58 protein-coding genes (1 of these 58 only partly in view) are annotated in these 57,671 nt (G+C 44.3%); 18 read left to right on the top strand and 40 right to left on the bottom strand.

Annotated features, from left to right (window positions below; translation table 11 throughout):
• Positions 1 to 1,693, bottom strand: the 5' portion of a protein-coding gene (locus MHB71_RS06755) for a family 78 glycoside hydrolase catalytic domain (protein ID WP_340029125.1). The gene continues 1,028 nt to the left of window position 1, outside the view; 1,693 of the gene's 2,721 nt are visible here — the first part of the coding sequence; the start codon lies at positions 1,691 to 1,693; the stop codon falls past the left edge of the window.
• Between the two features lie 134 nt (positions 1,694 to 1,827).
• Here MHB71_RS06755 and MHB71_RS06750 point away from each other — a divergent pair, with 134 nt between their 5' ends.
• Complete coding sequence (locus MHB71_RS06750) at positions 1,828 to 2,712, top strand: AraC family transcriptional regulator (RefSeq protein WP_340029124.1); 885 nt, start codon at positions 1,828 to 1,830, stop codon at positions 2,710 to 2,712.
• A 9-nt stretch (positions 2,713 to 2,721) separates the two neighbouring features.
• Here the strand turns inward: MHB71_RS06750 and MHB71_RS06745 are convergent, their stop codons facing one another.
• The 4 genes from MHB71_RS06745 to MHB71_RS06730 all read right to left on the bottom strand — a co-directional run bounded on the left by MHB71_RS06745 (position 2,722) and on the right by MHB71_RS06730 (position 7,876).
• A complete protein-coding gene (locus tag MHB71_RS06745) occupies positions 2,722 to 3,288 on the bottom strand; it encodes a 5'-nucleotidase (RefSeq protein ID WP_047843459.1) in 567 nt (188 codons plus the stop codon).
• 168 nt (positions 3,289 to 3,456) lie between these two features.
• The gene (gene ascB, locus MHB71_RS06740) at positions 3,457 to 4,920 is read right to left on the bottom strand and encodes a 6-phospho-beta-glucosidase (protein WP_017687861.1); all 1,464 of its coding nucleotides are present in this window, start codon (positions 4,918 to 4,920) and stop codon (positions 3,457 to 3,459) included.
• Positions 4,921 to 4,969: 49 nt separating this feature from the next.
• Positions 4,970 to 6,889, bottom strand: coding sequence for a beta-glucoside-specific PTS transporter subunit IIABC (locus tag MHB71_RS06735; RefSeq protein WP_340029123.1), 1,920 nt, complete (start codon positions 6,887 to 6,889; stop codon positions 4,970 to 4,972).
• A 132-nt stretch (positions 6,890 to 7,021) separates the two neighbouring features.
• Entirely contained in the window at positions 7,022 to 7,876 is an 855-nt protein-coding gene (locus tag MHB71_RS06730; RefSeq protein WP_036613466.1) for a PRD domain-containing protein, read from the bottom strand.
• Positions 7,877 to 8,149: 273 nt separating this feature from the next.
• Between MHB71_RS06730 and MHB71_RS06725 the strand changes: the two genes are divergently transcribed.
• Positions 8,150 to 9,172, top strand: coding sequence for a hypothetical protein (locus MHB71_RS06725; RefSeq protein ID WP_340029122.1), 1,023 nt, complete (start codon positions 8,150 to 8,152; stop codon positions 9,170 to 9,172).
• A gap of 228 nt (positions 9,173 to 9,400) precedes the next feature.
• Here the strand turns inward: MHB71_RS06725 and MHB71_RS06720 are convergent, their stop codons facing one another.
• The 4 genes from MHB71_RS06720 to zwf form a co-directional block, all read right to left on the bottom strand.
• Positions 9,401 to 10,501, bottom strand: a complete 1,101-nt coding sequence (locus tag MHB71_RS06720; protein ID WP_340029121.1) for a metallophosphoesterase — start codon at positions 10,499 to 10,501, stop codon at positions 9,401 to 9,403.
• A 246-nt stretch (positions 10,502 to 10,747) separates the two neighbouring features.
• On the bottom strand, positions 10,748 to 12,166 hold the full coding sequence (gndA, locus tag MHB71_RS06715) for an NADP-dependent phosphogluconate dehydrogenase (RefSeq protein WP_036672842.1): 1,419 nt from the start codon (positions 12,164 to 12,166) through the stop codon (positions 10,748 to 10,750).
• Between the two features lie 68 nt (positions 12,167 to 12,234).
• Positions 12,235 to 12,900, bottom strand: coding sequence for a fructose-6-phosphate aldolase (gene fsa / locus MHB71_RS06710; protein WP_036613461.1), 666 nt, complete (start codon positions 12,898 to 12,900; stop codon positions 12,235 to 12,237).
• Between the two features lie 36 nt (positions 12,901 to 12,936).
• Positions 12,937 to 14,460: a glucose-6-phosphate dehydrogenase gene (gene zwf, locus MHB71_RS06705; RefSeq protein WP_340029120.1), complete on the bottom strand. Its 1,524-nt coding sequence runs from the start codon at positions 14,458 to 14,460 to the stop codon at positions 12,937 to 12,939.
• A 112-nt stretch (positions 14,461 to 14,572) separates the two neighbouring features.
• Between zwf and MHB71_RS06700 the strand changes: the two genes are divergently transcribed.
• On the top strand, positions 14,573 to 15,457 hold the full coding sequence (locus MHB71_RS06700) for a LysR family transcriptional regulator (protein WP_036613457.1): 885 nt from the start codon (positions 14,573 to 14,575) through the stop codon (positions 15,455 to 15,457).
• Positions 15,458 to 15,555: 98 nt separating this feature from the next.
• On the opposite strand, the gene MHB71_RS06695 is transcribed toward MHB71_RS06700, so the two are convergent.
• The 7 genes from MHB71_RS06695 to MHB71_RS06665 all read right to left on the bottom strand — a co-directional run bounded on the left by MHB71_RS06695 (position 15,556) and on the right by MHB71_RS06665 (position 23,713).
• Positions 15,556 to 17,568 (bottom strand): chemotaxis protein CheA, encoded by a 2,013-nt coding sequence (locus MHB71_RS06695; protein ID WP_340029119.1) that lies wholly within the window; start codon positions 17,566 to 17,568, stop codon positions 15,556 to 15,558.
• Between the two features lie 14 nt (positions 17,569 to 17,582).
• The gene (locus MHB71_RS06690; protein WP_017687852.1) at positions 17,583 to 18,008 is read right to left on the bottom strand and encodes a chemotaxis protein CheW; all 426 of its coding nucleotides are present in this window, start codon (positions 18,006 to 18,008) and stop codon (positions 17,583 to 17,585) included.
• Positions 18,009 to 18,032: 24 nt separating this feature from the next.
• Positions 18,033 to 19,622: a methyl-accepting chemotaxis protein gene (locus MHB71_RS06685; RefSeq protein ID WP_340029118.1), complete on the bottom strand. Its 1,590-nt coding sequence runs from the start codon at positions 19,620 to 19,622 to the stop codon at positions 18,033 to 18,035.
• Between the two features lie 569 nt (positions 19,623 to 20,191).
• Positions 20,192 to 20,872 (bottom strand): hypothetical protein, encoded by a 681-nt coding sequence (locus MHB71_RS06680; protein ID WP_340029117.1) that lies wholly within the window; start codon positions 20,870 to 20,872, stop codon positions 20,192 to 20,194.
• Positions 20,873 to 21,079: 207 nt separating this feature from the next.
• Positions 21,080 to 21,676 carry a cupin domain-containing protein gene (locus MHB71_RS06675; protein WP_036672849.1) on the bottom strand — a complete coding sequence of 199 codons (597 nt, stop codon included), beginning with the start codon at positions 21,674 to 21,676 and terminating at the stop codon, positions 21,080 to 21,082.
• Between the two features lie 138 nt (positions 21,677 to 21,814).
• Positions 21,815 to 22,771, bottom strand: coding sequence for an aldo/keto reductase (locus MHB71_RS06670; RefSeq protein ID WP_244988529.1), 957 nt, complete (start codon positions 22,769 to 22,771; stop codon positions 21,815 to 21,817).
• Between the two features lie 135 nt (positions 22,772 to 22,906).
• On the bottom strand, positions 22,907 to 23,713 hold the full coding sequence (locus tag MHB71_RS06665; protein ID WP_340029116.1) for a helix-turn-helix transcriptional regulator: 807 nt from the start codon (positions 23,711 to 23,713) through the stop codon (positions 22,907 to 22,909).
• A gap of 162 nt (positions 23,714 to 23,875) precedes the next feature.
• Here MHB71_RS06665 and MHB71_RS06660 point away from each other — a divergent pair, with 162 nt between their 5' ends.
• Entirely contained in the window at positions 23,876 to 25,414 is a 1,539-nt protein-coding gene (locus MHB71_RS06660) for a hypothetical protein (RefSeq protein ID WP_340029115.1), read from the top strand.
• A 120-nt stretch (positions 25,415 to 25,534) separates the two neighbouring features.
• On the opposite strand, the gene MHB71_RS06655 is transcribed toward MHB71_RS06660, so the two are convergent.
• The gene (locus tag MHB71_RS06655) at positions 25,535 to 26,341 is read right to left on the bottom strand and encodes an FAD-dependent monooxygenase (protein WP_340029114.1); all 807 of its coding nucleotides are present in this window, start codon (positions 26,339 to 26,341) and stop codon (positions 25,535 to 25,537) included.
• Entirely contained in the window at positions 26,334 to 27,077 is a 744-nt protein-coding gene (locus tag MHB71_RS06650) for an FAD-dependent monooxygenase (protein WP_340029113.1), read from the bottom strand. Before MHB71_RS06650 ends, MHB71_RS06655 begins: the two co-directional genes overlap by 8 nt.
• Before the next feature lie 125 nt (positions 27,078 to 27,202).
• On the opposite strand from MHB71_RS06650, the gene MHB71_RS06645 reads away from it, so the two are divergent.
• Complete coding sequence (locus tag MHB71_RS06645) at positions 27,203 to 27,841, top strand: TetR/AcrR family transcriptional regulator (RefSeq protein WP_340029112.1); 639 nt, start codon at positions 27,203 to 27,205, stop codon at positions 27,839 to 27,841.
• A gap of 184 nt (positions 27,842 to 28,025) precedes the next feature.
• Here the strand turns inward: MHB71_RS06645 and MHB71_RS06640 are convergent, their stop codons facing one another.
• The 7 genes from MHB71_RS06640 to MHB71_RS06610 all read right to left on the bottom strand — a co-directional run bounded on the left by MHB71_RS06640 (position 28,026) and on the right by MHB71_RS06610 (position 33,640).
• Entirely contained in the window at positions 28,026 to 29,378 is a 1,353-nt protein-coding gene (locus tag MHB71_RS06640; protein ID WP_340029111.1) for a glucoamylase family protein, read from the bottom strand.
• Between the two features lie 287 nt (positions 29,379 to 29,665).
• Positions 29,666 to 30,157 (bottom strand): hypothetical protein, encoded by a 492-nt coding sequence (locus MHB71_RS06635; RefSeq protein WP_340029110.1) that lies wholly within the window; start codon positions 30,155 to 30,157, stop codon positions 29,666 to 29,668.
• 20 nt (positions 30,158 to 30,177) lie between these two features.
• The gene (locus tag MHB71_RS06630; RefSeq protein WP_047843476.1) at positions 30,178 to 30,549 is read right to left on the bottom strand and encodes a DUF3784 domain-containing protein; all 372 of its coding nucleotides are present in this window, start codon (positions 30,547 to 30,549) and stop codon (positions 30,178 to 30,180) included.
• A gap of 87 nt (positions 30,550 to 30,636) precedes the next feature.
• Entirely contained in the window at positions 30,637 to 31,017 is a 381-nt protein-coding gene (locus MHB71_RS06625) for a hypothetical protein (RefSeq protein WP_340029109.1), read from the bottom strand.
• Between the two features lie 18 nt (positions 31,018 to 31,035).
• Positions 31,036 to 31,779 carry a hypothetical protein gene (locus MHB71_RS06620; RefSeq protein WP_340029108.1) on the bottom strand — a complete coding sequence of 248 codons (744 nt, stop codon included), beginning with the start codon at positions 31,777 to 31,779 and terminating at the stop codon, positions 31,036 to 31,038.
• Complete coding sequence (locus MHB71_RS06615; RefSeq protein WP_047843479.1) at positions 31,779 to 33,086, bottom strand: SPFH domain-containing protein; 1,308 nt, start codon at positions 33,084 to 33,086, stop codon at positions 31,779 to 31,781. Before MHB71_RS06615 ends, MHB71_RS06620 begins: the two co-directional genes overlap by 1 nt.
• Before the next feature lie 284 nt (positions 33,087 to 33,370).
• The gene (locus MHB71_RS06610) at positions 33,371 to 33,640 is read right to left on the bottom strand and encodes a DUF6809 family protein (protein ID WP_076317555.1); all 270 of its coding nucleotides are present in this window, start codon (positions 33,638 to 33,640) and stop codon (positions 33,371 to 33,373) included.
• Between the two features lie 253 nt (positions 33,641 to 33,893).
• Here MHB71_RS06610 and MHB71_RS06605 point away from each other — a divergent pair, with 253 nt between their 5' ends.
• Complete coding sequence (locus MHB71_RS06605) at positions 33,894 to 34,874, top strand: serine hydrolase (protein ID WP_340029107.1); 981 nt, start codon at positions 33,894 to 33,896, stop codon at positions 34,872 to 34,874.
• Positions 34,875 to 34,958: 84 nt separating this feature from the next.
• Here MHB71_RS06605 and MHB71_RS06600 read toward each other — a convergent pair whose 3' ends face one another.
• The 3 genes from MHB71_RS06600 to MHB71_RS06590 all read right to left on the bottom strand — a co-directional run bounded on the left by MHB71_RS06600 (position 34,959) and on the right by MHB71_RS06590 (position 37,515).
• Entirely contained in the window at positions 34,959 to 35,981 is a 1,023-nt protein-coding gene (locus MHB71_RS06600; RefSeq protein WP_340029106.1) for a serine hydrolase, read from the bottom strand.
• Between the two features lie 239 nt (positions 35,982 to 36,220).
• The gene (locus tag MHB71_RS06595; RefSeq protein WP_340029105.1) at positions 36,221 to 36,949 is read right to left on the bottom strand and encodes a DUF1361 domain-containing protein; all 729 of its coding nucleotides are present in this window, start codon (positions 36,947 to 36,949) and stop codon (positions 36,221 to 36,223) included.
• A gap of 29 nt (positions 36,950 to 36,978) precedes the next feature.
• Positions 36,979 to 37,515 carry a hypothetical protein gene (locus MHB71_RS06590; protein WP_047843484.1) on the bottom strand — a complete coding sequence of 179 codons (537 nt, stop codon included), beginning with the start codon at positions 37,513 to 37,515 and terminating at the stop codon, positions 36,979 to 36,981.
• 410 nt (positions 37,516 to 37,925) lie between these two features.
• On the opposite strand from MHB71_RS06590, the gene MHB71_RS06585 reads away from it, so the two are divergent.
• On the top strand, positions 37,926 to 38,507 hold the full coding sequence (locus MHB71_RS06585) for a spore coat protein (RefSeq protein ID WP_340030132.1): 582 nt from the start codon (positions 37,926 to 37,928) through the stop codon (positions 38,505 to 38,507).
• A 241-nt stretch (positions 38,508 to 38,748) separates the two neighbouring features.
• The gene (locus MHB71_RS06580) at positions 38,749 to 39,702 is read left to right on the top strand and encodes a hypothetical protein (RefSeq protein ID WP_340029104.1); all 954 of its coding nucleotides are present in this window, start codon (positions 38,749 to 38,751) and stop codon (positions 39,700 to 39,702) included.
• Positions 39,703 to 39,801: 99 nt separating this feature from the next.
• Here the strand turns inward: MHB71_RS06580 and MHB71_RS06575 are convergent, their stop codons facing one another.
• Both MHB71_RS06575 and MHB71_RS06570 read right to left on the bottom strand, forming a co-directional pair.
• Positions 39,802 to 40,737 (bottom strand): sigma-70 family RNA polymerase sigma factor, encoded by a 936-nt coding sequence (locus tag MHB71_RS06575; RefSeq protein WP_036672877.1) that lies wholly within the window; start codon positions 40,735 to 40,737, stop codon positions 39,802 to 39,804.
• A gap of 32 nt (positions 40,738 to 40,769) precedes the next feature.
• Positions 40,770 to 41,216, bottom strand: a complete 447-nt coding sequence (locus MHB71_RS06570) for a carboxymuconolactone decarboxylase family protein (RefSeq protein WP_036672879.1) — start codon at positions 41,214 to 41,216, stop codon at positions 40,770 to 40,772.
• Positions 41,217 to 41,624: 408 nt separating this feature from the next.
• On the opposite strand from MHB71_RS06570, the gene MHB71_RS06565 reads away from it, so the two are divergent.
• Entirely contained in the window at positions 41,625 to 42,671 is a 1,047-nt protein-coding gene (locus MHB71_RS06565) for an aromatic ring-hydroxylating dioxygenase subunit alpha (RefSeq protein WP_051449887.1), read from the top strand.
• A 505-nt stretch (positions 42,672 to 43,176) separates the two neighbouring features.
• Here the strand turns inward: MHB71_RS06565 and MHB71_RS06560 are convergent.
• Both MHB71_RS06560 and MHB71_RS06555 read right to left on the bottom strand, forming a co-directional pair.
• A complete protein-coding gene (locus tag MHB71_RS06560; protein WP_036672881.1) occupies positions 43,177 to 43,986 on the bottom strand; it encodes a cupin domain-containing protein in 810 nt (269 codons plus the stop codon).
• A gap of 153 nt (positions 43,987 to 44,139) precedes the next feature.
• Positions 44,140 to 45,189, bottom strand: a complete 1,050-nt coding sequence (locus MHB71_RS06555; protein ID WP_051449888.1) for a leucine-rich repeat domain-containing protein — start codon at positions 45,187 to 45,189, stop codon at positions 44,140 to 44,142.
• A gap of 108 nt (positions 45,190 to 45,297) precedes the next feature.
• Between MHB71_RS06555 and MHB71_RS06550 the strand changes: the two genes are divergently transcribed.
• The gene (locus tag MHB71_RS06550) at positions 45,298 to 45,615 is read left to right on the top strand and encodes a hypothetical protein (RefSeq protein ID WP_076328451.1); all 318 of its coding nucleotides are present in this window, start codon (positions 45,298 to 45,300) and stop codon (positions 45,613 to 45,615) included.
• Positions 45,616 to 45,706: 91 nt separating this feature from the next.
• On the opposite strand, the gene MHB71_RS06545 is transcribed toward MHB71_RS06550, so the two are convergent.
• The 7 genes from MHB71_RS06545 to MHB71_RS06515 are packed head-to-tail and all read right to left on the bottom strand — an operon-like array spanning position 45,707 to position 50,747.
• Complete coding sequence (locus tag MHB71_RS06545; RefSeq protein WP_256721183.1) at positions 45,707 to 46,312, bottom strand: SMI1/KNR4 family protein; 606 nt, start codon at positions 46,310 to 46,312, stop codon at positions 45,707 to 45,709.
• Positions 46,313 to 46,333: 21 nt separating this feature from the next.
• The gene (locus MHB71_RS06540) at positions 46,334 to 46,756 is read right to left on the bottom strand and encodes a hypothetical protein (protein WP_340029103.1); all 423 of its coding nucleotides are present in this window, start codon (positions 46,754 to 46,756) and stop codon (positions 46,334 to 46,336) included.
• 32 nt (positions 46,757 to 46,788) lie between these two features.
• Positions 46,789 to 48,090, bottom strand: a complete 1,302-nt coding sequence (locus MHB71_RS06535) for a hypothetical protein (RefSeq protein ID WP_036672887.1) — start codon at positions 48,088 to 48,090, stop codon at positions 46,789 to 46,791.
• A 21-nt stretch (positions 48,091 to 48,111) separates the two neighbouring features.
• Complete coding sequence (locus MHB71_RS06530) at positions 48,112 to 48,846, bottom strand: SMI1/KNR4 family protein (protein WP_340029102.1); 735 nt, start codon at positions 48,844 to 48,846, stop codon at positions 48,112 to 48,114.
• Positions 48,847 to 48,891: 45 nt separating this feature from the next.
• Positions 48,892 to 49,452: a hypothetical protein gene (locus tag MHB71_RS06525; RefSeq protein ID WP_036613375.1), complete on the bottom strand. Its 561-nt coding sequence runs from the start codon at positions 49,450 to 49,452 to the stop codon at positions 48,892 to 48,894.
• Positions 49,449 to 50,099: a hypothetical protein gene (locus tag MHB71_RS06520; protein ID WP_340029101.1), complete on the bottom strand. Its 651-nt coding sequence runs from the start codon at positions 50,097 to 50,099 to the stop codon at positions 49,449 to 49,451. The genes MHB71_RS06525 and MHB71_RS06520 overlap by 4 nt, the downstream gene beginning before the upstream one ends.
• A gap of 39 nt (positions 50,100 to 50,138) precedes the next feature.
• Positions 50,139 to 50,747, bottom strand: coding sequence for a hypothetical protein (locus MHB71_RS06515; RefSeq protein WP_282320967.1), 609 nt, complete (start codon positions 50,745 to 50,747; stop codon positions 50,139 to 50,141).
• Positions 50,748 to 51,026: 279 nt separating this feature from the next.
• Between MHB71_RS06515 and MHB71_RS06510 the strand changes: the two genes are divergently transcribed.
• Entirely contained in the window at positions 51,027 to 52,025 is a 999-nt protein-coding gene (locus MHB71_RS06510) for a multicopper oxidase domain-containing protein (protein WP_340029100.1), read from the top strand.
• Positions 52,026 to 52,081: 56 nt separating this feature from the next.
• Positions 52,082 to 52,783, top strand: coding sequence for a Crp/Fnr family transcriptional regulator (locus MHB71_RS06505; RefSeq protein ID WP_036672895.1), 702 nt, complete (start codon positions 52,082 to 52,084; stop codon positions 52,781 to 52,783).
• A 129-nt stretch (positions 52,784 to 52,912) separates the two neighbouring features.
• On the opposite strand, the gene MHB71_RS06500 is transcribed toward MHB71_RS06505, so the two are convergent.
• Positions 52,913 to 53,635: a membrane protein gene (locus tag MHB71_RS06500; RefSeq protein WP_036672896.1), complete on the bottom strand. Its 723-nt coding sequence runs from the start codon at positions 53,633 to 53,635 to the stop codon at positions 52,913 to 52,915.
• A gap of 177 nt (positions 53,636 to 53,812) precedes the next feature.
• Here MHB71_RS06500 and MHB71_RS06495 point away from each other — a divergent pair, with 177 nt between their 5' ends.
• The 6 genes from MHB71_RS06495 to MHB71_RS06470 all read left to right on the top strand — a co-directional run bounded on the left by MHB71_RS06495 (position 53,813) and on the right by MHB71_RS06470 (position 57,611).
• Positions 53,813 to 54,514 (top strand): Crp/Fnr family transcriptional regulator, encoded by a 702-nt coding sequence (locus MHB71_RS06495; protein ID WP_036613360.1) that lies wholly within the window; start codon positions 53,813 to 53,815, stop codon positions 54,512 to 54,514.
• A 302-nt stretch (positions 54,515 to 54,816) separates the two neighbouring features.
• A complete protein-coding gene (locus MHB71_RS06490; RefSeq protein ID WP_076328444.1) occupies positions 54,817 to 55,050 on the top strand; it encodes a DUF2249 domain-containing protein in 234 nt (77 codons plus the stop codon).
• Between the two features lie 17 nt (positions 55,051 to 55,067).
• Complete coding sequence (locus MHB71_RS06485; protein WP_076328443.1) at positions 55,068 to 55,442, top strand: hypothetical protein; 375 nt, start codon at positions 55,068 to 55,070, stop codon at positions 55,440 to 55,442.
• Complete coding sequence (locus MHB71_RS06480) at positions 55,429 to 56,034, top strand: DUF2249 domain-containing protein (protein ID WP_076328442.1); 606 nt, start codon at positions 55,429 to 55,431, stop codon at positions 56,032 to 56,034. Before MHB71_RS06485 ends, MHB71_RS06480 begins: the two co-directional genes overlap by 14 nt.
• 13 nt (positions 56,035 to 56,047) lie before the next feature.
• Positions 56,048 to 57,280: a hypothetical protein gene (locus MHB71_RS06475; RefSeq protein ID WP_340029099.1), complete on the top strand. Its 1,233-nt coding sequence runs from the start codon at positions 56,048 to 56,050 to the stop codon at positions 57,278 to 57,280.
• A gap of 28 nt (positions 57,281 to 57,308) precedes the next feature.
• A complete protein-coding gene (locus tag MHB71_RS06470; RefSeq protein WP_197997654.1) occupies positions 57,309 to 57,611 on the top strand; it encodes a metal-sulfur cluster assembly factor in 303 nt (100 codons plus the stop codon).
• Positions 57,612 to 57,671: the final 60 nt, after the last annotated feature.

Raw genomic sequence — 57,671 nt, 5'->3', positions numbered from 1 at the left:
GAATATACTCGATCCACTGTTTCATACTCTCATATTGTTCGGCCAATAATCTGGCATCCCCATACATCTCATAGATGGTCCAAGGACAGATAACTGCTGCATCCCCCCAAGCGGCTGAGGAATGACTGGTGTCTCCCCACCCTTCTGAGGTGGAACCTCTCAGATCTGGAACGAAGAATGGAATACCTCCATCTTCTCCCTGATCCGCTTCCAGATCCCGCAGCCATTTGGTGAAGAAGGGAGCCGTATTCATCAGGTAGGAGGACGTGCGGACAAACATCTGTGCATCCCCGGTCCATCCGAGCCGTTCATCCCTCTGTGGACAGTCTGTCGGCACATCCAGGAAATTCCCCTTTTGCCCCCACAATATATTGTGATGCAGTTGGTTTACCAGCGGACTGGAGCATGAGAACTGACCTGTTTGCTCCATATTCGAGTGCAGTACGATTCCGGTGAATTCATCCAGACGAACGTGTTCCGGAAAGCCAACCAGCTTCACATAGCGGAACCCTTGGAACGTAAAATGTGGTTCAAATGATTCCACGCCATCCCCCTTGCACGTGTAGCGAATACACTGCTTGGCGGCGCGAAGATTATCGGTGTAAAAGTTGCCTTCATGATCCAATATCTCAGCATGGTGCAGCTCAACCGTCTGACCCGCCTCACCTTGAATGCTGAATCTCACCCATCCCACCATATTCTGCCCCATGTCTACTACACGATCTCCCTGTGGGGTTGTTAACAAGGCGATTGGCTGTAGCTGTTCTACTTGGGTAACGGGTACGTTCTCCTGAGCAACGATGATATCTTTGGGATGATCCAGTACGTTCACGGGTGACCAATTCGTCTGAGATGAATCCGACCAGTCGGACTCCATTTGTGCATCATACGTCTCCCCCATATAGATGTCCGACATGCGAATGGCACTAGGAGCAGCCGTCCACTCCCCATTGGATAGAATACATTCCTCCGAACCATCTTCATATTTCATATGCAGTTCCAGCAGCAATGCGGACGTTGAACCAAATATCTCCCGTTCTTTGTTCCAGCCAAGATATCCTCGGTACCAGCCATCTCCCAGATTAGCACCTAAAGTATTCTGTCCATCCTGAAGCAGGTGGGTAACATCATAGGTTTGATATTGTAATCGCTTACGATAAGAGGTCCAACCAGGTGTAAAATAATCTTCTCCTACTCTTGTGTTGTTCATATGCAACTCGTATAATCCAAGTGCTGTAACATATATGCGGGCAGAAGTAACAGGTTGTTTCACATTAAACTGCTTGCGCATACGCGGGCATGACGTATCTCCATCATCTGATGGTTGAGCTGTGATCCATTCTGCTTGCCACTTGTTATGACTATCCATAAGCCCCATCTCGAAATAAGCCGATTCGGACCAGCCCGAATCACTTCCTGCATCATTCCATGCCTGAATCCGGTAATAGTATCGCGTCTGTGGAGAAGGTTGAAAATGGTTTAATTCCACATGTATGGATTGATCCGTACTTATCTCGCCAGAATCCCATGCAATTCCATCAAAATCTTCCGTCAATGACAGCTGAATCTGGTAAGCGGATTGCATGCAGTTCCGACGATCGGATTGCAGCTGCCAGCTTAAACGCGGTGATTTGACATCAAGGCCTATCGGATTAATTCTATACTCACAGCGAAGGTGACTAACGTTGAACATTAGCAGATCGTCCTTTCCATCTTGGCTTCCCATTCGGGGTTACGATATAATTATATCGATCCTGTTGCCCTAAATACCCGGTAATCAGGACTATTTCATCCGGTGATTCAGCCATCTGTGCGAGGAGGTTGCTTGTGAATTCATCTGTACAACTCATGAAAAGTGAATACTTTCTGCATAATCATTTGCAACTTTTTGTCAATCGTTGCTCTGAAGATTTTGTGCTTCCTTTTCACGCACATGATTTTATTGAATATAGCTACGTTGCCGAAGGAAAGGGCTTTCATCATATCGGTGAAGATGTCATTCCGGTGACAAAGGGGATGCTGTTTGTCATTCCTGTCGGCGTTCCTCATGTCTTTCGTCCTGTCAGCACCAACGTAACCGAGCATCCGTTAATTATATATAATTGCTTATTTAATGCTGAATTGATCCACACGCTGACAGCAATCATTCAGGAAAAAGAAATCATTCAACATCTGATGGATCTGGCACAAAATCAGGTTCCTTATATATCCGTTGTGGATCACAACGATCGGATTGAAGAACTAATGGTGAAACTGTACCGTGAATCCTCCGTTCCGGGAATCGGTTCGTCTACCATGTTATACACCTTGGTAAGCCAGTTGGTATTGATGACCTACAGACAACTTTATCAAAAGGATCATGATGAAGAGCATCATTCCACCGGTTTTGATTACATCCTTCACTATATCAAGGAACACGTGAGCAACCGTATTCGAATGTCTGATCTGGTCCGTGTATCGGGCTGGAGCGAGAAGCAAATTGGGCGAATGTTTCTGCGACATACCGGACAGAACTTTAGCGGCCACCTGCAACACCTCCGTATACAAAAAAGCTGTGAACTGCTTAAGAGTTCACAGCACAAAGTCAGCCTGATTGCAGAGCTGGTTGGATATCGGGATTTGGATTCATTCTATGCTGCATTCAAAAAAATAACAGGCGAAACACCTCTCGCCTATCGCAAAAAATCCAGAGCACAGCACTCTGGACAATAAGATTTACTTTCAGACACCAACAACCTGTAACACTTCATCTATGTATGCCTTGGCCTCTTTCCATGAAGACATCAACGGAAAGTTGTATCGCTCACGCTCCTGTATATTCCATGGATGTGGGATACAGATGACCTTTTTGCCGTCCTCATGCGCGGGAATCAGGTTATGTGCTCCATCATCAATGAGCAAATCAAAAGCGAGCAGGTTTTTTCTTTTGCATGTAATAAACTGTTCTGCGGTTATAAAAGGCATATGCTGCTGAAGCCAGTTCCACTTCTCAACGACTGTTCTTGGTTCTGCTGCCGTCACAACAATCACATCATAAGCATCGTTCAGCTTTCGCATCTCATCTACAACATATTCGTCGTATAACTCCAATTCCTCGAACAGACCCGGCCGACCATAAAATACATCATGCGTGCTCTCTGGATGACGCAAATGGGATGTATCCCAATGAATCATATCCTCGTAGCGCAACGGATGGGTCGGGAAGTTGAGGTTGTTGTGATATATAGCCCGCTTGACCAGATGACATATCGTGTCATCCATATCTACAGCAATAATAGGCTTCTTCATGGTTATCCCTCCCCCAATACGAACACAGTATACCATCCAGAATGTTATGTAGTCATCTTTTTTACCTTGAAATGCCAATAGCGTTGATGAGAATTCTACCTGATCATATTAAAAAGGCGCCCCGGCGCCGTAATACCAGCTACGCCCGGAGTGCCTTTATAGATTAATCTATTCCAAGTTCTCACCATTCGAGGCAATGACTTTTTGGTACCAGCCAAAGCTCTTTTTCTTATAACGATTCAATGTGCCTTGTCCGTTGTCATCCTGATCCACGTAGATCACGCCATAACGTTTGGACATTTCCGAAGTGGATGCACTGATGATATCAATCGCTCCCCAGTTGGTATATCCCATCAGGTCCACTCCGTCCATAACGGCTTCTTTCATTTGTGTAATATGTTTTCTCAGATAATCAATCCGGTAATCATCGTTGATGGAACCGTCTGCTTCAACGGTATCTTTGGCACCAAGGCCGTTCTCTACCACAAACAATGGCAGTTGATAACGGTCATACAGCTCTTTCAGTGCAACGCGTAGGCCGATCGGATCAAGCTGCCAGCCCCACTCTGTACGCTCCAGATTCGGGTTCTTGATCGTACTGTACAGGTTACCTCCAGTTACTCCATATTCCTCCGGGTTCACTGCGGACACCAAGGATGTGTAATAACTGAATGAGATGAAATCAACCGTGTGCTCACGCAGGATCTGCTCGTCCCCAGGTTCCATGGCAATGGTAATCCCGTTCTCTGCCCAATACCGAGCCATAAACGTTGGATAACTACCACGAACTTGTACATCTGTATGCAGCAGGTTCAGCTGATTATCGATCTGTGCTTGCAGCACATCCTCTGGCTTCGACGTCGCCGGGTAGTGAATCATACGCGCAAGCATACATCCGATCTGGAAGTTCGGGTTAATCTGACGTGCTTTCTCTGTCACCAGGCTGCTGGCTACAAATTGATGATGAAGTGCTTGATAAGAAGCCTGCATCGTGTTCTCAACTCGGTCTTCAATAATACCGCCGCCTGTGAACGGTTCAATAATGGTTGTATTAATCTCATTAAACGTCAACCAGTATTTTACCTTGTCCTTGTATCGATTCATCACGGTTTCCGCATATCTCACAAAGTGTCCAATCACTTCGCGGCCAGCCCAGCCGTTATATTTCAGGACAAGTGCCATAGGCATCTCATAATGCGAGAGTGTTACCAGTGGTTCGATATCGTATTTCCGGAGTTCATCGAACACTTCGTCATAGAAACGCAATCCCTCTTCATTTGGCTCGGCATCATAACCATTTGGGAAAATACGCGGCCAGTTGATGGACAGACGGAATGTCTTGAAGCCCAGCTCGGCGAACAATGCAATATCCTCTTTGAACCGGTGATAAAAATCAATCCCGTAACGCTTCGGATAACCTTCTGCACTGTGATGTGCCATTGCTTTCTCAACCGTTGCACTGGTAACATGCATCAGTTCTCTAAGGTTGGTGTAGTCCTTTTTCTCAAAATAAGGAACCATGTCGGCTGTCGACCATCCTTTACCACCAGCGTCGAATCCACCTTCAGCCTGGTTAGCGGCAATAGCGCCGCCCCATAGAAAACCTTCCGGAAACCCTTGTCGATTAATCATTCGAATCTCTCCTTCTTTTGTTGATATTGTTAGTCCTAAGACGGACAGTTTAAATCTCAGCTTTCAAGACGTCTTCACCCATCGTGATTTCGCCCAATTTCACAGGTAGAACCTGCTTGTAATCAGCCGTATTGGTAACAACCATAGCGGTTGTGATGTCGTATTCTTTTGCAATCTCGGCCAGTTCAAACGTGAGTAATTTGTCTCCAGCCTGTACACGTGCTCCTGTAGCAACATGTGCATCAAAATACTGTCCACGCAGCTTCACCGTGTTAATTCCAACATGAATCAGCAATTCCATTCCGTTATCACTGCGGACAACGATCGCATGTTTTGTTTTGAACACATTCATGATGGTACCTGTCACTGGAGAGACCAATTCACCCACCGTTGGAACAAATGCCACACCTTTACCCATCAATTCATCACCAAATGTTGGATCATTGACTTCTTTGAGCGGGATGGATTTACCTGTCATCGGTGCAACAGCTACTGCATCACTCGTTGGTGTTGGATCGCCCATGTCGTCCACATTTACGGTTGTAGCATCGTTGGAAACAACTTTCGCTGGTGCTGTAGAAGCACCCGGTGAGAATTGAGCCAAAGCCTCTGCGTCTCCTTCTTCTTCCTTGATACCAAATATCGTAGACATGATTGCACCCACGATAAAGGCCAAAATCATACCCCCAAAGGAATACCAGAAGGTTTGTCCGATCAGGGAAGGAAGTCCTGGCAGACCACCGTTACCCGCAAGTACATACGCTTTCGCGCCAAAAGCAAGGGCGAATCCGCCACCCACTGCACTACCAATCATCGCTGCGGCAAATGGTTTTTTATACTTCATGTTAACCCCGTACATAGCTGGCTCCGTTACACCCATGAGTGCGGTGAAACTCGTTGACAATGCCACGGTTTTGAGTTTTTTATCTTTTGCCCGGAAGAATACGCCGAGTGTTGCACCAGCCTGACCCATATTGGAGATAAAGGTTAATGGTAAGAATTTATCGAAGCCCAGTGTAGCGATATTACTCAGGATGATCGGCACAAGTGCATAGTGCATTCCTGTCATAATAATGAGCGCCATCGCGCCGCCAAGAACAATACCTGCAATCAATCCGCCTTCATTCAGCAGCCAGTTGATGCCGCCAGACAATCCACTACCTACAAATGTACCCAATGGGCCGATCGCAATCAGCGTTACCGGAACCATAACAAGTAAGGTAATCAGCGGCACAAGTAGCAGCTTGAGTGCAGCAGGGATAACACGGTCAATCCATTTCTCGACATAGGACATCAACCATACTGCAAGAAGAATTGGGATAACCGACGAGGCATAACTTACTGCCGTAACCGGGATTCCCAAAAATCCAACGGTTTGACTTCCATCGAGTAACTTTGTCATATCCGGGTACATCAATGCTGTACCTAGTGCAATCGCAACAAACGGGTTACTGCCGAATTTACGAGCAGCGCTGACTGCAATCAGTAAAGGTAGGTAGTGGAATACGCCGTCACCAATGGCTGAAAGAATACGGTACGTATCCGTTCCAGCAGACATCCAACCTACAGACACGAATAGTGCAAGTAATCCCTTAAGCATACCTGCCGCAGTAATCGCTGGAAGCATCGGCGCAAAGACACCTGCAATTGTTTCGAAAATTTTCAGCACGACATTTTGTTTTTTATCCGACTTTGGTTCTTTATTTTCTGTAGTTTGCTGGATTGCCGGATTTTCCTTCACCATGGCATCGAACACTTTTGCCACATCATTACCGATAATGACTTGGAATTGGTCGCCGGAAATATTCGTTCCCATGACCTTATCCAGTTTCTTGAGTGAGCCGTTATCAACTTTCTCGTTGTCTTTCAGATCAAAGCGCAAACGTGTGACGCAGTGATAAACGGAGTTAATATTGTTTGTTCCCCCAACAGCTTTAATGATTTCCTGCGCCGTTTCCTGATGTTTCATGATGTTTTCCTCCTCATTTTTCCAATAAAAAATACCCGAACGAATCTAGCGCATATGGATGGCGCCATCTCATTCGGGTATTGCCTGATTGAACAGTAACAAGCCCATAGGATATCCAGTTGTAATTTGATTCTATTGCGTGGACTTTTCGTCCCGCTTGGTTTTCATCAAACGTTCCAGATGGAGCGTTAGATATAACTGCTCAGAGTGAGTCATGTCATACTGATAGTTCTTATGGATAAAAGTCTCGATCTTGCCAATACATTTGAATGTCTCCGGATAGTTCTTCCGAACCACTTCATATAAATACTCCTCAGCATCATCATGTGAAGAATGTGTAATGACACGCTGACAGAAATATTTCAAATGGGTGATGAAGCGGAAATAATTGACGCTATCTTCATCCAATTCGACGTTGAAGTGATATTTGATGATATTCATGATCTCCTGCAACAGCTGCATCAGATGGGTGACATCGTTCATGGAATCATTGACTTCCGCATTGATGAAATGTAAGGCAATATTACAGATTTCATCTTTGGGAAACTCAATATCCAGTCTTTCCTTCAGCAAGGTCAGTGCTTCTCTGGCCACATCATACTCCGCCTTATAGAAGTGCTGAACTTCCCAAGAAAGTGGATTACGAGTAATCATTCCTTTTTCCAAGCGTTGAACAGCAAAGTGAATGTGATCAGACAGCGAGACATAGATCCCGTCACTGATGGTTTTGTTCAATTGCGTTCGTGCCAGTGTCACAATATCATCTGTTGCCTGCAGAATCTCAATCGGCACTTCAGCTACGATGGATTTGAATTTCTCATAAATCGATGCATCCTGAAGACGAAATACCTTCTCAATCCGCTCTTCATCAATCTCATCGCCTGCTTTGAACTTAAATCCGATACCCCGGCCGAGGATCAGTAGTTCCTGATTTTTGTCATCCACGGTACTGACAATATTGTTATTAAATATCTGTTTAATAATCATTATGGACCCACCTGGTTTTTTTTGAGGAATAAAAAAGGGCAAAACCAAAACAGAAATAATAAAATCATTTCCATAGTGGTTTTGCCCGCATTACCGGTAACAAGCCTCGGATATAATTTATCATAACCTGAAAACGGTGTCAACCCAAAAATACTGCCGCTCTATTCCACTTTTTTTATATCATATGCAACATTTACCTTTTATGTTATTTTGAAATGAGATATAACCTTTGATATTTAATAATATGACCCAAACTAATCAGGAGGATTCACTTTGAAAAAAATCACTTCATTTACCGCCGTCATTGCTGCCATCTCGCTATTGTTATCAGCGCCGCCCACCTTGGCCGCAAAATCCAATGAACTCTCGTTAATAGAGAATTACATGTCCGCTGACCAGCTGGATCGGAAGACACAACAACTTTTGAGTGATGAACTAGTTAAACTCGTGGGGAAACAGAACATTCAATTCATCAAAATAGACACATCATTTGATCCGTGGGTCATTAACGGAACTATAGATGGAACTGGATTCGCAGATTTCACACAAAGATACGATCCTGATACAAATCATGTCGCGTCCACCCTTATCATGTATGATACCGCTGATCTCAATAAAGTCATGGATAATGCGCTGCGCCTGAAGCTTGATGCCTTCTTAAAAACATTTGAGGATGAAGATATCTTCATTAAAAGTGGTTTTTGGCGTTTCAAAGCCAATGATCAGGACCATGGACATTTACTCCAAAACTACTGGGTCATCTTTGGACCAAGTCAACAACTTTACATCGATGTGGACAAAGATAATCAAATGTCGGCAATTCTGCAATATAAAATCGATGATTCCTATGCCTGGATGACAAACATAGCACGAAATTCACTCAAAACACTTGGAATACCCTCAGTAAAAGCTTTTGATTACACCTTATTTACCGTAGAAGGAAAAGATATGTTATGGAAGTATAGGGATAACGACAATCTAAATTACGTACATATCGGTAGCAAGACCGGAAAGGTATGGAAAGTCACCAACGAATTAGGTATCAACTGGAAAAATGATGCTGATTTCAAAAAGTCTTTTGCCAAGCCCAAGCTCAGCAAAAACAAAGCACTATCCATCGCTGTACCTACAGTCAGATCTATATTTGGTATTGAGCTAAAAGGTTATTCCGTTCGTATCCAAGAGAACGAGTACACCTTCACGAAAAAAAGAGCCACAACGCTTATCGGTAAAATCAATACAAAAGGCGCATTTTATTCGTTTGAAGCCATTCCTTCAAAAGGGGTAAGAAACTAACTTACATAATAAAAAAACAGGCGGCTTGAAGCTCCGATTTCCGGGCATAGTGCCGTCTTATGTTAATATAAACTCCTTAATCAATCAGCATTCATCTAAATTTGCATAAGAAATACTCCGCGTTATGACGACAGTCGATTTGAGCTTGTCATCATACAGCGGAGCCAGTATCATCAATCTATGCTTGACGTGCTTATAAGGAGCCCTTCTCTCGAAGGCCTTTCATCATTACTGGAAGGTCACATTAATCTGTACAATCTCCGAACGACTACTAGTACGAATTGGAGGTCCCCAGAATCCAAATCCTGAGGTTACGATGGAGTGCATAGAGCCCTTTTGCAGATAACCCCAATCGTTCTCATAAATGGCCTTTGTGATGAACTGAGCCGGTGCAATCTGACCACGATGGGTGTGACCAGATACGACCAGATCTACATTATTCTGCTCCGCAATATCCAGATCATACGGCTGATGATCCATCATAAGTACCGGTTGGGTCAAATCAGTGCCTTGCATTAAAGTAGCGACTTCTGCCCGATCCTTCTCTGTTCGGTCTTTCCGTCCAATTAGGGTGATCTTGTCATCCAGGACAATCTTGTCATCGTACAGAACTTGCATGTTGCTCTTCTCCAGCGCAGCAATCAGATCTTCAATCGGACCATCGAACTTATCGTGATTCCCGAGTGAAGCATAGACGCCGTATGGAGCCTGAATATCACTGATAATATCGGCAATTCCGCTATTGCGGTACATATCCAGATTGTCATCAATAATATCTCCAGGATACAGCACCAGATCTGGCTTCAGTGCATTAATTTCCTCCACCATGCGTTTGGCGTGTGCAGGGCCAGATAGAAGTCCGAAGTGCATATCGGCAGCCATGACAATGTTGAGCTTGTCTACACCTTCTACTTTTTTATCAATCTGGATATTATACGTTCTCACTACAGGGCTGTAAGCGTTAAAAATTCCGTAACCCAATGTGGACACTAACAGCACCAGCGTAACAACTCCCGCCCATTTCTGTGTGTGATGTCTTGGAATACGGGTTAATCTCAGCAACCACATCGTGAGGTGGACGACGGGCAGGATCAACAATAACAACGAGAAGATTGCCAGCCAGTAAGAACCGATAATACCGAGGAACGAGATACTTCCAAATACCCGTGCCAAAATGAAGGAAACGGCAAGGAATACAAGTGCTATAATATAAAACCATCGAAATCTGGCGGACACAACTGGTTTCATCCAACTCCAACCGCTCCAACCTATGTAGAACACTAATAAACCGTATACGACCAAAAACAATATACCCGCTAATACAAACATGCCCGGTCTAACCTCCACGTCAATAAGTTGTATTCTGAATTTTCATTAAGGACACAGGTCCGTCTGAACAAGTATAACGTAGTTGAAGGGTCAGATCATCTGTTTGCCAAACCCAGATTCGTACATTTTATTACAATTTGATGATATTCAAATTCGAACCATTAACCAGAAAAAGCATTCCCGCAGCCGCCCTGAATAGTTAAATTCAAGGATAACTGCAGGAATGCTATATTTTCGGAATTAAAATTACTCGTTTGTGTCCATCCATTGGAAGTGGAATGAACCTTCTTTGTCCACACGTTTGAATGTGTGAGCACCGAAGTAGTCACGTTGTGCTTGCAGCAAGTTGGCTGGCAAACGCTCTGTACGGTAGCTATCATAGTAAGACAGTGCGCTGGAGAAGCCAGGTACTGGAATACCTTGTTTTACAGCAGCCGCTATAACTTCACGCCATGCGCCTTGGTAAGACTCAACGATGTTTTGGAAGTAAGGATCCAAGAGCAGGTTTTTGAGTTCTGCATCTTTGTCATATGCTTCTTTAATGTTTTGCAAGAACTGCGAACGGATGATGCAGCCGCCACGGAAGATCATGGCAATGTTACCGTATTTCAGATCCCAGCCGTATTCATCGGAAGCTGCACGCATTTGTGCAAATCCTTGTGCATAGGATACGATTTTACTTGCAAACAATGCTTTACGTACGTTCTCGATGAACGCTTTTTTGTCGCCGGAGAACGCTTCAGTCGCTGGTCCATTCAGGATTTTGCTAGCTGCTACACGCTCGTCCTTCATCGCAGAGAGGAAACGGGAGAATACGGATTCCGTAATCATGGACAATGGAACGCCGAGATCCAGCGCACTTTGGCTTGTCCATTTACCTGTTCCTTTTTGTCCAGCCGCGTCCAGAATAACGTCAACCATTGGTTTGCCTGTTTCTGGATCGTATTTGGAGAAGATATCTGCCGTGATTTCGATCAGGTAGCTGTCCAGCTCCCCTTGATTCCACTCGGTGAAGATCTCATGCAACTCTTCAACGGAAACGTTCAATACGGATTTGAGCAAGTGATAAGCTTCACCAATCAACTGCATATCTCCGTACTCGATACCGTTATGCACCATTTTCACATAGTGTCCGGCACCGTCTGGTCCGATATATGTGCTACAAGCGTCATCGCCAACTTTGGCAGAGATCGCTGTAAGGATCGGTTCTACCAACTGATAAGCACTTTCCTGACCGCCTGGCATGATTGCCGGGCCTTTCAGTGCGCCTTCTTCACCACCGGATACACCTGCTCCGATGAAGCGGAAACCTTTTTCTTCCAGTTCTTTACTGCGACGTTGTGTGTCAGGGAAGTAAGCATTACCTCCATCGATAATAATGTCGCCTTGATCCAGATGAGGAAGCAGTTGCTCGATCGTTGCATCTGTTGCTTTACCTGCTTGCACCATGATCAGAATTTTACGCGGAGACTCCAGGGATTCCACGAATTCTTCAATCGTGAACGCACCTGTCAGGTTTTTACCTTCTGCTTCTTTCAGAAGATCGTTCGTTTTCTCCGGGGAACGGTTAAATACCGATACCGAGAAACCTTTGCTTTCAATATTCAAAGCCAGGTTTTTACCCATTACTGCCAATCCAATAACACCAATCTGTTGTTTACTCATTATGTCCTCCCAATGCTCCATGATTTATATAGTTTTATTGTAAGTTGAAACGAATATATGTTCAGTGATTATTGTACTGTTTTTTTCCAGTCCGCTGCAAATTTGTCCATACCTTGATCTGTCAGTGGGTGTTTGGAGATTTGTTCAATGACGGAGAATGGAACAGTAGCAATATGTGCTCCAGCCATCGCTACACGTGTAACGTGATCCGGATGTCTTACAGAAGCCGCAATAATCTGTGCATCCAGGTTATGTGTACGGAACAATTCAGCAATTTTGGTAACCAATTGTACGCCATCCTCGGAGATATCATCAAGACGTCCCAGGAATGGGGATACATATGTGGCACCAGCACGAGCAGCCAGGAGCGCCTGGTTCACAGTGAAGATCAACGTTACGTTGGTTTTCACGCCTTTTTTGGTCAAGTAACGGCAAGCTTCAAGTCCTGCAAGTGTCATTGGCAATTTGATCGTAATGTTTTTGTCACTGTTGTTAATTTTGATCAATTCGTCTGCTTGCGCGATCATTTCTTCAGCAGTAAGGGCATCTGGTGTCACTTCCGCAGAAACGGACTCCACTTCAGGTACCAAACGCAAGATTTCTTCAATACGATCTTCGAATTTCACGCCCTCTTTGGCTACCAAAGATGGGTTTGTTGTTACGCCAGACAATACGCCGATTTTGTATGCTTTTTGGATATCTTCCACGTTAGCTGTATCGATAAAAAATTTCATGATTAAATTACCTCCAGATATATTTTTTATTTTGGTTTAGAGATTTGCATTAACCGCCAAGGGTATGCTATTTGTAACTACAGACTCCTGATCCGCCGGCTCATCAAACCACCAGTGGTGACCTTCTTCTTCAAGCATAACATCTGATTCAACCGGTCCATAGCTACCCGCAGGATACAGGTGAAGTGGCAACAGATTTTCCTGGAATGCATCCAGAATTGGCTGCACCCATGCCCATGACAATTCTACTTCATCCCAGTGGGCAAAGAAGGTTGGATCACCCAGCAAAGCATCACGAATCAGATTCTCGTAAGCTTCCGCAAGGTCACCTTTGTCCGGAGAAAGATCAATATGAACCGGTTTGAATTCACCTTTATTCTCAGGATCACTTGCATTCAGTTGCAATGTCATGCTCTGATCCGGACTCATCTCAATGACAAGCAGGTTTGGCTTGGAACCCTTGTTTTTCAGCACATTAGTCTGTCCTGAAGGTTCTTTGAATTCAATCACGATACGTGTTGATTTCTCCTTCATTCTTTTACCCGTGCGAATGTAAAACGGAACACCACGCCAGAAGAAATCATCAATTTGCAATTTGGCAGCAATGAATGTGTCATTCATCGTATTCTCGGCTACACCCGGTTCAGCAGTATACGCATTTACCGGTTTACCTTGAATGTTGCCTTCTGCATACTGTCCACGGATGATGTTTGCGCCCACAGTTTGTTTTTGTAACGGCTGGATCGATTCCATAATGTGTTTTTTCTTCAATCCAACTTTTTCGGAAGTACTGTTGTATGGAAGCTGAATCGCCATCATCATGAGCAATTGCAACATATGATTCTGGAACATGTCTCGCACTGCACCAACATGATCATAATAGGATGCACGTTCTTCGACACCCACAGTCTCATTTGCCGTAATTTGCACATTGGAGATGTAACGGTTGTTCCATAACGCCTTCATGATTGGGTTACTCTGATGCAACGTCTCCAGACGCTGTACCATCGGTTTGCCCAAATAGTGGTCAATCCGATAAATCTCTTCCTCCGTGAACGATTCGCTTAATTTGCGATTAAGGTCTCTGGCGGACTGTAGATCGTGACCAAATGGCTTCTCGATAACGAGGCGTTTCCAGCCCTCTGTGGAACCCAGTCCACTTTCTTGAATGTTCTCGGCAATCGGTTCGAAGAATTCCGGACCAACCGAGAGATAAAACAAGCGATTGGACGGTATGCCAAGCTCAGCTTCTCTTTGTTCAACTAATCCCAACAGCTTTATATAATCTTCCTTATGGCTTATATTCAATACACTGTAGCGGAATGCTTTCACAAATGACTTCACAACTTCAGGATCAGCTTGGCGTCTGGAAAATTCATTTAATGATTTTTCCACTTGTGCCTGAAAGAATTCATCAGACCACTCTCTACGCCCCAGACCAATCAATGAGAAGGTTTCAGGAAGCTTCTGCTCAAGATATAAGTTATATAAGGCAGGATATATTTTTCTTTTGGCTAAATCGCCAGTTGCACCAAATAAAACAATGGTAGTTGGTTCCATCTTACCGTTCTCCTTCCAAGTAACTCTGGTTTCTTTGTTGTAGTTACACTATAATACGTTTTATAGCTATACAAGTAATTAATATATTTCACAGGAGCTATAGACCACATCTATGACTACAAATTACGAACTATATAAAGTCTTTTATTGGGCCGCCAAAACGGGAAGTCTGACACAGGCTGCGAAAGCACTGTATATCACTCAACCCAGCGTCAGTCATGCCATTAAGCAATTGGAAGAGAGCTTTGGTCTTACCTTGTTTTATCGAAATTCCAAGGGTGTAGCGCTGACACAGGAAGGTGCCAGTCTATACTCCTATATTGAACAATCCCAGATTCTGATCTCACTTGCAGAAGAAAAAATGGCCGCACTGAAGAATCTCGACAATGGTGAATTGAGAATTGGTGGCAGTGACTCCCTGTTCAAGCATTACATGCTGGCGTATCTAGAGGAATTCCACACCTTGTACCCTAATATCAAGCTACATCTGAGTCATGGAACTACGCCGGAAGTCATCACCTTTCTGAAAGAAGGCAAGATTGATCTTGGTGTTGTTCGGATGCCCATTGTTGATCCACAGCTAGAAGTCAGGGAAAGTATTCAGTTGAAGGACTGTTTTGTAGCTGGGGAACGTTATGCTCAGTTGAAGGGTAAAATCATGACACTTGAGATGCTTCTGGAGCATCAACTGATCCTCTTCTCCCGGAACAGCCGTGTTCGGATGGCTATAACTGAGTTGTTTAACAGCTATAATTACACGTTAAAACCTGAGATTGAGGTTGGTAGTGTTGATCTGTTGATTGAGTTTGCGCGTCGAGGACTGGGTATTTCCTATGTCACACGTGAATTTATCTCCAAAGAGCTGGAGGAAGGTTCTCTCTTCGAAATTCAGCTTGATGTCCCGCTCCCCCCTTCCCATGTGGGGATTATGACCAAACGCAATATGCCGATCTCTCTGGCAGCCAACCGGTTTATGGATCTCATTTTCAAATCCTGAGTGGTCACAATGTCAAAAGGTTCAACAAATAGCCCCACCGTCCAGTTATGGATGATGAGGCTTTTTGGCCTGTATAAAAATTTGTGTTTATCTAACGATTAAAGACTCACCAGATAGGACGCGTCCAATATAAGGGCAACCTTACCATTACCGAGGATCGTTGCTCCAGATAGATGGTTCATCGCTCCCAGATACGTACCGAGTGTCTTAATAACGACTTCCTGATTTCCTATAATCTCATCTACTGCGTAAGCTGCAATTTTATCAACGGAACGCACGATCACCAGTGGAATGGTCTTGGATTTGCGGTCTGTTCGTGGATAGTTGAGCCTGTCACACAGTCGGTGAAAAGGTACAATTCGTCCATGATTCAGGATCGCTTGTTGCCCCTGGATCATCTGAATATCTTCAGGTGAAATTCGAACAATCTCAGCAACATTATACATCGGCAAGATCAGCACACGACCCGATACTTTGACTAACAGACCTTTAATAATCGCCAGTGTGAGCGGTAGACGAATCGTAAACGTGGTACCCACACCAACCTCCGTATCAATATCAATTATACCGTTGAGTCGCCCGATCTGACTACGCACGATGTCCATTCCAACACCGCGTCCTGATACTTCACTGACAGAAGAAGCCGTCGAGAAGCCAGGTTCAAATATGAGGTGGACAGCTTCCTGTGTTGTTAGGCGTGCAGCCTGTTCCTCACTAATGATGCCCTTGCCCAAGGCGGAAGCTTTAATCTTCTCACCATCGATACCTTTGCCATCATCCGAATAACGAATGACAACATGATTTTCTTCATGAAACGAAGTTAATGTAATACGTCCTTTGGACGGCTTACCGTTCTCCGCCCGAATCTCTGCACTTTCAATGCCATGATCTGCACTGTTGCGGATGAGGTGGATCAGCGGGTCACTCAGTTCTTCAATAATCATCCGGTCAAGCTCAGTCTCTCCACCTTGAATAACCAGTTCCAGATCCTTACCCAGCTTCTGTGATAGGTCACGAACCAATCTCGGGAAGCGACTGAATAGTTGATCAATGGGTAACATCCGTGTCTTCATTACACCTTCTTGGAGTTCCTTGATTACCCTGCCCATATGATCGGATACACCACTAATACTCCGGATGAGTGTTGAAGACTCCTTACGCGCACCCGATCCACTCAGATCTGCAAGGGATGTTTGATCAATTAACAGTTCACCGACCAAATTCATCAAATGGTCCAGACGCTCAACACTCACACGAACTGTAGGTTGAGCAGCTTTCACTTTCTCATCCGGCCCAGTTGTATTCACGGTAGGCAAGCTTTGTTTCGATTGCTCTGTTTCAGAGAATTCAAGTGGTGCAGACGTCGCTGCAACCTCAATGGATTCCAGTAGATATGGATCAATCTCCAGCATATGAATATCCGAGTCTGAAGACAGCTCTGCCTTAAGCTGCTGTGGGTCCTTCGACGTTGCTACGATGATGATGAACTGACCATAATGATCATCTTCATTTTGCGCGCCCGGTTGACTCTCCATGAGCGAAGTAGCGACAACCGTACCACAGATGTCCTCGATACGTTGTCGTAAAATATGATATCTGGCCGCTTTCATCATGCACTTCTGCTCCAGCACGATATGAATGGACAATAACTGCTTGCCTGACACTATAGCCACCTGTGCCATAATCGATTCTGCTGGTTGCAATTGAGGTACTTTAAGTTGCCCGACTACTGCCGGGGTCTGAATTAAATCCTTTATTTCTCGTACTACCGCTCGAAAGTCTGCATAGGCTTCCCCACGGATGTACTGATCACGAAGCACCTTCATGGCGTCCAAAGAGCGGAACAACGTATCAATTAGCTCCGAAGTCATCTCCGGTTTTTTCTCCCGGACCCATTCAAGGGCATACTCCACTTCATGCGTGAGGTCGCTTAATTCACGAAAATCCATAGTAGATGCCGATCCCTTGATGGTATGAGCTGCCCGAAACAGCGTCTGAACCAGTTCTACAGAAGGCGAAAGCTCCAATGCCAATAAAGACTGATCCATACGTTCCAGTTGATCATTCAGTTCTTCGATAAAGATGTCACGGTAGGCAGACAAATCCATCATTCGTATATACCTCCCTAACCGCCCAATATTTCGTCCAGTTTCAAAATGCCCACAAGCTTGTCTTCCTGTTGACCCACACCATGGAATAAACCTTCACGGTTACGACCATATCCGCCGGTTGGCGGATGAATTTCGGAATATGTGGTTACCTTGTTCACCCGATCCACGATCAAGCCAATATATTCTTCCTGATGTCGAACTACGATAATACGCGTTGCTCTGGTGTCCGGTTCATCCGGCATACCCAGCAGGTTCCGCAGACTCATCACACATACAACCTTGCCACGCAGATTAACTACCCCTTTGATCTCTGGGCGGCTAAATGGAATATCTGTAATGCTAAGCATTTTAATAATTTCGTGAATTTCTTCGATTCGAATGGCGCAAGTCTCTGCACCTACAGACAGTTCAATATATTGTTCCTTCTGAAGTGAAGACATCGATTCACCCTCAATTCAATTTTATTAATTTGTTTTGAAGGCTGCTGCAGAATTTGCCAGCTCTTCCGCCAGACGTGCCAGAGATTGGCATGTTGCCGCCGTCTCTTCCGATGCAGCCGCGGATTCCTCACTGGAAGCCGAGATGGATTCAACAGAGCTCATCACCTCTGCGGCTTGGGCTGCTTCTTCTTCACATGCAGCAGCAATTTCGTTTACTTTCTGTGAAGAGTTATTGACCATATCGATGATCTGATCAAACGCCTGTCCAGTCATGGAAGACTGCTCAACACTGGCTGCTACAGCCTGTACACTTTGTCTCGTATTTTCCTGCATTGCTTTGATGATGGCTGTAATTTCTTTGGTCGCCTCGCCACTTCGTTCGGCAAGCTTCCGGACTTCATCTGCTACTACGGCGAATCCTCGTCCTTGTTCTCCGGCACGTGCCGCTTCAATTGCAGCATTCAGCGCTAGCAGATTGGTCTGCTCAGCAATATCGTCAATCACTTCAATGATGTCACCGATTTTACGAGAATCATCTTCAAGCTTGGTCATTTTTGTATTAACAGCTTGCATACCTTCCAATGAAGTCTGTACAACAAGTCCACCTTCACGAGCAGTCTTCACCGTATCGTTGGACAGTTCAGCCGCTTCTTCCGCACTTGCAGCGACGGAGTTAATGGCAAGTGAAAGCTCCTTGAACAATTCGGAGATATTTCCCGCCTCACTGGATTGGCTTGTGCTGGTGCTCGCAATTTCCTGTGTGCTGGCTGAGATCTGTTCCGAAGAAGCAGCAACACTTTGGGAGTTCATCACGATATTGTTAATTAACTCTTTCAGATTATCGACCATCCGATTCAGTGCCGCGGCTAGTTGACCCACTTCATCTTTGCTGGATATGTCTGACTTAAGGGTGAGATTTCCGTTGGCAACTTCCGTAGCTAGACCCAGCATAGCCATGAGCGGCTTCGAAATGGAGCGAGAGATGATATATCCAATGAGAATACTGAAGAGTACGGACAGAACCACAAGAATTATCGTTACTTTAAATGCTTGTGAATAGGCAGCCTGAGATTGTATATTCGCCTGTTCAGCCATACTTTCATTAAGGTCGATCAAATTGGTAAGGAGTTCTACAATCCTGTCTCCTTGTGGTTTAAGCTCAGATTTAAGGAAGGTATTAAAGGCACTTTGATCATCTGCGACAGCCAGATTAGTTGCTCGTTCAAACATTGTTAAATATCCTGGATATTCCGCATCAAAATTACGGAGTAACTCTATTTCTTCAGGGGTTGTTGCAAGCGGACGATAGATGGTCAGGCGATCATTCACACTCTGACGGATCGAAGCGATGTTCTCCGTGATCCGAGTTTTTTCGGTTTCAACGGTTTCGAAGCTCAAATCACGCACGTTCACACGCATTCTTTGATAATCAATCTGAGCAGATGATAATTCTTTCACAGAGATTAGATTGTTGTTATACATCTCTTGCATTCGTTCATTCGTACTTCTCAATGTTACTACAGAGTAGACGCCAAGCGCCGCAAGGATTATCGACACAACTAAAAACGCTGAGATAATCTTTGTTGCTGTTTTCAAATTTCCAAACCACTTCATGTAATCTCCTCCTAGGCATCGTAGTGTCCAGTTATGTATATAACGCTTGGTAACCCTTCTCTTGGTCGCGCTCCAGACAACTTACGATCTATTTCGACATAAATATATTAAAACTGAATAGGAGATTTTTATTTCTATAAATTTGCACTATTATGAATTTTTATTTCAGATATAAAGAATCTTCTTTTTAATATAAATTATACTTTTTACCTATTTAATTGTTTTTTTCATTTACATATATACGTATAATCAACATTCTGCATTGACTTACACATACATCTCCATACAAAATTTCATGTGACATGATCTTCTTTTATTTATACAAGAAGTTATATAGTTCTTACGACTAACAAATATCATTGTCCACACAAAAAATTATGTATTTTTGCTGTACACACTCAACATTTCAAGACCTAAGTCTAATAAATGATTACTTATACTGAGTCCATTTTCCCATAAAAAAAAAAAAAAAAAAAAAAAAAAAAAACCAAACCCGAATCGACAAAGTTTGGTTTTGAAGCGAAAAAATACACTTCAAATTAACATAAAACCCGTTTAAAACTAATTACTTATGTGTTATATAACTGCTCCAGTTCAATTAAGCGATCCTTAATCCTGTGCGGAATAATACCAAACAGATTATCCCACGTCATGAACATCTCCGGTTTTAGTAAATATTCTTCGAACTCCATGGTAGGTACAAACGCTTTGGTCTGCAGATAACGCTCCACCTGAGCATCGATCTGTTCATTCGTTTCAAAATAATCTTGAAACAACTCATTCACAAGTAGCCCATCACATCCAGCTTCGGCAGCTGCTGCACTATACAGGTTTGGCAATAACTCAAATACAACCGGAAGTGGTGAGAAAGCATGTTTGCCAGGCTGTGAGTACAGACATACATGATGTCCAACCACATTGACCCGTTCCTTCAATAATCCACGCAGCACCTTCCCATGAAAGCTGGCTTCACAGTCTACTACCTCTCCGTCATGACCCACATAAACCCATACATGCTCCATTTCATACAAATGTCCAATCTCATAATCCCACCAGATTGCATATTCAATTACATATTGTACTACCTCGGTCGGAAACTTAATGTCCCTTCTGAACGATGGTGAAGGCCCAGATTGATGCAACACAGAAATGCCAACAAAATCAGGATAAAAGGGTTCGGCTCTGTCAAACATCAAAATAGGTGCATAACTCATTGCAGTTTCAAGCGTTTTCATTTCTGACATGTTCATTCATGAGTCCTCCGTTTTTGTTGGATGTTCATACTATACTAACAGAGAACGTAACCCACTGACTCAGGCATTTTGAATTTTTTTCTAATATAATACCAACCCCTCCATGGACTTCATACAATTATTACATCGACACATCAAAAAGCCTGCAACTGATATTCTCCAGTTACAGGCTGTGTACTTTGATAATGAATAAGGAATCTTGACTTAAGATTTCAGCTTATTGGATGGTGACACGGACGTCTTGGAAGGTGAGGTCGATTGATCAGAAACCTGTGTATCACACCCTATTGGAGGGCCCAGAATCGCATCATTTTTAATGGAACCAACAGCTCTCGCATATGCCTCTTCATCCAAACAGTACGCGCGGTGAGCCACCTCCGGCGGTGTAGCTGCCAAGAAATCCGCTCCAAATACAATATCGGGCGTTGGTTGATCAAAGATTGTTAAGACATATACATCATCTGTCTCAGCGACAAACCAGTGAAACCAGCCTTTCGGAAATACCACAACCTGACCTGGTTTCAGACGATATGTCAATCGTTCACGCGTAAACGGATTGAAGACTGACGCTGTAATTTCACCGGTGATGACCACAACCATCTCCGTGACATTGGTGTGCCAGTGTGGCTGCACAATAATTCCTTTGCTTAAGTACACGTTGAAGAACCCATTTGCAATGGTCGGCAGCTGTTCTCCAAACAACTGGGTTACATAGTTGCGTGAATCCCTCTGATAATTGACAACCGCATTGGAATCGGCTGCCAGCGGAACATTCGGGGCTTGTAAAATCGGATTCATCATACGATCATTTCTCCTCCTTGGGCATACATCTCATTGTTGTACTGTATGCCGGAGAATAGAAAGATAATACCGTTGACACATGTTATATATTGTTTTTAATCCTGAACATTAGGTTTCTTAGAATCATGTATAAACGAACTAGACTTGACCAGGGAATCTGCCTCCGGCTGCAATGCCTTGGGGAGATATGTGATCTATCTGGTTCATCTCATCATCCGTAAGCGAAACCTGTAGCGCCCCTAAGTTCTCGTGAACTCTTTCCAGATTGCGAGTCCCCGGGATCGGAACGATATGTTCTCCCTTTCCAAGCAACCAAGCCAGAGCAAGTTGAGAGACCGTACACCCTTTTTGCTTAGCCATCTCTTGGATCAATCCAACAACCTCCAGATTTTTCTGAAAGTTCTCACCTTGGAAACGCGGATAGTGACGACGATAATCATCTTCCGGCAGATCGTCTATAGAACGGATCTGACCTGTCAGGAAGCCCCGCCCCAAAGGGCTGTATGGAACCAAGCCAATGTTCAATTCATGCAGGACAGGCATAATCTCATCCTCAAGCTCTCGACTCCATAATGAATATTCGGTCTGCAACGCTGTAATCGGATGAACAGCATGTGCACGCCGAATGATCTCTACTGGCGCTTCGGACAAACCAATATATCGAATCTTCCCCTGTTGAACCAGATCGGCAAGTGTGCCTACGGTCTCTTCAATGGGTGTATTCGGATCAGGACGATGTTGATAATACAGATCGATATAATCCATTCCCAGGTTGTAGAGACTCGCATCTACTGATTTTTTGATGTAGGCCGGATCTCCCTTGGGGCCCTGCGTGTGTGTTATACCAAATTTGGTGGCAACGATTGCTTTGGATCTTCGACCTTGAAGCGCGCGTCCAAGCAGTTTTTCATTCCCACCAAATCGCTGTTTTTCATACGCTCCGTACAGATCCGCCGTATCAAACATGGTGACTCCTGCATCCAGCGCACCCTGAATGGTATGTACAGATTCGTCATTATCCGGCATCATCATCACACCCAGGCCGAGCGCAGATATTCGTAATTTATCATTTCCCAGTGTTCTTGTTTTGAGCATGTGGCTCCCTCTTTTCATCTTGAAATAGAAACGTTAACTAGATACGTACGAACTTGAGTTCATTCTATTTCACTTCCGAGACCTCAACCACACTCTGTTTATGCTAGTAAAGAAATTACCAGTTTGATTAACTTTTTATATGGCAACAGGAACGTAAATACAACAATGAATGCCTGATTGGCTGTTCAGATTATTCATGGAAAAGATATCGTATGCATGCACAACGCCATCTGCCCGATCCGTCGTTTCAAGCAGGACACGATTGACTTGTTTGAATTCAACTTGGTGCAGGTTCCAGATCGTTCGGAAGTCTACACTTTCTTCACTCAATTGTTTCACGATTCTGCTGAATTCGGGGTCACTCGGATACTTGTCATAATACGTACGGAATACGGCTACCGAGTGCCGCGCGAATTCCTCCCAGTTGTGCATACGCTCCCTGAGCGCTGTATCCAGAAATAAAATCCGCATCATTAAACGCTCATTCACATTCATCGACGAGAAGTTGAAGAGGTTCGTGTCTGCAGCTTCATTCCAGGCAAGTACCTCAGAACGTTCATTGGTAATAAAGGAAGGATGAGTCAACTGGCCAATAATACTCTGCCACCCTGGCTCCAGTTGCGAATACGAAGCAAGGAATTCATGTTCCGTATTAGGGTCCCATAAGTCAAATAGATGACTCTTCTCTTCCAGGGTTAAACGGAGCGCATCCGCTATACTCTGCATCACTTCTCGTGAAGCCGCCAACTCCCTACCCTGTTCGAGCCACGTGTAATACGTCGCACTGACACCAGCCAATACCGCTACTTCTTCCCGCCGTAGACCGGGTGTTCTTCGCTGTCCATAAGATCCTGACAATCCAACCTGTTCCGGTTGAATGCGGCTTCTCCGTGATTTCAAGAACTCACCCAGTTTTTTGTTACGGCTCATACTTGTATCCATAGACATCGTTCCTTTTTATAAAAGTATTCAAGCCTATTCGGCTCTATCCCAAAATGGTAGTCTCTGAATGACTTTGATATAATTCATCTATTATTAGTTCTGCAGAATACTTGGTTTACAAGTAGCTTAGCATCGATTGGTGCAGAACGAAAGGAGCATAACATGATCCCCAATGTTGGAGATGTGTACTGCGTGTACGTCGAAAAATTACAACAATATACAGCCTGCCAGGTAACTGGACTGAAAGAAACAGAGGGTAAAACTTCTGACACGCTTGCCTCCGTCCTTCAGTTGGATTGGACTGGTGATCAACTGCCTAATGAAATGCATCTTCATCAGATGAAACCGCTGATCTGTAATTTCTATTTCTGGCATGATCGACTTGCCCATAGTTTCGTGAGTGCTAATGTTCCTTCACAGTATGTGCTTGCAGGCAACATCCCTCCTCTCTACACCGAGGAAACAAATACGTATGGCGGAGGCTGGCCGATCGGAGAAAGTCTCTATCTCCAGCGTGAATGGGAAGGTATCGATTCGATCCGAAGAGCGCAGTTCAAACAAGCTGCGGATGATGACGAAGAAGTGATGATTGGCGATCGTGTAATGCGGCGCAGTACGAGTACACTCCGCGATTTCAGCCCTACATCTTCTGAAGATGTAGCCGAACTCGCAAAGCTACCTTGTCTGACACATATTGAAATGGATGGATATACGGAATCAATCTTTCCATTTATAGAGGACAACCCGTTCATTAATGAACTTCATATCATACATCATGGTCAAACGATGCTCAATATCAGCAAGAGCCACCTGACCAGACTTATTGTGGATGTCAGTGGGTTGAAGGAGTTGATTTTGAACACAAAGATGAAAAGTCTGAATTTCACAGGAGAGTTGTCTCCTGATCTGCGTATCGCGGCTTATGAAGACGGTAAATGCATCACTCTCAATGTTCCATCGGGCATGCCACAGGTTACGGGTATCTCACGACTTGAAGGTCTGTATATCAGAGATATCACGGAACTCCATCTGGAGCCACTTGTGCAGTATTATCCTGAGCTTTCAGAGTTACGATTGTGGGGTAAACCCGGCAATGTATCCCATATAGAATCGATTCAGCATTTGGCAAATTTGCAGACCTTCACTACATATGACCTGTTCGGCTTCAATGGTGAAGAATTCCCTGATCCAGAGCAACTTCCAAAATTGGCTACGCTGTGGCTAACCAGCCTGCCTGCCGATGCAGCCAGATCGATCAAAACAAGATATAAAAAATCCGTTGCTGCCGGACTTGATATGGAAATCACCAAAGCACGCAAACCGGAATGGCTTGAAGAGAACCTGAACAATCCATTTCGGGATTGGGATGGACGGGACCACATCAAGGCGGCACACGCCAAAAAAGCAGCTCAATTGTACAAGCAGTGCTTGAAGGAAATCCGGCAATTAAGTCAAGATTTGAACAATCAGGAAGCTATGCAAAAACGGCTCGTCTCCATGGTTGAGAACTACACACAGACCTTCAACAAGATGGATGCCAGGACCGGCTTTATTGAAACTGTTGAGCGGGAAGAGATTTATGTTGTTCTAACGGAGTTGCTGGATCAATTACAACAGCATTTGGAACTGCGTCAAGATGATTCGGTAGAAGTTAATCACGAGGGATTATATGAGGTATTTGATCGTTTGAGGGATTTTTAGTTTACGCAAAACAGGTCCTGTTATGAAAATGACAAGACCCTTTTTTGCATGAATAGAATTTCTTACACTCTATTTTCAATAAGACGACGTGATTCGGGCAGAGCCTTGGGTCGCTCGATCCTATGATAAGCCACACAATTTCAAGTAATTCAGGATCGATGCGGTATCATCAATGGAGGTGCGCAGGGCGATGTAACCGTCAGGACGAATCAATACAAGTTCTTTACTTGCGACATCGTAAACTCGATAGGCATTCCCTGCAGTGTCTATTATGCCTTCCGCCCCCTCCACCTTCGATGGAAGGATATAATGCAAATGGAGTGCATCGTTGGTGAAGTTCTTCAGAGAAGGATCGATGTAGTTTGCAAAAGCCAACAGCGTCCAGTGTGGGCCGCGCAAGAGGTCAAAGACACTTCCTGCAAACCCGGTGCCTTGCAGTCCCCTAGCATTAGGGGCACGATCTCCAGGAAGTAAACGGGTAGCATTTGTTCCAGCAGACGGACGGGTAAGCGAACTTGGACGATAGGAAATGAGAAGCCCGCTCGTCAGATCGTCGGATATGGTGCTCAAGGATTGGGACAACCCTCCGCCTTCAGTCGCCGTTCTTATAACGCCTCCCATCTTCTTAGTGCTGTCTTTGAGCACAGCCTGAGCCACTGGGCGGCGCTCCTCATCGTAGGTGTCGAGTAAGGCGGTGTCCGCTCCACGTATGACAGCCGCCAGCTTCCAGCCGAGGTTGTATGCGTCCTGTATTCCCGTATTCATACCTTGACCGCCGGCCGGCGAATGAACATGAGCCGCATCACCGGCAAGAAAAACCCGGTTGTTTCGGTAACATTCAACCATACGAACGTTGACCCGGTAGATGGATAACCAAGAAGCATCCGTAAGCCGAACACGTCCGGACTCGGCACGACGGTCAAACATGGCTTGATACGCCTCTAGCGATGGCTGCCGGAATTGTAGCCTGCAGTTGCCAAATATCGGATTTTGGCAGCGGCGTCACCCCGACCATCCCCTCCGAAGAAGTCCAGATATGGATATGGTCACGATCTAACCCTTCCAATCGTACATCGCCAAGATACCATCGCTCATGATCATGTGTTTCCCCAACCAACGGTAAGTGTATAAATTTGCGGATATTGCTTTTGCCACCGTCAGCGCCTACCACATAACGAGCACGAATTTGCTCTTCTCCTCGTGGTGTATTCACCGTTACCGATACACCATCCACATCCTGAACAAGCCCTGCAGCTTCCATGCCCAACTCAACTTGACCGCCAAGCATTGCATATCGGTCGCGCAACGCTTTTTCCACATCAAATTGAGCAATCCAGACCGGATCACGATAGGGTGTCTCAAGTTCGGCGCTGGCTGCAACGGTAATAGTCGGCTTGTCCACACTTCTGCCATCTGCGGTATAATAACGAACAGGCAAGTCCACAACACCTGTATCAACAATGTAGTGAACGGCTTCCAAATCATCTACGACTTCAAGCGAGCGAGGCTGAATTCCTTTGGCGCGAGATGCAACGTTATACACGGTGCTTCGTTCAATAATACGATGGTTGACGTTTCGACGGGCAAGGTCGCAGGCAAGTGTAAGCCCTGTGGGTCCGGCCCCGACAATGAGAACATCAACAACAGACGGTATGGTATTCATGAATAAAAACCTCCTTGATCATTGATTTGATACGCTACATTTGTTACACTACACCGTACAGTGTAGTTTGTAAAGCAGGACTCTAATCCATTTCTGAAATACACATATAAGGGGGAAACGTAAGAATGGATCATACGCAAAACAAGAAAATCCGCAAAGGCTCTTCAGACAAACGAGCTAAAATTATTGCGGCGGCACGAGATCTGTTTCTTTCAGAAGGGTTTGATCGTTCCAGCGTCGATGCGGTCGCAACTAAAGCGGGAGTTTCCAAACGGACAGTTTATGATTATTATGGCGACAAACAGAATCTACTGCTTGCCGTTGTTGAAGAATCCAGTTCGGCGGTTCTCGTCATGATTGAGCAAGGGATTTCAGACCACCTCTGGAAATTCGAAGATCTTGAGCAGGCGCTCATCTTATTTTGTGAGCAAATCGTAGCTTCTGCAAACGGTTCGGCAGATTACAAGGCTTTGATCCGTCTGGTTATGGTGGAAGCTGCCAACCTGCCAGACTCGTTTTTTGAAAGGCTGGATAACGCAACTGAAGAGGGGATTATCAGGAGGTTTACAGCGTTTGGACAAAACGGACTGCTCCATGTGATTGATCCTAAAATGGCTGCAAAGCACTTCGCTGCATTAACGTTTTTATTGGTATTTAATCAACCGGGAAAAATCGGGACATTAGATGAGGAACAAACTAAAAATATCATCACTGAAGGCGTACGCGTCTTTCTTTGCGCTTATGCCCCACAACGTAAGTCTTAAAATCGCCATTGTAAATGCCTTGTCTTTTTCCGGATAAATTCCATAATCTAATCGATCTGCGACTTCATTATCAATGGTAAACGCAAAAACGGAACGAAGCATGCTGATACCCTGCTTCGTTCCGCCCATCTTTTAATCTTCGTCCCATTTCGTTAGTGATCTTGCTCTAATCTAAAGCAGCCCTTCATTGAATGGAAAACACTTCTTTTTTCAATAATTCTTCTGGCGTCTGCCCTATCACATCACTGTGAAAATAATCGCGGATAACGCCATCTTGAAGATAGTTGGTGATCGACACCATAATCATCCCTTGATCCAGTGCCAGATAAGCTTTTGCAAGTTCTCCCGTTTCAACATTGAGTGAGTCATAGAACCCATATTTGCCAAACATTTTGAAGTTCTTTAAAGCTTTAATGTTCTTTCGAACAGCTTCAGGGGCATAATCCAGAGCAAGGAATGTTGCGTGTGCTGTTACCGTTGCTCCATCTTTGTAACCTGAGGTACCCAATGGCGTTGCTGCAAACTCACTGTAACCTGTCGGAGTTGCAGAAGGTGAAAAGCCCCATGCGTCATACCCTTTTTCTTTGGCGTATTCGATCTGCAATTCGACATGACGCTGATTGTTCAATCCCAAAGCTTGAGTACCCAGGTCTTTTTCCTTTATGACCATACCGGGCATAAGAGCTTCAAACATACTACCTCCCCAGCTTGGTACGAACTTTTTATCCTTGTATACATAACTTCCTTCAAACACATCCACTCCATCGTACTTAACGGATTTGCCTTGAGGAATCTGAGCTTGCCAATCCCATTCTTGAGGTAATGTGCGATACATCTTCCACCAATGATCTTGAGGAACATCACCTTTCCCAATAGCAATATAGCTGCCTACACGTGGTTCCGTATAAAACATTCCATAATGGTGGTCCGTCAGTGCGCCTTTAGCCACATCATAACCTCCGCGGAATTGGCCGACTTCAGGATCATATAGCGGAGTATAATTCATATCTGTAACCAACTTGCTTGTTTCCCCATGAAGTTCTTCATAGGCTTGCCCAACAACAATTAAACCAGCGGATAACCAGCCATTATCGACTTGGGAAATAAATTGCCCCCAATCTTTCTTCACCGAACCGTCATCTGTGTTATACCAGTTATAAAATAGGCCGTTCCACTTTTCTAACTTCTCGAGGGAATTTATAGTTGTTTGCAGGCGATGTACAGCTTCTTTCTTAGAAATAATGCCCAATTGTTGCGCTGAAACGGTACTCATCATATACATTGCGATGTTTGTGGGCGAGGTACGTTTAGCTTCTTCTATCCCGTTTTCACTGTGTCGCACTTCATCGTAAGTCAAGCCCGTGTTCTGATCCGTATAGTCCTCAAAAAACGTATAGGTCTTATATGCAATCGCTTTCAATTCTGCTCGGAATCCAATTAAATGGCTTGAGTCACCTGCTGAAGCCATAGGAGTTAAAGCTAGATTAGCTAACAGACAAAAAGTTAAAATGAAGCTGAATTGTTTTACTTTTTTCATGATTTTCTCCCTTCAAATGGATTCGAAACGTTTCGTGTATATGTTATCATAATTTTCCCATTTCCGTAAACAAGAAAATAGAACGCTTACAAATACTGAATATAATAAAGGTCATTTATAAATATAAATTCGAAACGTTTCATTAAAGGGACTGCATTAAGGCAACTCAGTTGGAATTATTTGACGATTTGATCGTTAGGGGGACTTTAGATTCAAAATTGAAGAGATAAAAAGCCTGACTCCATAGGAATCAGGCTTAACCCTTCACGTATCCATTCTGAACCGTTCTAATTTGCTACAACTGTTGTTCCGCAATACTCGCAGTCCGTTGATTGCTTAGGAAGCACTTTTGCCTTCGCCCCACACCCCGGGCAACTCACTGAAACAGGCCTTTGTGGCTCTTCAACTTTTTCTTCGACTTTCTCTTCAGTGTTTTCCTTATCTGAAAAATTGATCTCTGTATAGTTAATTGTATTATGACTACTGTAACTCACGGTGTTGCTATTGTAACTTGAATAAGTATGCGGATTCGCATTTTCGCGATCAAGATGACCTCCATAGTCTCCCCCATAAAACTTTCGTTCCGGGACACGCTTTTTCTTAACACGTTTTTTCCTAAGCAATTTAATACCAAAAAACAAAAATAAAAATTCAACGATAATAATTTCAACTACAAGAACTATATTCAATTGATCTACGACATTCTCTTCCATAAGTAATCGTATGGGTATAGCAATGGCATAAAACATGAAAAAGAGTCCAAATAACTTCCTTAACAACACGATTCCTCCTATGCAGTTTAAGAGATCCTCATCGTTGTTCCGCAATACTCACAATCCGCAGACAAAGTAGGATATACCCTTACCTTGGCTCCACACCCTGAACAATTCACGGCTACAGTTTCTTGAGGTGCCTCGTCATATTTCACACGATGCTGATCTTCCTGATCTTGCTTATCATTAGAATCATAATGCTGGTATGGATTAGTCTTAGAATGAGATTTAGGTCTACCACACATTTTAATGCCTGTAACAAGTACGATAACCCCAGGGATAAAAAGAATAATTGTACTGATAATGGCCGTTTCTGTTCCTTCGGATATTAATATTAAAGATAACAGGATCGTCACAGACGAAAGGATAATGAATAAAATGCCAAAAAATTTCTTCACCGCGTTTCCTCCTTAAAACATCACACTCTACCTAGCAGTGTATATTACAAGTATCCGTAAAAGAAGTCATTTAGTCCGCTACACGGTTTACGAGATTCTCATCGTTGTTCCGCAATATTCACAATCCGCAGACGAAGTAGGATATACCTTTACTCTAGCTCCACACCCTGAACATATTAAGGATAAAGGTTCTTGAGATTCCTCGACTTCTTCATACTCCTCGTGATAGTTACCTCCGTCATATTGCACATTACTACTAGAATCGTCAACATAATGTTGATCGGCTTTAAGTTGAAATTTAGGTCGACCACACATTTTAATTCCTATTACAAGCAGAACAATTCCAGTTACAAAAAGTACAAATGCATTGATAATTGCCACATCCGTTCCCTCGGATAGTTCGAATAAAGAGAACAGAATTGCTATACATGAAATTATAATGAATATAATCCCAAATTTCTTTTTCACCGTGTTTCCTCCTGCAATTTATGATTTGCTTGTCATGATCTGTTGATTTCGCTCTTTCAAACGGAACTTTAACTGGGATAGTTGCGAAGCAAAACGTTCACTATTTACCAATTCCCCTGCTTCGTACTGATTTGTAAGCTCACTGTTCATCAATTCAATATCCAGCAGGATCTGGCGGTCATTTTTCTCAAGGGAATCCGGAGTGATCGGGTCACTATACTTTACAAGTTCAATTAATGACTGAACGGTTTTGCGCTCTTCTTCCACAGTTAGGACGGGATGTTGCACCATGGTATGAAGCAATTGCTGTAAAGCTTTTTCGATTAATTGTAAGTTTGCGATTTTTGTATGTTCATCTATTTCATGACGGCGCGCACTCTGAATATAGATCATAATGATTCCGCACAAAATAATTGCGATCGCAATCGTTACCGTATGTAACAATACGAACCAGCGAAGCGCATGATCTGCTAAACCTGTTAACAACGTGTAGATCATCACACAAATCAGATAAATACCTAATACTACACCTAAAGCTGTGTAACCTGGAACAAACCGTTTATACCGATCCATATTTTGCATGATGAACCGCGCGTAGATCCAAATAGCCGTAATCGCTACATAAGAAGCAACGAGATTCATCCAAAAAGAAAACGACAGAAGCGCATGATTAAACAGCGTAAAAGAAACGATTGATGATACTAACATGCACATTAAATAGACGACATCCAAAATCAAGAGATTGCTCCGTTTTACCATCACTATGCCTGTCCTCCTTCTTGCAGATTGTTTCCGCAATCGAGACAGAACTTCTGGCCGGGTTTTACTTCATGTTGGCACCGACTACATTTCAAGCTTAAACTTGTGCCACAGTTGCCACAGAATTTTGTATGACCGGAATTCATATGGTTACAATTTGGGCATGGGCTAGGCATCGGTTGATGACATTGGATACATTCCAATGCGTTCTCCGCATTATCCGCCCCACATGAAGGACATGCATGGTATTTGTCACCACAGTTAGGACAGAATTTGGTTCCCTTTGGCAAGGCATGTCCACAATTGTTGCAATCTGTTGTTGCTACCGATTTTTCGGCTAATGAATTGCCACATTTGCTGCAAAAAGAGCTGTTCTCCTGATTCGGATGATGGCACTGCTTACATATACTTACTGCAGGCGTTTCCTTCGTAGACATCACTTTAGACATCTGGGACATCTCGCCACTGAAAGAACCACCCAGACCAACCCCCATGCCCATACCAAGCCCTGCGCCCATGATGTCTGACTGCATGCTTCCTTCATTTTTCGCTGCACCTTCAAGCGTATCAAACGAACGTTCTTGCTGATATGTGTACCCAATAATATCCATCTCAGCTTTGCGTGCCAACGCTTCTCTTAATCGAATGACTGAAGGGTCTTCTTCAGGCAGATTAACATTGTGAATATACAGGTTGATTAACTCAATACCAAATTCTTCAAAAGTAGAAGCTACCGTATCTGCAAAATGTCGTGATATCTCGGCGATATATGCATTGATCTCCAAAACACTTACTTTTCTATGTATTAGATATGATGACAACATGGAGTTAATATTCATGATAATCAACCCACGGAAGTAATTAATCATATTAGCTTGGTTAAACTCAGGCAGTGTTCCCACAAGCTTGACCAAAAATTTTCGTGAATCCGAAATTTTAATTCCCATTTGTCCAAATGTTCTTACGGGAACAATAATATTATACTTGGGATCCTGGATCTGAATCGGATTCGCCGTTCCCCATTTAACGTCCAATGCGCTTACTTGATTGACATACCATACTTCTGCTGCAAAAGGTGACTTTCCTCCGAACGGAAGGTTAACGAGACGGTTCAAGATTGGGATATTCGCAGTACTCAACGTATGCCTTCCGGGTCCAAACATATCAAGCGCTCTTCCATCCTTGAAAAGAATTGCTTGTTGAGATTGATTCACAATTAACTGAGTCCATGTTCCCAGTTCAGTCTCAGGATGTTTCCAAGCAAATACATCAGGTGAGCCATCATACTTAATTACGTCAATAATCGCCATGTTTAATTCCTCAATTCAGTATTAGATTACTATAATTTACTAATAAGTTCTTTTGCTAAAACACTGATTCTACACTATTTCCTATATTTAATTGTCTTTCATCTACTTATTCCATGTTTAGGCATTGATATTTTACCATTTCTAACCTTAATACGCACTAACATAGTTCATGTTTCATATGATATTTTTCCTATATTAGCATATTCATAATAGTAAAAACCTCTTCCATATGTTCATAGGAAAGAGGTTAACTATGTAACCACAAATTGTGAAAAACCAAAATATTAGCTTGTGAAACCACTCTCGATCATAATCAACGTCCCAATTTTGAAACCACTGGCAAAAGCCTCTTTTGAATGTATAGAATGAACTTGATCCATCATATCAAACAATACCTCGAGTTGTTTAAAGTCATCCTCCGAGAGCTTTTTCTGAAATTTTTCGATATAAGCTGTAATCTCCTTATGAATAGAACGATACTCCGAATCTTTAGGAACAATATTCTCCTCTGGTCTCAGGTTACCGTAATATAATTCTTCTATTATATTTCCCACATCACAGACCCCTTTCTCTTATACATGTCTGGTACTCTTCTCATGACAATTATATAAGATTGACAGACAATGCTGGGAATTTATGCGATATTCGCATGTGATTCTTATAGCTTTCATAGGATATCGCATTTTACATACTTGCTTTGACATAATAATGTAGCGCTTGTTGAGCCCTACCTCGGGAGTATGCTAAGATAATGGACACCTATTTCTACAAAATCCTATAACAAATCAACCGCACAGAAAGGACACTATGAATCCTTCATCACTGTCATCCAAATTACAACAGATCGTTCCACAACTGGATCTGCGAAGCTGCCTCGTTAGCGTACGCGGTGAGATCATGTTCGAACACTACCGCAACCACGAGGCTGCGACCGATATTGCAAAAATCAATTCATGTACCAAGAGTGTGCTGTCCGCGCTCATCTGTATAGCAATGGATAAAGGTTTGTTGCCAGAGGCATCAACCCCAATCTCCACTTTTTTTCCACATTTGACATCCGATACTGATCCTCGTAAACCAGCGATCACACTGGAACAACTGCTCACCATGACAGCCGGGTTCAACTGGGACGAGTTCGGCGGGCAGAATTCATTCCCTCGCATGACCCGCACCGATCATTGGGTGGATTTTGCATTGGAGCAACGCTTAAGCCATGTACCGGGTACATATATGGAGTACAACTCCGGAGTATCACAGATCCTATCCGCCATCCTGATGCAAAATGCAGGTATGAACGTAGCCGAGTTCGCAGAACGCTATCTTTTTGTCCCGCTGGGAATTAAGGATTATGAATGGGAAAGCGACCCTCAAGGTGTACATACCGGCGGATTTGGTCTTAAAATGTTACCCGTAGATCTGTTGAAATTCGGTCAGCTGTTTCTACAGCAAGGTATGTGGGAGGGGCAGTCTCTCATTTCAAGTGATCTCGTATCTCGTTCGACACAGCCTTTCATTACAGTCACTCCACCCAATCACGGCAGTTATGCTTGGCATTGGTGGGTGGATGTCTATCCGAACGGAAGGTCTGACTCCGAAAATATTGCTGCTGAAGACGACAAACCCAATCTCCATTATTATTACGCGCGAGGATTTGGTGGTCAGTATGTATATATTGTCCCAGAGCTCGAACTTGTTACGGTGTTAACCAATGACAAACGAAAGAAAGAGAAACCTCCGCTGGATGTTTTCCCTCGATTAATCGCCCCTGAGCTATGGAAAATGTTATAACCGGAGGCAGTCCTATCTATCCTGTTCGACCAATGAACCCCCAACCTTGTGGCCATAACCTGACCATAGGTTGGGGGTTATTCGTCATGCCAAAGCTTCTTCGATAGCAATTGTTATTGGATACGGACCAGACTCTTGATTAGAGACCACAACCAGTTGTAGATCATAGTCCGGATACACGGAAGACATGAACGACACCCCTGGATCAAACCCCATGACATGAAATTTGAAAATGTCTTCCTCCTTGCGGTCAATCCAGATACCCTGCCCATAATACTCTTCATCCTCTTGATGAGCATGTGGTGTTAATAACTGCTGTGTCGTTTCTTCATTCAACAATTGGGGGCCCAGCAAAGCATCCCAAAATCGAATCATATCCGGTGCCGTAACATAGGCCCCACCGTCCGATCCACCTTTGACAGGAATGGAGAACATATTAGTATTCCATGAGCCATCTTCATGATCGATATACCCTAAAGCTGTGTTACGCGGGAGCTGATCTGTTACGAAATAACCGGAGTCCTTCATGCCACACCTTTTGAAAATGTGCTCTTCCACATAATCTGTAAACGACAGTCCTGAATGTTGTTCCACGATAAGCCCCAGCACAATGAAACCCGCATTGTTGTAGTGAAAACGTTCACCCGGAGCAGACTTCATTGGCAAATGCTGAAACATGGGCAGAAAGTCACTTAATCGCCACATCGCATAGACGGGTCTGTCTTTCCATAATTCTGAAAAGTCATCCATCACTTCTTCATCGAAATAATCCGGAATGCCTGACGTGTGTGTTAACAACTGCTGAATGGTAACTCCTTCTTCCCATAGTGGAAACTCCACATCCAATACATCCGTAAGCTTAGAATCCGCAGACAACTTGCCCGCTTCAATTAGTTGGCATATACTCACTGCCGTGAAGATCTTACATCCAGATGCAATTCCAAAGCGTGTATCCACCTGATTGGCAAGTTCTTCACTGCGATTTGCATAACCACGTTTCATATTCAAAAGGGTTTTTCCGGCTTGCTGGAGTAATACAACACCCGAAAAATTCACGTGTTCCATGACTTCTTCTACTTTTGTTGTCAGCTCTACTGCATTCAACATTTTGTTGTTCACCTACTTGTCTATGTATTCATTACATTCTCATTCTTAATTCTTCGTCATATCCTGCATACCTGCCATATTTTCATAAAAAGAAGGATTACTCCCTTATAAAAGGAAATAACCCTTCTTCAGACAACGCAAGATTAAGTTTGACAAAGCATGCTCAAATGCTGTTCAATCACTTGTTCCACTCGTTTTACTGTAAGTCTATCTGGCTGTATGTCTCGAGGCAACATGAATTAGCGTAACGCTTGCAGGTCCGATTCGGGACTTCCTGCACTCTTCTTCTTTTCACGTGGAGCCCTCGTATTGATCAGATAATACAATGTGGCATAGATTGTAGTGATAAACGTGCCAAAAAACAGGCAAAACGCCAGAGACGGACGGCTTACACTTTCGTGCATCAGTTCAATCAACGTCTCGCGATTTGTCAGTGCATCCCAGCTATTCAGTCGATATACACGTCCAAGCAATACCCCGTAACTTCCCAAAGCACAGCCAACCAGTACAAAGATCCAGGATGCCCAGCGTCCAATTCGGTGATAGATCACTTCCTGAAGCTGATACATCGACAGGAATCCAAGCAGAAGTCCAGTCCAGACAAACATTAATAGAACACTTAAGTCGTACCAATACGTGTAGTCCACCCCGTTCCCACCATAATACCGGGAACTTCTCGCTGTCAGATGAACCAGATCCGTAACAATGTAAGAAGAGTTCGGGAAAAATAACAACCACAGCAGACCACTTGCAACTGCAAGCCATGCGGCACCTTTCCATTTCACATCACTTAGAAGATAGGCTGCATAAGAGAACACAAAAGGAATCCAGCCCAAGAACAGATTCCAGATCAGGAAGCGGAAATAACGCTGATCCAGCCAATCTGCGGCTACGTAGTACAAGCCAAGCGTTACTATAGTAACCACACTAAGGAAAATAAATATGCGAATATAATTCAGTTTTCTCAATGATTCTGACCTCACTTGATAAAATTCAATTAGTTTCGAAAATAGCGGATGATTTCTTCCTTATTCTTTTCCACACGCAAATTCAATCCTCGTTTATCCTTTAATCCATACTGCTGTAATTCATGCCCTGGATCAAGCACCAACGGTTTAGTCGCCACATCAACCAGCAAATCCATCGTCAGTTGATAGGTTTCCCGTATCTTGTCCATCGGCAGAGAGGATTCATACCGTTTAATCAGCTCAATCAGACGCTCAGCATACACGAGACGAACCATACTGTCCGCACTCTTCAATTGTCTTGAAGCAAATGCTGTAATGGCTTTAATTATACTTGGTTCTGTTCGATGTTTGGCAATCAACGCAAGTTCATCCACCGCATCCCAATTCATGATAGACAGCTCAGAACTTAATTGTTGAATTCGCTCTCCTATCCATTGTTCCTCTAACTCTTGGGGTACGTCCCATCGCTTATAGTCGGCATACACGCCTTCTCGATGCATCTGTATAGCGCTCCCATAATGTTTGACGAACAAATCCTTTGCTACACCCCAATCGGTCTCTTCCATCTTAACCACCACCATACCTGTTCCTATTTGTGCGTATACTCCTAACACTTTACATAAGTTTACTACTTTCCAAGCATACTATAGAAGTTGAACTATACATTTGCACGAGAACGTAGAAGACAGAAAGAACCTGAAGAAGTGAAGCGTTCGCTAAAAGCTTTCTACTTCGGAAGCATAAGCTTATCACCGGATTTTCACCTTTGTAAAATTGAATTAAAAATCTGGGGATAACAGCGATCGGAAGGTTGTTCTGTCATCGGAGTGGCAAGTGTAAATATTCTTTCGTTCAACTTATATAGAATCATACCATTTACCAAAGGAGAATCAAATTTACAATGAATCCAAATTCCATGAACCCTCAGAATGTAGTACAACCCACATTGAATGCTAATCCAAATGTCACCCCTAACATGAATCATGGCGGCCATGAGATGTTCGATGTACATGAGATTCTGTCCTCCACCATTAACGTCCTGGATCAATATATGATCTTTCGTACATTTGTGCAGAGCCAGGAACTGATTGGCATTCTGGACCGACAGTACAATTTCATATTATCCCAGTACAATCTGACAGCAGAGTGTTTTGCATCCGGACAGAAGCCTCATCAAGAGACAGCTACCTATATGATCCCCAACATGGTACCACCGGTATATGGCCTTAAGCCATCAGCACCGAAAAAGCCAAACCAGAGCTTAACTGATGTAAAGGATGCCGGGATTAGCGGTCATATGCTGGGACTGATCAAGTCACATGCGAGTCTGCTCGGCATGTCCTGTAGCGAGATCACAAATGGAACGGTTCGCCGAGTCATCGCTTCTCAGATCCAGCATTTTATCGAGATGGCCTATGAAATTTTCATGTTCCAGAATAAAAACGCCTATTATCAAGTACCTCAACTCACTCCAAGTGATACACAACAGATGCTTCAGGCATACATTCCAGCAACCGGAGCACCTCAGATGCCTATTAACAATAAACCACTTCATTAATTAGAAAATAAAGTCCGATTCCCCAGAACAGTCTCTTCAACCCATGCGGGTTTTAGGGGCTGTTCTTTGGTTATTTATAATCATTTCCTGCTTAAGACTCTTGATTTGGTTACCAAAAACTGGTTTAATCAAAGACAAACCCGTACATATTCAACTTACGGATCATACATATAAAATAGGGTGAAATGCCGTTATACGAGAATTCAAATGGCTTTTTCTTCATTAATGGGGAGGTATACAAATGAGATGGAAGCAACCTGCTAAACTTGGTTTACTGGCTATGGCTCTCGGCTGTACTGCCATTGGCACAACACTCACACCTTCAACAACACTAGCTGCACCTGTCCCCGCTTCCAAAGCGGTGTATCATCAGTTCCAAACCTATCGAACAGAAGCAGTGAAGTCCACAGAAAGTCTGGTTAAAGCGCGTAAATACCTGATGAATCATATCGATAAAGTCGGACCTTGGCAGGCCACACTAATGACGCTGCAACTGGAGAACATGCAAAACGTGAAATTGGCTAATATGGACTACCAAATGTATACGGAACAATTTCAACAGGCCATATCTCAAGCCCATGAACAACTTGGTTACGAACAGAAGCTTACATATAGTCGTCTGCTCAAAGAAATTAAAGATCCGACCGTGAAGAAGCTTCTGCAGGAAGCTTCAGATCTCGGGTTCAAACTGGAAACCAGTGAAGGCTTGTATTACCCCATCATCAATTATGAGATATATCAAAAGTTCAAACCTTTTGTTAAGGCTGATATTGCTGCATACATTAATATTATGGCTACCGAGTCCAACCAAATGACGACTTCAGATGGGGGCATTATCATCTCTTGGAACGAATTAATCCAGCGTGCATTGGAGAAAGAAGCCTTTTTGAACAACTTCCCGAATTCCAATCGCACATCAGCAGTGAAGCAAGGGTTATTTGTGGATTATCTGTTTTACGGAAGTGACAACACGCCTGCTTATGATTGGTACACGGATGAAGAAATTCGCACCATGGACCCTGTGGTGAAACAGGCTTACGAGAAAGCTTTGGCTTACCGGGAGCCCGATACGCAGAGTGTTCTTCTGGACACTATGGAAAAGATTTTACTGGTTCTCAATCAGAATAATGATGAGCTTACACCTGAAGTCAGAGCAATCATTGAACCTGTTCAACAACAATTTGTCCGTGAATAATCAGATGCTGAATCGCAAAATGTGAATGCCAAAAAAGCGGCAATCCTCGTGACAGAGGTTGTCGCTTTTAAGTTTATATATCAAGTCGTTACGTTTGGATCAAAGAGTTGAAGTGTCTATTGATGTAAGTTTGTTCGGATTGACAACGAGATACACGCCCTCAATCCGCTCTCCGGAAGCGTCCAACTCCAAACAGAGTACCTCGGACAACTGCCCTTCTTTCATCAACGCGAGTTGAAGTTCGCCATTGATCCACATCGGTACCCATTCCCTTTCACGCAATCGTGTAAGGACTCGACGTGAGGTCAGGAGTGCAAGCACACCTTTGTGCACATTCATTGTTCTCATAACCGTATGCACAACGCCACCGCCATCTGCTGTAAATACAGGCTGATCTGCCAGTAACTCCAGCATGGCAGAGACGTCATAACGAAGGAAAGCCGTTGTAAAACGGCTCAGCAATTCACCTTTGGCTATCATATCCGCATCACTCTGCTCGATCGGCGGAAGTCTTTCAGGCAGATTTCGTCTGGCGCGGCTAAAGATTTGACGACAGTTACTCTCCGTTTTGCCCAGCCAATCCGCTATTTCAGAATAATCATATCGGAACGCTTCACGAAGGACAAAAACAGCCCGTTCCATGGGCGATAGACGCTCCAACATGACCAGATAGGCGTAGGAGATCAGCTCTTTTTTCTCCATCGTTTCCTCTGGCATGTTCGCCTCTTCACTGTCACCGATCGGCTCTGGCAGCCACTCACCAACATAACTTTCCCGCTGATTACGAGCGGAATTTAGCAGATTCAAGCTTCGGTTCACAATCAATCTGGCGATGTAGGACTTGGGATTACGAATATCCTGAGCAGACGTACTCTGAATCCCCGCAAAACAATCCTGCACAATATCTTCAGCTTCTACCACACTGCCCAACATGCGGTAAGCTATTGAAAATGCATATTTTTTATAACGAATATACAACTCACCAACGTCCAGAGAAGACACTTCTGGCTCATTGGCATGGAAATTAGAATTCATAAGAAGCCTCCCCTGGCATGGTGCGTGTATTTTTAGTTAAAGCAACCCGGATACATCCCAGTTGTAATCGCAATCCGGTTCCAGTTATTAATCGTGTTAATGGCCAGAATCAGATCCACCAGTTCGGATTCACTGAAATGTTCACGGACCTTATCGTACAACGCAAGTGGTACACCATGTTCCGAGATTCGGGTCACCGCCTCAGCCAGCTCCAGCATAACACGTTCTTGATCCGTGAAGAAAGGCACTTCACGCCACACACTTAGCAAAAGAATATGATCCGCGTAATCTCCCAGTTTCATCAGATCTTTGGCATGCATATCGAGACAAAAAGCGCAGCCATTAATCTGGGACACTCGGATTTTTAACAGCTCATACAATACTTTATTTTCAAATTGCCCGGATATATATTGCTCCATTGCCATCATCGCTTTAAAAGCACCTGGACTCGCTACTCTGTAGTTCGTTCTTAAATTCATTTTTCATTCGCCTCCGTCATTTGGTTTACATACTGTAGACAAATGAAGGCTGGGATCTGTGACATTCTTTGCGAAAATCTTTTTATGCCCACAAGAATAGTTGCTCAACTAACGAATATTCACACTTAGATTCTGATGGCAGGACAACCTCCATGGAGTTAATAATCAGTAATGGAAAAACATACTGAAAGGTTGTTCTCTTTTCTACAATTAACATCTAACGTAAGAAAAATCCGCGTTTTTCCGTATTCATGTACGGTTTTTGCTGTAGCGTTTGTGATTTTAACCAAAAGCAGGTTGGATATATTGATATTTTGACCAAAAGAGTAGTAACATACGGCTAATGAAGTTAACTTTTCTGACATTAAAAAGAGAATCGTTTATCCATATCAGCAAGGAGTGTTTCCTATGATAACTTCCAACGCAAAACATACAATGACCTCCGAATTACCTAGAGGGTGTACGTTCACCGCTGAAGACTGGCATGTATTATCCCAATATTGGTACCCGGTAGCCCAAGCAACCGAAGTAACAGACAAACCCCTGTCTGCTCAATTACTCGATGTGAAGCTGGTTCTCTATCGCAGTAATGATCAGATTGTGGTAGCCAAGGATCTTTGTTTTCACCGCGGGGCCCCACTTAGTAAAGGCTGGGTAGAAAATGGCGAGATTGTCTGCCCTTATCATGGTTTCCGTTATAATTGTGAAGGAAAATGTACCGCAGTACCTGCGCACCCAAGCTCCAAGATCTCGCCTAAGCTCAAACTTATCGTGTACCCGACAGTCGAACGTTATGGCTTGATCTGGACCACTTTGGCGGGAACGGAAGAACAGATCCCCTCCTTCCCTGGATGGGATGATCCGGATTATATCAATATTCTGCCACCCAACTTTGACATTGCTGGTTCCTCTGGACGACAAATGGAGGGATTCCTGGATGTATCCCATTTTGCCTATGTGCATACCGAGACGTTTGGTGATCGAAACAACACCGAAGTCCCCCAATACAAAGTGAAACGCGAAGGTAATGAGTTACTGGCGGAGTATTGGAGTACTGTAAGTAACTATGGCAAAGGGCAAGATCTTGTTGCACCTGAAGGTTTCCAATGGCTGCGTGAGTTTCGAGTGTTCCCACCTTTTGCGGCTTCTCTTACGGTACATTTCCCAGGAGACGACAAGCTGAATATTCTGAATTGTGCTTCGCCAATCTCTGCCCGTTATACACGTTTATTCTGTCCAATCACACGCAACTTTGACAAAGACGCTCCGATTGAAGACACAATCAAGTTCAACTTGCAGGTATTTGAAGAAGACCGCGAGATGGTCGAGTCACAGAAACCGGAGGATCTGCCCCTTGATCTGCATGCCGAGGCCCATATTCCCGCAGACCGTACTTCGATTGCTTATCGTCAATTGTTAACGGAGCTTGGCTTGGGACGAAATTACACATCGTAAATTAAATCATATATAAGTTCAACTAATGAATATTTAATTGAACTTATGTAGGTGTTCTTCAATCTCAGGCAAGCTATCGATGATGGATGTCGCGCCTAAAAAGTCTTGAAGTACTATCCTGCGGTCTCTGGGGAATGGGTTGAAAATTTTCTTAGGAACTCAGGACATCTTATTTGGCCTCTAGGTCCTCATTTAAAATTGTAAGGAACCTCAGACTCGTTATTTCCCAAAATCCCCCGATAAAAACACTTCATACGGCTGTTTATTCTGATATAACGTGTCACAGATTCTTTAGATTTCTGGGCACGCTTCAAACCCTTGATTAAGACGCCTACGATTCGTTAGCACTCCATGCTCCGGACACGTTCAGGTATGCATCGGCTTTCAGCAGGTTTGAAGACAACTTTAATCAACAAAAGAAGCGTTCCTTTGCGGACGCTTCTTTTGTTATACCTAATTTAACTAAAATACTTATGTGTATTAGATAAACCTCGCCTCAGGAACGTCATCTTTCCTCTTGATTATTCGTATTCACAGGAAGCTCTCTATAATACGGACAGCCCGGCTCATGAATAATACGTGGATCAACCCAAGTGCCCCAGTACGGAAGACGGTTCACGTAAGGTTGCATGTTTGGTTGGTTGTTGGGCTGCATGTTTGGTTGTACATTGGGTTGTGTGTTGGGTTGCATGTTTGGCTGTACATTTGGTTGTACATTAGGCATTACGTAAGGCTGATGATTCACATTTGGAGCACTGTTAGAGACAGGAGCAGTTGAAGGCTGGCAATCTGCCGGCGGGCCAATAATCACTGTTTTTTGAATGGGAGCAAGTGCTTCTTGAACTTTTTTCTCATCCAGACAGTACGTATAAGCCAAAAGTTTTGCAGGTGTAAGACGTAAGGTGTCTGAGCCAAATATCGCTTCAGGAACCGGTGCATCAAAGATTGCGAGTAAGTGCGTGTGATCTGCAGTGGCCACTTCATAGTGCCACCAGCCTTGAGGAACGTTAGCCACCTGCCCCGGAGTAATCGGGAAATGAAGAAGCTCGTTGGTAAATGGATTAATGAGGGAAACAACTGCCGCACCGCTGATGCAGTATACCAACTCCGTTGCATTCTGATGCGTATGTGGTTCAACCACATTGCCCGTGTTGAGGAAAATATCCAGTAAAGAAGCATTGCCCAGTGTGTTTAACTGCTTGATGGAAAGAGCGTTAATATAGTTGTTCTCATCCTTCTTGAATAACGGGTTATTGCTCAAATCGTAAGTAAATTCGGTGGTTGGTAAAGTGTAATCCATGTATGAGGTTGCCAAAATAAAACGCCTGCCCTTCGCTCTCGGTTTAGGTCATAACCTATATGCCAGCTTATGCCCAGCGCCCAGATACGTGAGCCCATTTCCGCCAAGTTTTCCTCGCATAACAAATATCCCTGACTCGGACATCCCGAGAGCAGGGCTCATTGGCTATTAAAGTTCTGCTTCGTCGGAGATGTCATCACAACTAATCCCTAATGGAGTACTGTTCAAATTTACACTCTGAAGCCAACTCATTCGCTTGACCATCTCTGGCATTCCCTCGATCAAACCATCAGTTACACTCAAATAACGTAGTTTCTTTAATTTCTCCAGTTCAGGCGGAAGCTCACAAATACCCGAGTACCCTATATCCAGAGTTACGAGTTCGCTCAATTCACCAATCTCGGCTGGAATATGTTTCAGACCAAGATCCGACTTCTCCTTTGGCTTCCATCCGGTCGGAACATGATAAGAACTGCCGCAATAAATTCTAAGCTCTCGAAGTTGTTTCAATTTTCCAATGTCTTGGTGAATACCTTCCAAATCCGCCGTCATGATCTCCAATTCTTCCAATGATGTCAGTTCGAAAAGGGCTGGAGGAAGCGTATAAACATCCTGCTCAAAAATTGTCAAACGTTTCAAGTGCTTTAATTCCCGAATACGTTCCGGAATCTCTTTCAAGTAATGTGAACTAATATTCAGCACATCCGTCTGATGTCTAATCGCATCGTCCAGTAAGCAATGAATGTCTTGATGTCGATCTAATCTAAAAAATAACCCAGTGATTCGCTCCATTAGCTCAATTGCTTCTTCTTGTGTAATATGCATGCCATACATATTCTCATGAGCAACAGTGTAGAAGTAGTCACTTCCATCCTCGTTCAAAAAACAAAGATCATCTGGCATTGAGGGATAACACCAGTCATGAAAGCGGTTGGCTTCCTCCTTGAGGATCTGCCCTGATTCCGGCGTGCAACGATATATGTAATAAATCCCCTCTGAATACATGGCGCCACTTTTCATCATCATTTCTTCCATCGTACTGCTCTCAATCAAATACGGATCCAATCTCCGTAACACTGTAGTAACTCTTTCAGGTGTAGCTTCCTCAGCATACTTTCTATCAACCAGCACAAACCGGTCTGTCTTCTCGATCAATTCGTCAATCAACAGTTCATAGGCCGTTCCTCTTGGATCAGTGTGAAAAGCTACGGCTACCATATGTTCCCCCTCATTACTCATTATTCATCAATCTTCAATCTGCTGTATCATCTGAAACCACTGTGGCATAGGCTGATATCATCAATCCAGTCATTGGAGGCTTATTACATGGCATACGGCCCTGGTTCAGTTTCATCCCCGCAATCTGCGGGTTATCCTTACCCTTATTATCCGTCACCCCCACCGTATCCTTACCCTTATCCCTATCCATACCCGCCCATCGTTCCTGTTCCACTACCATATCCGATCGGTGGTCCTTGGTGGCATGGTGGATATCCCGGCGGTGGTTACCCCGGTGGACACCCTGGTCATTTCCCAGGAGGTGGCTATCCAGGCGGACCTCATGGAGGCGGGCCGGGTGGTCCAGGTGGACACGGAGGACCTCCAGGCGGAGGATTTCACGGACATCGTTTCTTCCAGTGGTAATCATTAAACTCATTCAAAGTACTTGTTCAGATAAAGGAGCTGCTTCGGCAGCTTCTTTATTATTGAAGGAATTGTCTAATCGTGCAGGATTTTAATAGGTGATCTCATCCATCATCTTCAGATTACGGTTCGACATGCTGAGGAGATCCGTGAAGGTAGGTGTAAGGTAATAAACAAAGTCCGGATCGTGCACGTACATAATAATCTGCCCATACGTGCCTTCCGCCGTTGGATCAAAATCGAGCATCAGATACAGTGAACCACCTGCAATTGTTGCAAAAGGAATCCATGGTTTATGGAAAAGGTATGGTTTGATCTCCGGGTCCAGCTGGCTGATCTCTTCGGCAGAATAATACTCTTCAAGCTTCTCATCCACTTCACAGAAGTATTGTTTGGTCTCTCGAATCTCTTCCAATGACATCAGATAAAAGGGTGTACATCGGCCCGTCTCGGCATCACCCGGGTACAGTACATGCAACCCGTAGCCACTACCGTCTTTCCTTTGGTAAAAGGCACGAAAATCGCCAGGCAGCCGGACGCCATACTCCTTTTCGAATAGATCCAGACTTTCCTCGGATGCACCTTCCCGATGTTGATATTCTTCAAACAATTGCCGAATCTCTTGATCCTGTATTCTCTCATCTAACAAGTGATTCAACTCGTCCATTAGCACGTTTAATGATACATTCGGCTCCAATCTCACCACACCTCCCCTAACTCAGTTCTTCTCTTCTTGTAGATACTGATGATATTCCCAAAACGCTTCTTCCTCTCCGCCGCCTTCAATTAGAATCATGACTGCGTAAGATAACAAATTAAGCCATTGTTCCATCAATGTCACCTGTTCGTCGGAAATGAGGTTGTTGCTGCGAAGCATGCCTTCGGGTTCAACGGCCCAAGCACGGGCCATATGAGTAATTCCCCATAGACATGCCATGACTTCCCGATCCAGTGAAGGCCGTGCAAGTTGGGACGCCAGAACACGCAGTATCTCCATCAACTCATGAAAATTCTCCTTAATCAAATGTCCACGGAAAGGCCGCAGACTGCCAATAAAACCGTTCTCCATCTTGGGATGACTCAGATCATCATAAGAAAAGGAGTGACATTTTAATAACGTTACAGCCTCTTCACGTTCCATCCCTTCACCCCTTTGCAGGTTGTAATACGACCTTACCAGCGAAGAGGTTCTTCTCCACGCCACAACACATACCGCTCCAACTCACGAAGAGTGCCTGTACCGATCGCGTACTCGTCCATTTCTTTGGAACGAAGATCAAGCACATGCAGCATGCCACCATATGTACCAACTGCCAGCTTGGACTGCTCTGGTGATACAGCGAGAGAATAGATCGTACTACCCACAAAATGACGCCATACTTCCTTACCCTCGCCATTTACACAATATAGATAACCATATGCATCCCCAAGCACCATGCCCGCCTCTATTTCCACTGCTGCATACACTCGTGCATTCTCATCCATCACTGGCCAATCTTCCTTCGTTTCGTTGCCTGCGATTGATTCCAGCGGGACCAGTATCGTGACCCCGTTATAGAAATGACATGCGTTAAACCAGACGTTCTGGTTATTACTGGTGAATGCCGCATAATGAGGGTAGCTCGATTCTGGATAGAGAGAGTATGTCTTGTTCAGCTGGCGGTCCATCACCATATGATTGCTTCCTTGGCTGCCATAGGCAATCCATCTACCATCCCTTGATACAGCTGCATGTCCCATATCTATCTGTGTATCCTCTAGCTCATACTCTTCGATCTCTGCCAGATCGGGATGAAGCAAGGTCACCTGGGCTTGTGTGACGAGATATATCCCGTATCTTGAATGTATGAGTAGTGCTTTGCCTTCATCGATAGGTATAAGTCCTTCAAGTGTCCGTTCGGGATGCTCACAGTCCGCAAGTGATTCAATCCGAGGTAATGCCGACTGTATCCGGGCTTGAATATCTTCCCATTGATATGTCGCTATCTCCTGTCCTTCCAACTTGCGATCTGGCTGACGAATGATACGAATCCCATCCGGTCCTGCAAGCGCAAAGTCAAGTCCATCCGATGAGCAACCTGCAAAAGTATATGGAGAGATCAACTGCCATCCGTGCTGATCCATCGTATATATCTGACTATTCTCCGTGAAAATCCCCGTATTACATACAATCGTTTCCTCGTTCAGATAACCTACAACTTTGACCGCTTGCATGGAAGCCTGAAACGCCTCGTTCAATGGCCACGTCGCTGCGGGTAGCTCATGTCGAAGCACCTCCACATCACCATGGAGATTGGCCTGTCTCACCATATGGAATACTTCAGTACTCATTCCGCTTCTGGAGTCTCCCTCCAACTCGGATTCATCCGGTTGCTCTCCCTGCATACTTCTCCGGACAAATGCATTGACATCCCTTGCATAACGCTTGCCTTCATTGCGCCATTGTTCCGCAATGTCTTCCTTTAACCAACTCATAGGTGTCCCTCCACTCTGCCCCTATTCATATGCCGTACAATGATGAGCCTGCAAGAACATACTGATTTCGTTATCCGTCGCCTCCTCCGCACCATTCTTTTCTTCATAGAACAGGGCAACTTCTCTCCCAGCTGCATAGTTAAATCGTAAATATCCTCCCATCGACACCATGAACATCTTGCACATGTACTCATTCTCCAACACAGCATCCCACTTAAATTCTGTTTTGCATGTATCGGCGAGTTCCTTCATGGAGCTTCCCTGTTCCGTCCCTGAAAAATGGTAAAACGTATGTTTCCGCAGCTCATTCCACGGCTCAAAATAAAGTGGCGTTATTGGTTTATCCTGATGGTAATACCCACAATAGATCCGGTCCAGCGTTTCGCCAAATTCAGTCTCCGAGCATGTCCATAAGGTGATATTTTCATCATGACGCGGTAGCCACAACAGCCCCTCAACTTCCGGATGAACAGCAAGGAAATCTCCATCTACAGAACTGCCGATGGAGATGCACTGCTCAAGTTGATGCTGACTTATAGGCGAATCATCCGTATGTATCCAAAAATCATATTCAACAAAAGGCTTCAACACTTCTGGGTCCGGTCTCTGCACATTCATCCACCCCGTATATGTACCTTCCCCGTAGTGCTCAATCCAGGTGCGGTATGATAAAGGTAGCGAGATGCCGTGCTGTTGTTCAAAGTGATCCAGTTCCTCTGTTGGAACCGGCTTAACTACACGGGATACAATATACATTTGTCGACATCTCCCATCTCAGTTTGGTTCATTCGTTTTCAGGATCTAAGCCAGTTCTTCCTGTACAATTTCAGTCCATACTCCTTTACGATTCAGAATGCGAACGGCAAAGGCATCATATCCATCACGCTTGACCTGATCAAAATGCATGCTCTCTCCCGTAATCAGTTCATATGCACCATTTTCATCTACATCTTCGCCAAACTCTTCATCCCAAGGCACATTGTAGTAAGCCGTCAACTCTACTTCAAATATGTCCTCACCTTCAACATCCAGGTAAGGACGAAGGGGTCTGTCATGTAGTGCGTCTTCCGAATAGGTCTCACATAACATAGCATCATAGCCGTGCTTGGCGGTATCAATGAGCAGATAGCGCTCACCCGTGACCGTATGCTCCGCATATACAAGAAGAGGTGTCGAATCATGCCAGGTAATCAGATCATCTTCAGTCAAGTCACCATAATAAAAAATATGGAATTTATCATGACCATCACTCATTTGAAGTTTGCCTTTCCACTCCACTTCATCGGACTTTATGTTCTCTTCCTTCCTAATTAATCCTTCCAGATAAGCAGGTCCGTGTTGTACACCATACTCATTCATCATCTTGCCTCCGATTTGTTCATTCGAATAGTAACTACTTTGTGTTCCTCATCCACCGTCAGTTTCACATCAATGTTAAGCTTGTCGCGAAATAACGCCGTAATATTGATATACGGATCGCGGGCAGCTTCGCTACTACCGCCACTATTACGGCTCATTCCCTGATGAATGATGGATTCTACCAGCTGTTTATCTCCCTTGCCGGTGTTATTGTAGGTGTAGATCACCTGCCCATCCTGATCATACAGATTCAAAACCGTTGTGAATTCATTGGCGTTCTCATACTGTCTCTCGGTCTGCACATAGTTGTGATCTGTGCGTTGATAGTTTACCGTACCAGCCAGATACGGATTGTCCCCGCCTGGCTTCACATCATACTCCTTATAAGCCAGATTAAACAGGTATTGGATATGATTCATATCAATCCGGTAGTAAAACTGACGGTTATCTTCCTCTTTGTCCATCGCTGCAAAACTGTTAATCAGCGGCCAGGCCCCATAGGACTTCCCATTAACATCAACGGCCAGAGCATAGTCAGATAATACTGTCTCTTTTTGAAATACACCAAATGTCTGTAAAATAAAATAAGCCGGAATCATCAACATACCCAGAATGACTGCAAAAATAGTAAGTTTAACTCGTAGTTTCATGTCTTCTCTCCTTGCGGCTTTAACTCTTCAATTTCAGTCTCATCCAGTCTTGTGCTGAAGCTTCGACAGTGTACGAACAACCACATCCCTGTTCTTCGCATCCTTGATATATGCCGGAATACTATGTGAAGCCGTTCGTATAGGCATATTGCCGTATTTTACACGCAGGTCTGCGGAGACATAAGCGATGAGATAATTCAGATGCTCCCGATTCACAGCCCATATTATTTTTCCTCTGAAATTATCCAGGAAGTATAATTCCAGCCCGAACACAGGATCTTTCCCTGCACAAATCTCGGAAAAACACCTTTGGTATGTCGGCTTGGCGTGTAATTCAACCTGATTCACAGAACTACAATGCGGACATTCCACATGCGTCGATCGGTGAGACGTCTTCTTCTCGTCTGTGACTTCCACGTTAAACCAACGTTCACATACAGCACAATTCCCCTTGGCTTTATATTGATATACTGGTTCTTCAAAAGCTTGAGCGTAACATTCGTAACACTTCCATCCCAGTTGACCATTCCGTTGATCAATCGAAGCGTGCCCACCGCATTTGGGACATTTCACATCAATCCGCTCTCCCCGTCGAAGGACCGAATAGAAACTATACTTATACGCACCTTCATCTTCGAAACGTTTCATCCTGTATCCACCTTTCTTCTAAAACTACGACATACACAGCGTCAAAATACTCAACATTTACCAATCCATCTCTCTAAAATTATATGAAACTCCGTTGCTCAGCACAACAATTGAAGACAGATTGTTGGAAATGCCTCTAATACGACATACCCAAGTGTGTGCCTCATCACACCCGTCTCCACCTCGATAACGTAATCTATAACTAAATAACTACTGAAATGAAAGAAAACCTGCTTTTTAGATTGTGAAAAACATCACTTGAGTAAAGGTTGTGCAACTATGTTCTCCTTACTGAATGTATACAAATGGTCACTCGTATTTGCTATATTCACAGCAACTCTCTCTCACTGTAGTTCAACCGACACGGTTAAACCTGTTCACCACGATGAAGTCTCCTCCTCCTCCTCCTCTGCGATCAGTCAACCCCCGGTGGACCCGATCATTCGCAGAGAAGGTACTACGGTATATATTGAAATGACAGCCCAGGTTACAGATGTCGAAATCTCCAAAGGAGTGATATACAACGCTTGGACATTTAATGGTACCGTCCCCGGACCCGTCCTACGAGTGACCGAGGGAGATACCATGGTGTTCACGTTGAAAAATAAAGATTCCAGCCTGCCTCACTCCATGGATTTTCACGCTGTACATGCTGCTCCCAGCAGCAAATTTATTGATGTTATGCCAGGCAAGGAAGGTACGTTCACCTATCCAACCTCCTCACCCGGTGTATTCATGTATCACTGTGGAACTAAACCGGTTCTTGCCCATATCGCAAACGGGATGTACGGCATGATTATTGTTGATCCCAAAGCAGGATACCCTTCCGATCACTTGGTAGACCGTGAGTATACTCTTGTTCAGAGTGAATGGTATAAAGAGCATGATTATGAAGCTTTTTTGAACGGGGAACCGGATTATGTCGTATTTAACGGCAATGATTATGGATTAATAAAACATCCCCTGTTAGCCAAAGTAGGAGATACGGTGCGAATCTATGTCAGTAATGCAGGACCCAATGAAGTCTCATCCTTCCACGTTGTGGGTACCATTATGGACCGTGTGTATACCGATGGGAATCCACGCAACATCCAGTATGGAATACAGACGGTTATGCTTCCCGCAAGTGGTGGAGCTGTCGTAGAGTTCACCGTGACCGAAGAAGGTGATTATGCGATTGTAACCCATCAGTTCAACCATGTAGCCAAAGGAGCTGCCGCTGTTCTGCGTGTGACCAAGGATGGAACTGATCATGGTGGACCCGCGATGTCTCACTGAGACATGACAATAGATAATGGCTATACCTATCCTGAACCATTCGAGGTGATTAAACGATGATCTGTACACACGAAGCGAAGGATGCCTGTTTCTCCAAAGTATCTCTGTTCCAGCATCTTGATCCATCCGAAGCTGTCTTGTTGATCTCCCTTCTGCATACCCGCAAATATAACAAAGGCGAAGTTGTCGTCCAGGAGGGAGAACGCTCAGATACGCTTTATGTGGTTCATCAGGGAGGTGTGAAGTTATCCAAATACAATGAAAATGGCAAGGAACATATTATTCGGTTTCTGTTTCCCGGTGATTTCTTCGGACAAGATTCCCTGTTACACCAAAAACCACATGTCGCAAACGCCGAAGTTCTGGAGCCTTCGGCCATCTGCTCTATCAGCAAGCATGACTTTGACCAATTACTTGAACACGATCCGAAGCTTGCTTATCATTTCCTGCTTGCCATTACCAAGCTGCTCCGTGAAACAGATGAATGGAACAGCTCGCTAAGTGCGATGACAACGGAACAGAAGATTGCCAAGTTGCTTTTGTATTTCCATACCCGAAATCATGCAAAACATGAGATCCGCTTGCCTGTATTCAAAAAAGATATGGCTCTGTTACTCGGGATCACACCCGAAACACTTAGTCGTAAACTTGCCATGATGCAAACTCAGGGACTGCTTCAGGTTACAGGAAACTGCATCCTTATTCTGCAATTGGAGCAGCTTAGGGAAAAAATTGAATCGCCTGCCCGAAGCCAATGAACTGGGTAAGAAAGCTTGTGGATGCGAGGAAGCTGTTTTGGCAAAAAAGAGTATCCGATCAGAAACCACTCTGTTCGGATACTCTTTTTATATAAATTCAACCAATAGATCGGAAGCTTGTTCTGTCATCTACAGATCCAGCAACAGCGACACAAGCAATCCCATAGATGCAATCAAACCCACAATTGGCCCACCCTCTTCAAAGGCTTCCGGCATCATCGTCGAGCAGATCATGGCAATGATTCCGCCACCTGCAAATGCACCAATCGCTGCACCCATCTCCTCTGGAAGCTGCTCCAGAAACAGATATCCACCCAGTGCTGCAATCGCGGAGATCAATAGTACACTAAGCCACATTAATATGATTTTGCCACGACTGTATTTGCCCTGTAGTCCAACCGTACTGGACAGACCTTCAGGAATGTTGCTGACAAAGATCGATACTACCAGGACCACACTGACACCGTTACCGGCCAGTAAGCTGGCACCAAGCATGATGGATTCCGGGATAGCATCCATTACTGTTCCTGCAAAGATCCCAAGCCCGCTTTGGTTCGAGTCTCCCGAATTTGCCGAACGTTTACGCCCTGCCCCTCCCTTTGCAGAAACGAGCAGGTCAAACAAGGTATACACGACGGCACCCGCCGTAAATCCAATGGCTGTAGGTATTATTCCTCCATCATTCAGCGCATCTCCGAGAAGTTCAAAGGTCGCTGCACCAATTAATGTTCCTGTCCCAAAAGCCATGATCCAGCCAATAACTCGTTTGGGAATCTTTAGAAACAAGGCTGCGAGTGCGCCAATGACAACCGCTGAGGCAGAGATGCCGCCCCACATGAATGCAGTCCACATCCGGGCCGACCCCTCTCTTGTTCAATCATATTCTATCATTCCATTAACCCAGGTTGAGTAATCAAAAACAGTGATGTGGCTTTACGGTGATCTATATCACCTGATGTGTTCAAAAATCACGTTATGATGAAATGATGTCGTCGTTCAGAACTATGAACACAGAGAGGAGAGATTCTCATGAGTAGGGTAAACAAAGATACAACAACGGAGTTTCTACAACAGTTCCCCATCTTCCAGGACCTTAGCCCCGAGGAATTAAAGCAAGTCGAAGATATCGCCATTTCCAGAAGTATTCAGAAGAAATCGGTTATTTTCAGCGAAGGAAGCGAAAAAGAAGCTGTCTTTTTTATCCGTACCGGCATTGTAAAGGCTTATAAAACCGATGAGAACGGGCATGAACAGATTGTCTCTTTCCTCAAAACAGGAGATATGTTCCCACACACCGGCTTTTTTAATGCGCACCCTTACCCGGCCACCGCAGAAGCCATTACCCCTACCGAACTACTAGCCATACCTGTCCGACTTTTCGAACGATTAATGCTGAGCACACCTTCAATTGCGATCAAAATTATGCGTGTGCTCGGTGATAAAATAAGAGAATTACAGGATAAATTGCAGGTGCTCTCTGGTCAGGATGTACGCAATCGTGTACTTTCCTTCCTTCTCATGCTTGCAGATCAGCACGGACAAATGCATGGAGACCAGATTATCATCAACCTGCCCATGACACATCAGGAGTTTGCCAATTCTATTGGTACAACAAGGGAAACAGCGAATCGGCTTTTAAACCAGCTTACAAAAGAGAATTTGCTCGAAGTGGATCGCAGCCGGATCATCATTCATGATTTGCAAGCTTTGAAGGAACAAAGGGATACGTGACCACCCTGCACCCAGCTACACTGTTTTCTCCCACGCTATTACATTAAACTGTGTGTGCACAAAGAGACCTTAACGACCGTAATCAATGTTAAGGTCTCTTTCGCATTCACAATTAGCAATATGCGTATCAGGATATTGTTAGCTTTGGCTTGCCCATGGCAATATTTCCATACAGGATTCTGACTCAAATAAGGCGAGACTATGACATTAAAAAATGTGTGAGCAGGCTCACACAGCCCCCCCTTCACGTTTTCTATAATCAAATTGCAACACCACACTATCCCTATTTGGAGGAATGACACATGAACACATACGCAGCAACCATTAATGCCACGGAGTATCCACCGCATTTGAAACATAAAGTTATTTTCGAAACGTTTGATCATTTGCGACCACAGGAATCCATGTTGCTTATTAACGATCACGATCCAAAGCCTCTTCGATTCCAGTTTCAATCCACACATCCCGATGGCTTCAACTGGGAGTATATTGAGCAGGGTCCTACAACCTTCCAAGTCAAAATCAGTAAATTATAGATTGGAGCTGAACGGCTATGGCGCACGTTGAAATCATTGACGATACTACACTTCGCATCACGCTACGGCTGGAAGACGCCACAACCATGGTTCAATTGGCACAGCGTGAGCAAGCGGAATATGCGCAAGAGATTATCACCATTTACGAAAAAATGCCTGTGTTCGAATATACTCATTTCTGTTTTTACGCCTATGACAGTGCAAGACTTTTTGAGCGTTTGCTCGGCATGGACCCCAAAGCCTATCTGTCCTTCTCCCTCGATGCGCCGGAGTCATTCTTCTATGCGCTGTACGGTGGAATGGCCGCCCTGTATGAATCATCTCTGCAGTTGGTACAGCAGGCGGATGTAGCTAGTGCAGGATCGGATGTGAACGCACATGTCTCCATCTGATGTCCATATTGTCGAATTGGATGTGCGTCCTCATCTAAGTAAAAAGTTAGAGCCGTTTCAACTGATCATGGACACGGTCAAAGGCCTTCGACATGAAGATGTCTTTGTACTCCATGCTCCATTCAAACCAACGCCCCTGCTCGGTATTCTCAAGATGAAAGGATACTCCAGCACATCGGAACGAAAAGGTTCAGATCACTGGGTTACCACGTTTGTGCACAAAAAAAATAAAACCGGTGCCAAAGCATTATCTGCAATGGTTTTATCTGGATCGGAAGTCGATTCTGAGCCCGGTTCAGACGAAGAATCAGCTTCATGCAAAGGCCATCCGGAGGAGCAAGCTGTTGCGATTGAAAACTTTGAATCTCTACAGACGCCCACCGTTATACTGGACAATCGCGGATTGGAACCGCCACAACCCATGATGCGAACACTTGCCGCACTGGAACGTTGCAATCCTGGGGAAGTCGTACTGATTCATAATGACCGTGTGCCAGTCTTCTTGATTGAAGAGTTAAACAATCTCGGTTGCCCCTTCACGGTTGAGGATCAAGCCGATGGTACGGCCAAAGTGAGAATTGAAAAAGGGTAAGGAGGCAAAGGCCATGTCCAGGTTGCCGTTTCTTTTTATCATCACGGGCATCTTTGGATTTGTAATGTATCACGCATTCTCCCTGCTCTCGCTGACAGGCTGGCTTGGTGATGAACTCAGAGGACCCGAAGGCTGGTTTCATGCCCATCTGTTTGTGCTCGGGTGGGCAACCATGCTGGCTATGGGTGCCGTTTATCAGTTGATACATGTTATTTTGCAATCCAATATCTACAGTCTGTTTCTTGGTTATTGTCATTATTTCTTGTTCAGTATCGGAATCGTGGGCATGTTATACGGCTTCATCCGTGCAGATGTCATCTGGATTGCGGGTTCTGCTACACTCGCGCTCTCGGGCATTCTGTTGTTCGGATGGAATATGGCCGTTACCCTCTTCCGTGCCTCACAGTGGAATCCGGTAACAATCAGTGCAGCGTGTTCCTGTCTTTATCTGGTTCTTACCGGGCTATCCGGTATGCTGATGGGTCTGAATTTTGCCTTTGGTGATTGGAATGGTCTGCATGAACGATTATTCGGTGCACATATCTGGATGGGAACCTTCGGCTGGTTTGGCATGTTAATTACCGGCTTCAGTTACAAAATGCTGCCCATGTTCTACCTGTCCCACGATTATTCCATTCCACTGCAAAAAGTGGTCTTGGTTCTGTGGAATGCAGCTGTAGTTACAGGTGTTATCGCATTTCTGACAGGTATCAAGGGAGGATTGCTCTGGCTTGCGCTCTTACTTCTAACCGCCGCCCTTCTCTTCTATGTGTATCACTTGGAGCAAATTCAGGAGAAACGGCACAAAAGTAACCCAGGTCCGGGCATTCGCTGGTCTGTCTATGTAAGTCGTGCGTTTGCTGTATATGCTGTTGCACTACTGATCTATTCCTCGCAAGGGACTGAGTTGCTGCTCCATCCACGTGTTGTTCTGCTGTCTGGATGGGTATATCTCGGGGGCTGGGTGTCTCTCACCATACTTGGTTATGCCTCCAAAATCGTGCCTTTTCTATGGTGGACCCACAAATATGGCAAGCAGGCCGGCAGACCCGGAACACCGCTGATGGCAGGTATGTTGAATGAACGGTATGTCAATTGGGGTATGCTCGCCATGGTCGCTGGAAGCCTTTTGCTTATCAGTGGAATTCTGATTAATCTGGCTGAGGTCATGATGGTTGGAGGAACGATACTGTCTCTTGTCTCCATCATTTATATAACAAATATTGCTTTGGTATTCAGACGTTAATATTAATAAGGTGGACTGGAGAGTGAACATGATGGAACAAACCACGCATTTGCTAGAATGTCTCAAGGAAGTGTATGACCCTGAATTAGGTGTCAATATCGTTGACCTGGGTCTGGTGTATGAAGTAAGGGAAGAGCCTGAACGGGTACATGTACGGATGACGCTGACTACACCAGGTTGCCCGCTGCATGATACGATTGTCGGTGCGGTGAAATGGGTTTTGCAGGAAAATACAAATAAGACCGATATTGATGTTCAAGTCGTGTGGGAGCCACAATGGTCTCCACAGCTGATGTCAAATGAAGCCAAGGAAATGCTGGGATACTTCTAAGCAGAATGACTATAGACCGGATGAATGAACAAGTTGCTGGCGGAATACAAAGAAGCGTAC

The sequence above is a fragment of the Paenibacillus sp. FSL H7-0940 genome (assembly GCF_037979415.1).
In the GTDB taxonomy this organism is placed as follows: Bacteria; Bacillota; Bacilli; order Paenibacillales; family Paenibacillaceae; genus Paenibacillus; species Paenibacillus amylolyticus.
This window is presented reverse-complemented; position numbering and strand designations above follow the sequence as displayed.

Coding starts and splice junctions, on each gene's coding strand:
- MHB71_RS06745 (WP_047843459.1), bottom strand. CDS start 3,288: ATGAAGAAGCCTATTATTGCTGTAGATATGGATGACACGATATGTCAT.
- ascB (WP_017687861.1), bottom strand. CDS start 4,920: ATGATTAATCGACAAGGGTTTCCGGAAGGTTTTCTATGGGGCGGCGCT.
- MHB71_RS06735 (WP_340029123.1), bottom strand. CDS start 6,889: ATGAAACATCAGGAAACGGCGCAGGAAATCATTAAAGCTGTTGGGGGA.
- MHB71_RS06730 (WP_036613466.1), bottom strand. CDS start 7,876: ATGATTATTAAACAGATATTTAATAACAATATTGTCAGTACCGTGGAT.
- MHB71_RS06720 (WP_340029121.1), bottom strand. CDS start 10,501: ATGTTTGTATTAGCGGGTATATTGTTTTTGGTCGTATACGGTTTATTA.
- gndA (WP_036672842.1), bottom strand. CDS start 12,166: ATGAGTAAACAACAGATTGGTGTTATTGGATTGGCAGTAATGGGTAAA.
- fsa (WP_036613461.1), bottom strand. CDS start 12,900: ATGAAATTTTTTATCGATACAGCTAACGTGGAAGATATCCAAAAAGCA.
- zwf (WP_340029120.1), bottom strand. CDS start 14,460: ATGGAACCAACTACCATTGTTTTATTTGGTGCAACTGGCGATTTAGCC.
- MHB71_RS06700 (WP_036613457.1), top strand. CDS start 14,573: ATGACTACAAATTACGAACTATATAAAGTCTTTTATTGGGCCGCCAAA.
- MHB71_RS06695 (WP_340029119.1), bottom strand. CDS start 17,568: ATGATGGATTTGTCTGCCTACCGTGACATCTTTATCGAAGAACTGAAT.
- MHB71_RS06690 (WP_017687852.1), bottom strand. CDS start 18,008: ATGTCTTCACTTCAGAAGGAACAATATATTGAACTGTCTGTAGGTGCA.
- MHB71_RS06685 (WP_340029118.1), bottom strand. CDS start 19,622: ATGAAGTGGTTTGGAAATTTGAAAACAGCAACAAAGATTATCTCAGCG.
- MHB71_RS06680 (WP_340029117.1), bottom strand. CDS start 20,872: ATGAACATGTCAGAAATGAAAACGCTTGAAACTGCAATGAGTTATGCA.
- MHB71_RS06675 (WP_036672849.1), bottom strand. CDS start 21,676: ATGATGAATCCGATTTTACAAGCCCCGAATGTTCCGCTGGCAGCCGAT.
- MHB71_RS06670 (WP_244988529.1), bottom strand. CDS start 22,771: ATGCTCAAAACAAGAACACTGGGAAATGATAAATTACGAATATCTGCG.
- MHB71_RS06665 (WP_340029116.1), bottom strand. CDS start 23,713: ATGGATACAAGTATGAGCCGTAACAAAAAACTGGGTGAGTTCTTGAAA.
- MHB71_RS06660 (WP_340029115.1), top strand. CDS start 23,876: ATGATCCCCAATGTTGGAGATGTGTACTGCGTGTACGTCGAAAAATTA.
- MHB71_RS06655 (WP_340029114.1), bottom strand. CDS start 26,341: ATGTTTGACCGTCGTGCCGAGTCCGGACGTGTTCGGCTTACGGATGCT.
- MHB71_RS06650 (WP_340029113.1), bottom strand. CDS start 27,077: ATGAATACCATACCGTCTGTTGTTGATGTTCTCATTGTCGGGGCCGGA.
- MHB71_RS06645 (WP_340029112.1), top strand. CDS start 27,203: ATGGATCATACGCAAAACAAGAAAATCCGCAAAGGCTCTTCAGACAAA.
- MHB71_RS06640 (WP_340029111.1), bottom strand. CDS start 29,378: ATGAAAAAAGTAAAACAATTCAGCTTCATTTTAACTTTTTGTCTGTTA.
- MHB71_RS06615 (WP_047843479.1), bottom strand. CDS start 33,086: ATGGCGATTATTGACGTAATTAAGTATGATGGCTCACCTGATGTATTT.
- MHB71_RS06605 (WP_340029107.1), top strand. CDS start 33,894: ATGAATCCTTCATCACTGTCATCCAAATTACAACAGATCGTTCCACAA.
- MHB71_RS06600 (WP_340029106.1), bottom strand. CDS start 35,981: ATGTTGAATGCAGTAGAGCTGACAACAAAAGTAGAAGAAGTCATGGAA.
- MHB71_RS06590 (WP_047843484.1), bottom strand. CDS start 37,515: ATGGAAGAGACCGATTGGGGTGTAGCAAAGGATTTGTTCGTCAAACAT.
- MHB71_RS06585 (WP_340030132.1), top strand. CDS start 37,926: ATGAATCATGGCGGCCATGAGATGTTCGATGTACATGAGATTCTGTCC.
- MHB71_RS06580 (WP_340029104.1), top strand. CDS start 38,749: ATGAGATGGAAGCAACCTGCTAAACTTGGTTTACTGGCTATGGCTCTC.
- MHB71_RS06575 (WP_036672877.1), bottom strand. CDS start 40,737: ATGAATTCTAATTTCCATGCCAATGAGCCAGAAGTGTCTTCTCTGGAC.
- MHB71_RS06570 (WP_036672879.1), bottom strand. CDS start 41,216: ATGAATTTAAGAACGAACTACAGAGTAGCGAGTCCAGGTGCTTTTAAA.
- MHB71_RS06565 (WP_051449887.1), top strand. CDS start 41,625: ATGATAACTTCCAACGCAAAACATACAATGACCTCCGAATTACCTAGA.
- MHB71_RS06555 (WP_051449888.1), bottom strand. CDS start 45,189: ATGGTAGCCGTAGCTTTTCACACTGATCCAAGAGGAACGGCCTATGAA.
- MHB71_RS06550 (WP_076328451.1), top strand. CDS start 45,298: ATGGCATACGGCCCTGGTTCAGTTTCATCCCCGCAATCTGCGGGTTAT.
- MHB71_RS06540 (WP_340029103.1), bottom strand. CDS start 46,756: ATGGAACGTGAAGAGGCTGTAACGTTATTAAAATGTCACTCCTTTTCT.
- MHB71_RS06535 (WP_036672887.1), bottom strand. CDS start 48,090: ATGAGTTGGTTAAAGGAAGACATTGCGGAACAATGGCGCAATGAAGGC.
- MHB71_RS06530 (WP_340029102.1), bottom strand. CDS start 48,846: ATGTATATTGTATCCCGTGTAGTTAAGCCGGTTCCAACAGAGGAACTG.
- MHB71_RS06525 (WP_036613375.1), bottom strand. CDS start 49,452: ATGATGAATGAGTATGGTGTACAACACGGACCTGCTTATCTGGAAGGA.
- MHB71_RS06520 (WP_340029101.1), bottom strand. CDS start 50,099: ATGAAACTACGAGTTAAACTTACTATTTTTGCAGTCATTCTGGGTATG.
- MHB71_RS06515 (WP_282320967.1), bottom strand. CDS start 50,747: ATGAAACGTTTCGAAGATGAAGGTGCGTATAAGTATAGTTTCTATTCG.
- MHB71_RS06510 (WP_340029100.1), top strand. CDS start 51,027: ATGTTCTCCTTACTGAATGTATACAAATGGTCACTCGTATTTGCTATA.
- MHB71_RS06505 (WP_036672895.1), top strand. CDS start 52,082: ATGATCTGTACACACGAAGCGAAGGATGCCTGTTTCTCCAAAGTATCT.
- MHB71_RS06500 (WP_036672896.1), bottom strand. CDS start 53,635: ATGTGGACTGCATTCATGTGGGGCGGCATCTCTGCCTCAGCGGTTGTC.
- MHB71_RS06495 (WP_036613360.1), top strand. CDS start 53,813: ATGAGTAGGGTAAACAAAGATACAACAACGGAGTTTCTACAACAGTTC.
- MHB71_RS06490 (WP_076328444.1), top strand. CDS start 54,817: ATGAACACATACGCAGCAACCATTAATGCCACGGAGTATCCACCGCAT.
- MHB71_RS06485 (WP_076328443.1), top strand. CDS start 55,068: ATGGCGCACGTTGAAATCATTGACGATACTACACTTCGCATCACGCTA.
- MHB71_RS06480 (WP_076328442.1), top strand. CDS start 55,429: ATGTCTCCATCTGATGTCCATATTGTCGAATTGGATGTGCGTCCTCAT.
- MHB71_RS06475 (WP_340029099.1), top strand. CDS start 56,048: ATGTCCAGGTTGCCGTTTCTTTTTATCATCACGGGCATCTTTGGATTT.
- MHB71_RS06470 (WP_197997654.1), top strand. CDS start 57,309: ATGATGGAACAAACCACGCATTTGCTAGAATGTCTCAAGGAAGTGTAT.